This is a genomic window from Aquimarina algicola (genome assembly GCF_006443095.1).
Lineage (GTDB): Bacteria > Bacteroidota > Bacteroidia > Flavobacteriales > Flavobacteriaceae > Aquimarina > Aquimarina algicola.
Window position 1 is genome coordinate 1 of the sequence record NZ_VFWZ01000009.1, and the last position, 57,671, is coordinate 57,671.

Consider the following 57,671-nt stretch of genomic DNA (forward strand, 5'->3'; position numbering starts at 1 on the left):
ATAGCATCGGGGCTCACCTCTTACCATTCCGAACAGAGTAGTTAAGCCCGTTAGCGCCAATGGTACTACAATCGTGGGAGAGTAGGTCGCCGCCTTCTTCAAAACCCTTCATTACTTAAAATGAAGGGTTTTTTTTAGTTTTATGTGTATTGACTTATATTGGTATCGTAATATTCTATATTTTTAAAGAATTTAATCTATATCCTAATGAAATATAGTTGGAATAATAGAATAGAAAAAAAATGGATATTGTATTCAAAATATGAATTCACTATATCACTATTGTTTAGTGGTTTGGTTCTTTTACTTCTGGTCCTATTTCAGCCATTTGAGTATAGATCATATACATTATCAAAAGTTTTAAGTGATTCTTTCCTTTCAGCGGTTCTTGTTTTATTAATTACCTTCATTACAAGATGTATTTCATCATACTTTATTAAAGATAACACAAGTAATGATACCACTAATTTTTATGATATAGTCAATATTATATTCGATATTACTATATTCTTGGTGTTATCATTTAGTATTAATCAGTTTTCAGGGGGATTCAATAATATCAGTTATATTGAATGGTTTAAAGTCTCTATTAAATATATTCTCGTCTTTGAAATTTTGTTTATTCCTCTCTCATTATTTGTTAGGCGCTACTTTTTACTACATGATATAGTAGATGTAAGTAGTAAAAATGACTTGTTTATTCCGAAAAGTAAAGAAATTTCAAAGTCATTAGTGAAAGCAATATGTTTTACTTCTGAAGAAGAAAAAATACAACTGGAAATATCCCCTGATCAGGTGTTGATGCTAAAAAGTAGTGGTAATTATATAGAGGTCTTTTATATTGATGAAGAAAAAGTAAAATCTTATCTAGTCAGAAATACACTTTCGAATATAAATGATAAGATAAAAGATTACTCATTTTTATTTAGATGTCATCGCTCTTATGTAATTAACATAAACAAAATAATAAAAGTCAAAGGAAATTCAAGGGGATATCAAATTTCTATCGATGGAATACCACATAAAATCCCTGTATCGAGATCTAGAATTTGTTTGTTCAATACAGTTTTTAATCAAGAATAGTAGTAACAGTTATACTCTGATAATTAATTCTTTTCCAATACATCCCAAAAACTTCCTATTAGTCACATTAATTAGTCGCGAAGCTTTTTGTGGCATTACTTTGTGATCTCAAAATTTAAATGAGATTATATATGCGAACAGAAAATTTACGGATCATCTTAATATTAATAATTGGTTTAAGTATTATAAGTTGTAAAACAACAAAGACAGATAATATATTAAAAGCTCCCGATACTTGGAGAAAAGAAGTTTTAGAATTTCCATTAATATTTGCGAAATCTTTACCTTATAAAGGAGAAGAACATATACGTTTTGCTGAAGGTTGGGGAGATATAAAAAGTAGAGAATATTTTAGCTATGTTTTTGTTTGGATACTTGAAAAGAATCCGGATTTAACTATTTCGAAACTTGAGTCTGATATGAATGTATATTTTACAGGGCTCATGAAAATGGGATTACTTACAAAATTTAAATTTTTTAAAAAACTACCAAAAACAAAGGTCATATTCAAAAAGTCAAAAACATCTAATGCTCATTTTGAAGGGAATATTGAAGTATATGATGCATTTTTTAAAAAAGAAAAAATACTTTTAAATATAAAAGTTTCTGAAGCTTTTTGTAGTAAGATAAATAAACATATCATTTACTTTCGTTTATCTCCAAAGAAATTTAAAGATACATTATGGAATGACTTAAATAAAGTGAATATAGAATTTAATTGTGAAAACGATTTATGAGTTGTTGGTTAAAATTTTTAGGGTGTATATGATCAATCATGCATATCTGGGATCGGGGATATAATCTTGCTTTATAATTCTGTTTACTTCTATGCTTAAAAAGCTAAATTCGTCTACCACTTTTCCATAGATTCGATAGATACCCTTATGTTTTAGTTTATATTTTTCTTGGACTTTGGGAAATAGTACTGTGTCAAAAACTTCTTTAGACTGGTCTAAAAAAGTAGCAAAAACCATTCGTTTTCCTGTATGCGTCTTAGTATTCTTGATGGAAATTAAATAACCGTATATATCTATTTGTTTGTTTAGATGCTTTTTTAATTGTTTTGCAGTTGTCGTATTGCGTGGCGGATTAGCAAGTATTTGATAATAACCGCAAAGAGGAAAACCAAAAGCTTCAATTTGTTCAAAAGCAATTTCTAGATGAGAAGTGTGTAATTTTGGTAAATTATATTCTTTAGAGTTTTGATCAAATAAAGATAAGGGTTGTTCCTGAGTATTTGCAAGGACTTTATTTGCTCTAAAATGTGCTTTCCATAATAATTCATATTCGTTTTCTTGAGAGAATCTAAAAGCGCCTATTTTGATGAGTATACTTAGTTGTTCGATACTGATCTGAACCCTTTTTAAAAAATTATCGAGAGAGGTGTAAACACCATTTTGAGTTCGATCAAGCAATATAATTTCTGAAGTTTTATGATCTAAATCCCTTAAACTCATGAAACCTAAAAAAATACAATTTCCTTTGATAGAATGCTCAAAATTGCTGGTGTTGATACATGGAGGTAATATTTCTGCACCCAAAGATTCTGCTTCATATAAGTAGACTTCGGGACGATAAAACCCTCCTCCATTATTCAATGTAGCTACTAAATACTCTAAAGGGAAATAAGCTTTAAGAAATAAACTTTGATAACTCTCTACAGCATATGAAGCAGAATGACCTTTAGGAAAAGCATATCCGGCAAAACTGGCGACTTGATTCCAAATTTCTATAATCAAAGAATCTTTATATCCTTCTTTTCTACAATTAGAGATAAATTTTTGTTTTACTTCTTTGAATTCTTTCCTGGATCTAAATTTTCCACTCATTCCTCTCCGCAAAACATCTGCTTCATCAAGAGTGAGTTTAGCAAACAGATGAGCTACTTTGATTACATCTTCTTGATATACCATAATACCATAAGTGTCTTCCATAAGATTTAGCATTATTGGGTGCGAATTTTTTCTTCTTTCTACATTGTGTACTCTTAATATGTATTCTCGCATCATACCGCTTTTGGCAACACCTGGCCTTATAATCGAACTAGCAGCTACTAGACCTATATAACTATCTGTTTTTAATTTGCTTAAAAGCATACGCATGGCTGGTGATTCTACATAAAAACATGCTAGACATTTAGCTTCTCTAATCAAGTATTTAATATTTGGGTCTTCTTTAAAACTTTTGATATCATGTATATCAATATCTTTTGATTGAGGTTGATTGTATTCTATAATACTCAAAGCGTCTTTTATTTTGGCAAGCCCGCGTTGTCCCAGAATATCGAATTTATATAGTCCTAAATCTTCGGCTATGATCATATCATATTGTACAGTAGGAAAACCTTTTGGAGGTAGGTTTGTGGCAGAATAATAGTGCAAATTTTTCTGACTTATCAGGATACCACTTGCATGAATACTCAAGTAATTAGGCATTCCTTTAATAAGATTACTATATATGATAACAAGCCGTTGAATTTGATCAAGTGATTGATAATCATAATCTTCTTCGGCTAGTTTGTCAATTTCAAATTTAGGTAAACCAAAAACTTTTCCTAACTCTCTGATTGCTCCTTTATGATGAAAGGTAATATAAGTACCTAAGAGTGCTACATTTTTAAATTCTTCAAAAATAAAACGAGTTATATCTCGTCGATCTTTCCAGGAAAAATCGATATCAAAGTCCGGAGGACTAGTGCGATGCGCATTTATAAAACGTTCAAAATACAAGTCTAATTCTATTGGATCTACATCTGTAATGCCTAATAAATAAGCTACAATACTATTAGCTCCACTGCCGCGTCCTACATAATAATACTTTTTACTTTTTGCATAAGAGATAATTCTCCAGTTGATCAAAAAATAAGATACAAATTGCATTTTGATGATCAACGCTAATTCTTTTTGTAGTCGATCCCTGACTTTTTGTGTGAGATTGTTTTTATAACGTTTTTTTAAACCTTCGTTGCAGAGTTGTTTTAGTAGTTCGTTGTCTTCGGTTACATTACCTGTAAATGTATTTTGATTTAAGGAAGGTTTGTTTTTAGAAAAGTCAAAATCTACAGAACATTTCTTTTGTAATGCTATTGTGTTATTGATGATGTATTTGTATTCAGAAAATTGCATTTCGATATCTTGCTTGTGTATCATCTGTTCAGAAAAACAAGCTTGTTGCTTTTTGGGTAAGCTACTTAATAATATATTATTATCGATAGCGCGTAGTAGACGGTGTGCATTAAAATCCTTTTTAGTTCTAAAGGTAACAGGCTGTAATGCCACAATTTTATGCTGCTTAATATTAAGGTTGGAAAAATGAAACTGAAATAACTCTTGATTCGAAATACCTATGTATTCATTATTTTTAAGACTTATTTTTTGCGACGATTTGAATCGTCTATATGGATATATGATGTAGGCATTTTTGAACTCTGGAGCAGCCTCCGGGAAATCAATTTTTTGATGTAGATGATAGGATAAAAAGTCATTGAGTTCCTTATAACCTTCGTTATTTTTTGCTAACCCTACATATAATTGTTGATAATCATTTCTAAAATCGATACCAATGATAGGTTTAATAGTATAATCTTTAGCTTTTCTTATAAAATTTAAACATGCAGATGTATTGTTAATATCAGTAAGTGCTATGCAATCTATTTCATTTTTTTTGGCTAACTCCAAAAGCGCTACTTCAGAGAAAGTACCAAAACGTAAACTGTAGTATGAGTGACAATTAAGATACATATATCTTTAGAGTTATTTTTTATGGATAACAGGAATAAGAGGAGAAACTGTTTTAAGCTTATGTGTTTCTAATGAAGAAGCTCTAGCAATACTTTGATCTCCATATTTATTTCTGATATGATCTAATGCTTGATATAATTGATATTGTTTTGTATTTTTTTCAAATAGATTGATTTGTAGATTCCCTTTTATAAGATGACTGAATTTTATACCAACCAATCGTATTAGTAATCGCTTTTGATGTAATTGATTGAACAGTTCTAAAACTTTAGTAAGTAAAATATGATCTGCATTTGTATATTGAATTTTCTGTTGTTTAGTATAAATGTTGAAATCAGAATACTTAATTTTTAGTACGATACAAGCAGTAAGTTTGTTTTCTTTTCGCAGTTGATATGATAAATTTTCTGTCATAGCAACTAAAAGATTTTTTAGCTTATATAAATCTATGGTATCTTTGTTAAAAGTGTGTTCGAGTGATATAGATTTACGCTCAGAGTATGCAATAACAGGTGTATTATCTATTCCATTAGCTCTTTTCCATATTGTTAATCCATTTGTTCCCAAAACACCTTTCATCACATCTACAGGCATTTCTTGTATTGTTTTTACATATCGAATACCAAGATTTCTTAGCATTTGATATGTTTTTTGACCGACCATAGGTACTTTTTTGACTGAAAGGGGAGCCATAAAAGATTTCTCTGTACCAAAATCAACTTTAATTTGATTATTAGGCTTAGCTACATTTACTGCTACTTTTGAGACTGTTTTATTTTGCGAAAGTCCAAATGATATAGGCAGCCCTGTTTCAGAAATTACTTTTTGTCGTAATTCTATAGCATATTTATATGTTCCAAAAAACTTATCCATACCAGATAGATCAGCATAAAACTCGCTAATACCTGATTTCTCTAAAACGGGTACTTTCTCTTTAATGATCTCTGTAACAAGTTCAGAATATTTGCTGTAAGCAGCGTTGTTACCGCTTATGCTTATCGCCTCTGGACATAGTTCTTTAGCTGTTTTCATAGGCATGCCATTATGTATGCCATATGCTTTGGTTTCTTGGCTACAGGCAATTACAATAGCACGATCATTAGTTCCTCCTATCAAAATAGGTTTCTGAAGTAATGAACTGTTGATTAACCGTTCTGTAGATACATAAAACGAATCTAGATCAAGATGTAATATAGTTCTCAATAGTTATAAAAATGGAATATTTCCAAAAATATGGAATAATTCCATTAAAACAAATATTATGATTCCTTTTACAAATTATTTGTTATAACGTACCAGTAAAAATATTTAATATGATGATAAATCATAAAAGAGAAGTAGAGTAGAGGGTAAAAAAAATGACATCCCCTATATTGAGGATGTCAGATTAAAAATTCTATTTCGGGGCTACAAAATAAAATTAAGTAATCAATTTTCTGCGCTATAAGTTGCAAATTGTTGCATAGCTGTTTTTGTAAGTTGTTTAGCTCTATCTACGTAGAAACTTTTTGTTTCATCAAGAGACTCATTTTTGAGATCGTTTTCACTTCTTACATAATCTGATGATGATTCGAATTTTGATTCTTCATTAAGTACAACACTTAATTCTTGTAGAGCATTTTCTAACTTTTGTAGAGCTTGTTCTGCTTTTGATTTTATCAAAGACTGTTTCTTTAATTCTGCTGCTCGCTTAGCATTAAGGTCAGCTTTCATCTTGTTTTGTTCTGCGATCTGTAATTCTAGCCTTTTCTGTTCCTCTTCTAATTGAAGGCGTTTTCTTTCTAACTCTGCTTTCTTTTGAGCTACCTCTTGAGCAGCTTCTGCTAACTCAGCAGATTCATTATCTTCTTCTACCATGGCGATATCGCTACTACCTTCGTTGGCTTGACAATATGTTAATTGCTCTAATATTTTTGCACCTAATTCTTTAGCACGCTTAGCAAAAAATCTACTACGCTCGTATGTGTCTTGTTGCAAAGAACTCTCCATATCAACTTTAGCTTGATATGCTGTTTCATTAGCTTCTTTACAATTACATTCTTCTGCTAAACTTTCTACTTTTGAAAAAGATTCTATGGCTTTGTCTGCATACTCTTGTGTATGAAAAACATTATTAGCACCATGGGCTTTCTTACTGTGAGCGTAAGCATAGCTTGCGGCTGTTAGTGCGTCTTCATACAAGTCTTGTGCGCTGATCTGGAATAAAAAAAACGATAGAAATGAAGTTAATATTACTTTACTCATCATACGGGGCTTTTAAATCACGAAACAATAATACAATATTTTATTTATATCATCCAAAAAAAACCGTCATTAATCGATGAAATGCGTCATTTGTCTTGATTTTTACGGTTTAACCCTATTTTTGGTGAAAAATATCTTACTCGGGGTAAAAATATGATATTCAAACTGTAAGAAAATTAATAACGTTCCTACTTATATATTATTTTAAATTAAATGCTAAAAAAAATAAAATTATAAATACCAATATTTATTTTGCAAATTATTTATGTATCTTACTTTATAATATGAAGCACTTACTTATATCCTCAATACACAAAAACCTTGATAATGCGATTGCTTTATTAGGTTCTTTAGACTCCACAACATATCAAGACTCATCAATAGGACCCTACTATTCTAGTGTAGGATCGCATATAAGGCATACTCTTGATTTTTTTGATTGTATCATCAATGGTTTAGATGCCAACGATATTGATTTGACTGCTCGTAAAAGAGATGAAATATTGTCTACAAATAAAGATTCTGCTATAGCGCGCATACAAGAAATCCAGGAAACACTTTTGTCTTACAAAGAGAGCAATACAGATTATTTACTTAATGTAACTGATAATATGGGTCAGGGAAAAGTGACGGTTAATTATACTTTGGAAAGTGTTTTATGCCATGCAAATAGTCATGCAATACATCATTATGCGATTATCGGTTATATATTGCATCAATTAGAATTAGAAGTAAAAATTCCCGGATTTGGTTATAACCCTACATCTCCTGTCAATAAAAGAGAAGGGATTTAATTGTCTATTTATCTTTTTCCGAAAATTGATTCCATTATGGTTTTTAGTCCTCTAAATGCCATAAATATAGCAAAGCCTGCTCCAAGTAGTCCAAGGATTAATATGGGAACATACATGGGATGGTCTTGATTCTTGAAAGCAGAATGTATGATTACAGGGCTTATAAACATAAAAATGAGTGCAATGGCCATACGTTGTACTCCCTTTCCTAATATGTTTTTATCAGTTTTTCTAGGTTCCATAATTTTTTATAGCATTACGAACATTACCATATTTTTTTAACAACTGCTCGGCTTCTTCCTGAGTAACCTTAAGTTCGTCTATTATCATTCTAATACCACGATCAACAAGTTTATTATTACTTAATTGCATGTCAACCATTTTATTACCTTTTACCTTTCCTAATTTGATCATTGTAGTTGTAGAGATCATGTTTAGAACCAGTTTTTGAGCGGTTCCTGCCTTCATTCTAGAACTTCCGGTAACAAACTCGGGACCTACTGTTACTACAATTGGAAATTTGGCGGTATTTGCTAAAGGGCTACCATCATTACACGTAATGCAACCGGTTGTGATTTGGTTGGCGTTACAAGATTCTAGAGCACCTATAACATAAGGAGTTGTACCAGAAGCTGCAATACCAATAACGACATCTTTTTTTGATATTTGGTAATCATTAAGATCTTTCCAACCTTGATCAATACTATCTTCGGCAAATTCTACTGCTTTTCGTATTGCTTTATCTCCCCCGGCAATTAGCCCCACAACCAGACCATGAGAAACTCCAAACGTTGGGGGGCATTCGCTTGCGTCTACTATCCCAAGGCGTCCGCTGGTCCCAGCACCAATATAAAAAAGCCTCCCTCCATCTTTTAATTTTTCGACAATGCGATCAACTAATTTTTCTATTTGAGGAATTGATTTTTCAACAGCTAGTGGAACAGTTTTGTCTTCTGTATTGATGTTTGTAAGCAGTTCATTTACAGTCATTTTTTCTAAATGATTGTATTTTGAAGACTGCTCTGTGGTCTTTATAAATTGCATATGTCAAAAATACTCATTTTTGACATTACGTACCTATTGTAAACTATTCTTCTTTTTCAGCTATCGTAAAATCAAATCTATTTGCTTCAGAAAGATTAAAATAACCAAGAGCATAATTATCTCTATTTGTAGTATTTATAATATTTCCTCGTAATAATGCCGGTGGTGTTTGAAAAGGATTTCCACCATCTTGATCACTTTGATCTATTAAAAGGTCGGCATAATTGAAGTATTGTTTATCTATTCCTAAAATTTTAATCGTTGCTGTGCGTCCTGTGACATTATTTTCATAGAAATATGAAAAATCTACAGATTCTCCCTGATAAAATCGATCTTCACTTACTTCTAAAAGATTGAAATCAAAATCAAAAAGATAAAAATTATCTCGGTTACCATCATCTGTAAAAGATACAATTATCTCGGTTTCGTCATCAAATAGTTCGCCATCACCTTGTTCTATATTATCTATAGGTACTGAAGGAAATAATTGTGTTGTAGCTGTGTAGGTTTCATTATTATACAGTACAGTTAGTTGATATGAAGTATCAAATTCTGGTATAAAATCTTCTGATTCGGGAAGAAAGAAACCAGATTCACCAGATTCTGTAAAATTGATAACAGAATTGTCAGAAAGATTTGTGATAAAGACTGTTGCATTACTTACAGTTGGGATATCCTCATCAAAAAATGGAGCAGACATTGTCAACTTTACGCCTCCTTCTACAGAAACAGGAGTTTCGTTGAGATATAATTCAAAAGAGGCATCTACTACTAATCTTGGTTCTCCTTCTGGAACATCTACTGAGATTACGTCTTCACAACTTGTGAATGATAAAGATATTAATATGATATAGAATAATTTTTTCATTTTTTTAACCCTTAAAATTTAAAGTTATATGTTACTGCAGGAACAATACCAAAAATTGATGTTCTAATAGCTTCATTTACAAAAGTATCTTCATTTCTTGCAAAGTTTATAGATGCAGCATTACGTCTATTATATAAATTATAAATACTAAATACCCATTCTCCCTGCCATTTTCGATTTTTATTTTTTCTTGGAGTGAGCGTAGCAGAAATATCAACTCTGTGAAAAGCAGGTAATCTTTCGCTATTACGTGGTGAATCAAATACAGGAACTAGTAGGCCTTGGTATTCAAATTGACCTGTAGGATAGTTGGTAGGTTGACCGGTTTGAAAAATGAAGTTTGCTCCAAAGCGCCATTTTTCATTCAGTTCATAAGTTCCGTTAAAAGAGATGTCATGTGTTTTGTCAAACGGTGTATTGTACCATTTACGATTATTTATCCCTGGTTCTTCTGGAGTTCTTCCTGGTGTTCTCTGTTCTGATTTAGACAATGTATATGCAAACCATCCTTTGAATTTTCCTTCATTTTTTCGAAGTAAAAGCTCTAAACCATAAGCACGAGCTTCACCATTTAAAATATCTTGTTCTATCGCATCATTTGCGATTAGATCAGCGCCATCAATATAATCAATGCGATTCTTGATATCTTTATAAAATACTTCTGTCTCGATAGAATAAGTACCATCATCGATATTTTTGAAATACCCTAATGCATATTGATTGAGTAATTGTGGTTTAATAAACCTCCCGCTAGGTGTCCATACGTCTAATGGAGTAGGAGAGCTGGTATTGGATAATAAATGGAGATATTGTGCCATTCTATTATAACTTGCTTTTATAGAATTATTATTATCAAAAGCATAAGCCATTGCTATTCTTGGTTCTAGATTAGTAAACGTTTTGAGGCGATCACTCCTACTAAAGTTTTCAGTTCCTATAGGATCGTTTGATTCATAGATTTGTATATCTTGATTAAAGGAGAGTGGATTATTATCTTCATAAATGTTGAGTTCATCCTGTCCTAATCTTATAAAATTACTTAACCTTAATCCATATTGTAAGGTCAATTTATCAGAAATCTTGTGTTCAGCATCAATATATGCTCCAAATTCATTCGCATATTTGTCAATTAACTTTTCTCTAATAATCCCAGAATCTTCTCTATTAGGTTTTATTTCTCCTGGGTTAAATTTGAAATATATATTGTTGATCCCATAATTAAGTTGAAAATTATCACTTAGATAATGCTTAAAATCGTATTTAAGGTTGAAGTTTCTAATACCGGAGTCCCATTCAAAACCTACAAAATCAAGTTCTAAACCATAAAAATAATCTGAGTAGATTAATGAGAGGTTTGAAAATAGTTGATCTGAAAATAAATGATTCCATCTTAAATTAAGTACCGTATTCCCATAAATATTCTCAAAGCTATCATCTATTCTGAATACATCACGACCAAAATATCCTGATAAGTACAGGTTGTTGTTATCATTAATTTTGTAATTTAATTTAGTATTTAAATCATAAAAATAAGCAACATTATCATTACCATCATCTACAAGTGGAAGGAATAAGTGTGCATATGAAGCTCTACCACCTACAAGAAAAGCACCTTTATCTTTTACTATAGGGCCTTCGAGAAGTAATCTACTTGAAACAGCTCCCAAACCTCCATTCATCTTAAACTTTTTGCTGTTTCCTTCTTTTTGGTAAATATCTAATACCGAAGATACTCTTCCTCCATACCTTGCAGGGATTCCACCTTTATAAAGCTTGATATCTTTTATGGCATCCGGATTAAATACAGAAAAGAATCCGAAGAGATGGGATGAATTGAAGATCATTGCTTCATCTAATAATATCAGATTTTGATCGGCAGCACCTCCTCTTACATTAAAACCAGAAGCACCTTCACCAGCGCTAGTTACCCCAGGTAGTAATAATATAGATTTTACTACATCTGCCTCTCCCAAAACCACAGGGATTTGCTTTATTGTTGCAGAAGATAGTTTATTAAGACTCATTTGGGGGGTCTTAATATTTAACCGTTCTGCTTTTTCTTTTATAACTACTTCATCTAGCATTTCTGATGCTTCGTCAAGTTGAAAATTCAGTTTTTTATTCTCATTAAGTTCTATTTCCTGAACAATGTCTTTAAAACCTAAATAGCTTACTTGTAACTTATATGTTCCTTTTGGGAGTGTAATAGAATAAAAACCATATACATTGGTGACAACACCTTTTCCTATTTCAGGAAAGATCACGTTAACCCCTATTAGAGTTTCATTACTGGAAATCTCTGAAATAGTTCCGCTAAGTGTAAATTTTTCTTGAGCAGACACTGATAGGCTTGCTAAGAATAAGAAAAATAATAGTATACTAAAGAGTTTATGTTTTTTCAATGGTGAGTTATTTATCATTTGTATTAATTCATTGTATAAAGGAAGATATATACTTTTATTATTAAAATAACCTTAAGGTTAATTTTAAGTTATATTACCTTTGTGGATGATTATTGTTTATGATTTTTTAAACAACCCATTGGAAATGAACAGGAAGCCATTCTTCTGTGTTGTTATGATTTTGTTGATCTGTTGTATTTGAATATTTGTTTTGCTTGAGATATACTTTGTTGTCTTTAGAAAATACATAAACAACATCCAACTTATTTTTACGAATTTTTACTGTATCATTCATTTTCTTTAGGTATCTTTTTTTTATAACGATTTCTACCAAGATTAAATATTCCTACCTTGGTGCCAATACTAATCGAAAAACCATTAATATCATCGATTGTATTAGGATTTAATTCTAGTTTACTTGAAAATCTATATCTGATTCCAGCTTCAAATTGAACATATCTTGAGATATTGTACAAGGCGTTGATTCCCGGTTCTATTACAAATATAGCGTCCCAATCTTTTTCTACTCGATCTTCTAATTCATCTCCACTCCATTCTTCATTGATATATCCTGCAGCTCCACCACCTATTAAAATGGGGAATGATAGATTTATTTTGGATTTACTAAAAAAAATAGGTTCTAAATGAAGCCCACTGTAAAATGCTGCTAGATCTGCTTCTGTATTAGGAAAAATTCCAGATAAATTTTGTTGAGAATATATTCCTTTTGTAGTAAGCCCTATTTCAAATTTTCGATTAGCCACGTATGCTAGTTTTAAACTTATTGCAGAAGCATTTTCTTTTTCAATTTTTCCAAAACTGACATTGAGCCCCAGATAAAACCCATGTACAATGTTTTTCCTATCATTAAATTCGATGTAATCTTTATCTTTCTCTTTTTCCTGAGCAGAAATATTATACAAATTAGTAGTTAACATCAAAAATATGATTGCCAGAATGTATTTCATTTTGATTGATTTGTTATCTTATTGACAATTCAAATATTAAATAGTTGCACGTTTACTATCATTTAACATCTATATACCAGATATAGGCTTAAAATTTTACTCTTTTAGGATTATAATTCCTTTTTTACCTGTAATATTAAAAGTACCGGTTGTTTCTTTTGTATTTCCATAAAAGGCACTGATATCTCGTATTCTTTTTCTTTTGTCAATAACAGTAGTTTTTATATTGGTAAATGATTTTGGTATTCTTAACAACCCTTCTTCTAGAGCAGCATGAAAATTTATATTTAAACCAGAGACATCTATGTTAAGTTCTGATGATTCTTGATTGATCATTATATTAGGGTTAGGATTATGTATATTAGAGATCCAAACATCTGCTACTTCCATAGTAAGGTTAATATTGTTTTGAATATTGTATAGATTCAATTTTCCAAACATTAATTCTCCATCAATATCCGTTACATTTTCTAGTGTAATTTGATCTTTACTAGAGTGGATCTCTAGTTTTTCTACATTCTCTATTTTTATAATTGTTCCGCTGCTGTTTATTCTTAAATTTTTTGATGTTGAGATATCAATTTCGCCATTTTTTGATGTAATATTTCCATAAGTAATGGCTCTTGTTTTGAGTTTACCGAATCGCATGTCTATTGCAGCATTATCAAGATTTTTATTAATCCATATATTGCCATGTTGGACGTTCGATTTTAATTTTCCGCTCCAACTGCTAATCACTACATCTCCAAATTTGTTTGTTAAGTCAATTTCTGCATTTGCAGGTAAAAAAATCGTATAATCTATTTGAATATTACTTTTATCAAAATCAAAAAGATTGGTTTTGCTAAAAAATCTGGATATAAAATTATCCGTTCTTTCTTTTATGATAGAAGAGATATTAATAAAATCATCTGCGTAATTGAATACAGGGGTAATTCGTTGTAATAGTTCTTCAGCATCTTCTTTTTTCTTTTTGATTACCTTGATATCCACAGTTACCTGTATTTCATTTTTGATCCAACCATTGATGGTTATATTACCATATTTATTCTCTAAATGCAATTCGCCGGTATTCGTTAACGGATGGCTTTCTTTGATCTGTTTGGTAACAGTTTCTTGCGCATATACCATACACATCGGACCCAACAATAGAGCACCCAATAAAAAGATTTTATAAAACGTAACCTTCATTATGATATGATTTTTTAGAATTATTAATCTGCTCTAATAGATTTTCTATTAATTCTATTCTTTTTTTATAATTATTTACAATAGCCTCAAGAATGTATTCATTGTTTAAGTTTTTGTTCATTTCTTGTTTTAAGATTTCATGTTCGATATCTAACTCTTTCATGAATGATAAAAACTTTTCTTTTTCTTCTGGCTGAAGTTTTGGATTGTTTTCAACTAATTTTACTTGAAAAGCAACTAAGTCTTTGTAATACGTATCGATGTCTCTTAGTTCTTGCTGTACTATTGGATTTGTCTGGTTTTGCGTTGTTTTAATAGTATTTATTCGTGACATTATCGAAAAAGTACCTATTATGATAAGAATACTGGCAGCAACTTTAAACCATGCCAGATTGTATATTTTATACTTTTTTTGATCCGGTAGCTGAGATTCGATAGCACTCCATATTTTGGAAACATCAGGATTGTGCTCTTCGAATTTATTTTTATTATCGATGATATATTTTTCAAGATCGTCCATAAATTATAATGCTTTTATAATTTCAACTAATTTTTTCTTTGCTCTATGATACTGTGATTTTGAGGTAGAAGTGGTAATACCAAGTATTTCTGCTATTTCATTATGATCGTACCCTTCTATCAAATAAAGGTTAATTGCCTGTTTATATCCTTCTGGCAGCATATTGATTCCTTTTTTTATCTTATTAATATCTAAAGGGATATCTTTATTCTGCTCATTTGTCTCTTCACTTATAGTGTATTCATGATACTCTAGAGGTGCTACAGGTATTTTCTTTAATTTTAAATGATTAATACTCTTATTGATAACAATTCTTTTGAGCCAGGAACCAAAGGTGCTTTCGTATCTAAATGAGTTTAGATTTTTGAATGCTTCTATAAAACTATCTTGAACAACATCTTCTGCATCTTCTTTTATTCCCAACATTCGCATGCTAATATTGTACATAGCATCTACATATAATTTATATAGTTGATATTGCGAATTTCTATCACCAGACTTGCTTTTTTCAACAAGTTCTTTATGGGTATAAAGAATATTGGTTCTCAATTAGTTGTTACTTAGTTGTATATCTTTCGTTACTATGCTAGCCTTATTGTTTATTTGTATTGACAATGCAATAACTAAAAGGTTGCATAAAGATTAAAAATATATATTAATCTCATCTTGGTGATGATATATTTGTAAGAAGGATTTTACTTAGGTGGGATTTTAAGTTTTTGATTAGTAGGTTTTTAAGTCTATTTTGGGTGATTTTTTGAAAAATAAAAAAAACGAGAAATTAAGTTTTTATATCAAAATTGTATGATACGAAGAATACTTAATTTCTCGTTTTTGTATAATTGAGCTTTTTAGATTAAGCTCCTATTATTGTATTTAATGTTTCGCTTGGGCGCATTGCTTTAGAAACTTTATCTGTATTTGGCCAGTAATATCCGCCCATATCCACAGTATTTCCTTGTGCATTGTTCAGTTCATTAATGATATTCTCTTCATTATCAGAAAGCTGATTTGCGATTTTACTAAATTCACTTTGTAATTCTGTGTCTTTATCTTGTGCGGCAAGTGCTTGTGCCCAATACAATGATAAATAAAAATGACTACCTCTGTTATCTAGTTCGTTTACCTTGCGAGAAGGAGACTTTTTATTTTCTAAAAATTTGATGGTAGCTTGATCTAGCGCTTCTGCGATTACTAACGCTTTTGGATTGTTGTTTACTTCTCCCAGATGTTCTAATGATACAGCAAGAGCTAAAAATTCTCCTAACGAATCCCATCTAAGGTGACCTTCTTTATTGAATTGTTGCACATGTTTTGGAGCAGAACCTCCAGCACCAGTTTCAAAAAGTCCTCCACCATTCATTAGAGGAACAATAGATAACATTTTTGCACTTGTACCTAATTCAAGAATAGGGAATAGATCTGTGTTATAATCTCGTAACACATTTCCTGTTACAGAAATTGTATCCTTACCCTCTTTTATTCTTTCTAAAGAAAATCTTGTAGCTTCTACAGGAGACATAATTCTAATATCAAGGTCTGTAGTATCATGATTAGGTAAGTATGTCTCTACTTTTTTGATTAATTCTGCATCATGAGCTCTGTTTTTATCTAACCAAAAAATAGCTGGAGTATTTGTTGCTTTTGCTCTGTTTACAGCTAGTTTTACCCAGTCTTTAATAGGAGCATCTTTAGTTTGGCACATTCTCCAGATGTCTCCTTGTTCGACAGTATGCTCAATTAATACTGATCCAGCAGTATCGATAACTTGCACGATACCATTATCTTTAATTTCAAAAGTTTTGTCATGAGATCCGTACTCTTCTGCTTTTTTTGCCATAAGCCCAACATTTGGTACGGTTCCCATAGTAGTAGGGTCAAAAGCTCCATTTTTCTTACAGAAATCTATAGTTTCCTGATAAATACCTGCATAACTGCTATCAGGGATTACTGCTTTGGTGTCTTGAGTATTGCCTTGAGCATCCCACATTTGACCAGAGTTTCTTATCATAGCAGGCATAGAAGCATCTATGATAACATCACTTGGCACATGTAGGTTGGTAATTCCTTCATCAGAATTCACCATTGCTAGTTTTGGTCCTTTTTCGTAGCAAGTTGCTATATCAGCTTTTATTTCATTTCTTTTGGATTCAGGTAATTTTTTTAGCTTATTAATAAGATCTCCAAAACCATTATTTATTTCAACACCTATTTCTTCGAGTGTATCTGCATGTTTAGTAAAAATGTCTTTAAAGAAAACTTCTACAGCATGACCAAAAATAATAGGGTCTGATACTTTCATCATTGTCGCTTTCATGTGTAATGAAAACAATATATCTTGCTCTTTTGCATCAGCAATTTGCTCTTCTAAAAATGCTACAAGTGCTTTTTTACTCATTACCGTAGCATCTATAACTTCACCTTCTAATAGTGGGGTACTTTCTTTTAGAATAGTGATATTACCTTGTTTATCTACAAATTGAATTTTGACATCTTCTTCTTTGGTTAGCGTCACTGATTTTTCATTTGATCGAAAATCTCCACTAGACATTGTAGCGACATGGGTTTTTGAGTCTGCACTCCAGGCTCCCATAGAATGAGGGTTTTTTCTCGCGTATTGTTTTACCGGTTTAGGCGCTCTACGATCAGAGTTTCCTTCTCTAAGAACAGGGTTTACAGCACTACCTTTTATTTTATCATATCTTGATTTAATTTCTTTCTCAGTATCATTTGCTGGTTCTTCTGGATAATTGGGGATGTTGTACCCTTGTAATTGTAATTCGGCAATAGCAGCTTTTAACTGAGGGATAGAAGCACTTATATTTGGAAGTTTAATAATATTAGCTTCGGGTTGTTGGGCAAGTAAACCTAATTCTGAAAGTGCATCGGCTTGCTTTTGTTTTTCTGTAAGGTGTTCAGGAAAATTAGCTAAAATTCTTGCTGCAAGAGAGATATCTTTTGTTTCTACATTGATATTTGCAGATTCTGTGAATTTTTTTATGATAGGCAAAAAAGAATATGTTGCCAAAGCAGGTGCTTCATCAGTTTTAGTGTAAACAATCTTTGAGTTATTCACTCCCATATTTTTAGATTTTTTAAATTAGGAACCCTGAATTTTGAAAGCTCAATAATAATTAATACTCTAATTATTTTTTGATATTATTATCAGGAAATACTTAGTCGTTGTTTTTTATAAAGACAAACAAAAAGGGTTTTCTTTTTTTAAGTTGATCTTATCAGGAGATTCCCTGTTTGTAGTCAATAATTTCCGAGCGCGAATATACAAATCTAGTTACCTAAATACAACCTGTTCGTTTTTAGTTTTTGGTTTAAAAGGTTCTAATTATGGTTTTTGAAGAATTATAGATAAAAAAATGTATTATTTATAATTAAATAAGTGGTAATAAACATAAAAAGCCATATCAAGAATACTTAGTATTTTGATATGGCTTTATCGAAAAATATTTTTTTATGCTAGCTGTTTTACCCGCTATAAAATAAAAACTTACGTTGTTTATAACATAAATAATCTATTTTCCTAATTTGAGTAAATTTTTAGGATTAAAAAAATAATCTATAATTTACTCGTGAGACTACTTTGAGTTTATGTTTCTATTACTATATGTAATTATTTATAAATTACTCATGTAGCCAAGTACCATTTAAAAAATTAAAAAGGTGTCAAAACCTTATTTTTTCTTTTGAATTTCATTTTGAAATTATTTTAAAGTTAAGCCCTCAAAGTGATTTCAAGGATGTACTCAAAAAAATAACTTTAGTTTTATATTTATTTTAATTGACTAATGGTGCAAAATTGTTCAAAGAACGTGGAGAGAAAAACAAAGTAGGAATCCTTGTGTCATCTCTTACTGATGTGTTTTTCTAATATAAATATAAGAAAAACTTATATCTTATTGTAGAATTGCTAACATAATACTTATCAAACGTTTATGAACTGTAGTTATTAACTTTTGTTCATAAAAAAAAGACCACCCATGGTGATCTTTTTAAATTATATTTAAAGAAAAAATTAATTTCTTTTTTCTTTGATACGTGCTTTTTTACCAGTAAGACCTCTAAAGTAGAAGATACGTGCTCTACGTACTTTACCTCTTTTATTTACTTCGATTTTTTGAAGTGCTGGTAAGTTAACAGGGAAAATACGTTCAACACCAACTGTTCCAGACATTTTTCTAATTGTAAAAGTTTCAGTTGCTCCAGAACCTCTTCTTTGAATTACAACTCCTCTAAAGAACTGTGTACGAGTTTTATTACCTTCTTTAATCTCGTAATATACAGTGATTGTATCACCTGCATTAAATTTTGGGAATTCTTTTTTTGTAACAAATTCGTCTTGTACAAATTTTACTAAATCTTCCATTTTTATATGATTTCATGATTTATGTTACACTAACATTCACGATTTTCGCCAGAGGTTAATATAATCAGGGTGCAAAAATAGTTATTATTTGATGATTTGCAAGTATTTTTATTAAGAATATTTAATTCTGTATGTGTCTCTTATTGAGTGATCTATATGAATAATTACTTAGATTAGTTTTTTAATAAATCAGGCCTTCTGTCTTTTGTCCTCAAATAAGCTTGTTCTTCTCTCCATGTTTCAATTTTAGGAAAGTTTCCGGAAGTTAGTACTTCAGGTACCTTCCAGCCTTTGTATTCTGCCGGTCTTGTGTAAATAGGAGGAGCTAGTAAATTGTCTTGAAAAGAATCGGTAAGGGCAGAAGTCTCGTTACCCAAAACCCCTGGGATTAAGCGAATAATAGCATCGCATAAGATTAAAGCGCCTAACTCTCCTCCTGATAATACATAATCTCCTATTGATATTTCTTTAGTTATGAAATGATCTCGTACACGTTGGTCTACTCCTTTATAATGTCCACAAAGGAGTATTAAGTTTCCTTTAAGTGATAATTGATTCGCAATACTTTGGTTTAATGTTTCTCCGTCAGGAGTCATGTATATGATTTCATCATACGTTCTTTCTGACTTTAACTGCGAGATACATTTGTCGATTGGCTCGATCATCATGACCATGCCTGCACCACCGCCAAACTGATAATCATCTACTTGTCTATAATTGTCAGTAGTGTAATCTCGTAAGTTGTGGAAATGAATTTCTACTAGTCCCTTTTCTATTGATCTTTTCATTATAGAAGCTTCAAAAGGACTTTTGAGTATATCGGGAACGACAGTGATTATATCAATACGCATCTTTAAATCTTAATTCTCTTATTTTATTTGTGCAAAGATGCGAAAGAATATTGTATAAATAACAGATGATATTATATCTATTTAGTTCCTGCTTTACGTTGCTTGTTGATCTCGTCTTGCAGTTTGCGCATTACTTTTTGTTCTCTTTCTAGCGCTCTACGTCTATGATCTTCGAATTCTGCTTCTGTTTCTGCTAATGCTTTTTTTGCTTCGACGGTTACGGCATTACTATTTTTGAATTTGAAAATAAAGAAACTTAGCATCGCAACAAGAACACCAATGATCGACCACATAATCGTTTTGTAACTTGATTTTGTTAGTGCGGCACCAAAGAAATTGATACTATCTTTCTCTTGTGTAACTGTAGATAAATTATCATTTGTTTTTGCAAGAGATTCTTCTAATCCTGAGATTGTAGACTTTTGCTCATTTATCTTTTGATTTGTGGTATTTAATTTTGATTCTAATGTTTTGATGGTGTCAATTGTATTTTTTTTGAGTTTTTCCATCCAAACACGCTTTACCACCTTATATTCCTGATATTTTCCGGATTTTGCTATAACAACATCAAACTGACGCTCTATTTTTTCCTTTTGCAATGCATCTGCCGCTGTAATACCTTCTTCTTGTGCATATATCGATGAGAGAGATGATGTTAGTAATGTAAATAGTAGAAAATACTGTGATAATTTCATATGTGTTAATTCTTAATTTCTTGTATTGCATATCTATGTTTCTACATATACATAAAGTCAATAAGAAATTGAATGGTGCCTATTGACCTAAATAGAAACTAAATATGTCGTGTCCTGGTTATTAATTATCTTCTGTAACGACAATAAATGTACGATATTGTAAGTAATTAGAAAGTTTTTTTTGTAAGAATTTGTTAAAACAGTAGTTTTTATGTATTTGTTTGATATTGAATATATTGTGTTGGATTATTGTTGTTTTTGTAAAAGAATATTTTTCAAATATTTCATGTTTTTACAACAAAAAGCCACTATATAAAATATAATGGCTTTTGAAATATGTAAATAACTTTATTAGTAATACGTAAATCGTCTTACTTTAGCAATGTATTTTGATAGTCTTATAACTTGATGACTATATCCATATTCGTTATCATACCAAACGTACAGAATAGCATTATCACCTTTTTTATCAACTATTGTAGCATTGCTATCATATATAGATGGTGCCGAAGAACCTATAATATCACTTGATACTAACTCGTTGTCTAAAGAGTATTTGATTTGTTCAACTAGATTTCCTTCTAAAGCGTATTTTTTTAATACAGCATTAATACTTTCTTTAGATGTTTTCTTTTCTAAATTCAAGTTTAAAATGGCTAAAGACCCATTAGGTACAGGAACTCTAATAGCATTAGATGTTAACTTACCTTCAAAACTTGGTAATGCTTTAGAGACTGCTTTTCCTGCACCAGTCTCTGTAATTACCATATTTAATGCTGCAGCACGTCCTCTTCTATATTTTTTATGCATATTGTCTACCAAATTTTGATCATTGGTATATGCATGAATAGTTTCTAAATGCCCATTAACTACACCAAAACTTTCGTCTATAGCTTGTAGGATAGGGGTTATAGCATTGGTGGTGCAAGAAGCTGCAGAAAATATATCTGTATTATCGGGATTATGCTCTTTATGATTTACACCATGTACGATGTTAGGAATACCTTTTCCCGGAGCAGTGAGTAATACTTTGTCTATCCCTTTTGCTTTAAGGTGTATGCCTAGAGCTTCTTTATCTCTAAATGCTCCTGTATTATCGATTAGTAAAGCGTCTGATATTCCATAAGCAGTGTAGTCAATATCTTCAGGTGCGTTGGCACTAATGATTTTTACAGTTGTTCCATTAATGATCAAAGAACTGTTTTTCAAATCAGTCTCTACAGTTCCAGCAAAATCACCATGAACAGAATCACTTCTTAATAAAGAAGCTCTCTTTTCTAATACTTCCTGGTTAATTTCTCCTCTTGTTACTATAGCTCTAAGTCTTAATTGACTTCCTTTACCAGTGATAGTCATTAATTCTCTTGCTACTAAGCGCCCAATTCTACCGAATCCATATAGTACAACATTTTTAGGAGAGATAGGCTTTATCTTTTTTGCATCTTTTAATTTGTCTTGTACAAATCTATTGATAGAGCCATATTCGTCACTTGCCAAGTGATACTCATACGTTAACTTTCCAATATCAAGTTTAGAAGGAGGAAGGTTCATTAATTTTATTGCTTGTGCAATTTCTGCCGAATCAAAAATAGAGATAGGCTTTTGTACAAATTCTCCAGCATATTCATGCAAGTTAATAATTTCACTTACATTTTTGTCTATAAGCTGATTTCTGAAAAGTACTAATTCTACAGCATTGTCATACCATAGATCACTAATGGTTTTTATAAAAGCTACAGTCGCACGGCGTCTATCTGCTTGAAAAGCCAATTCTTTTTCATACACTTCGTTAGAACTCATAATCTTGTTGTGTTTTTACAGTCTTGAAATTTCGTGCAAAATTATATATTTCAAACGTTTTCGTAAAGTCTTTTTTATAAAAAAACCATTACTTTTTAAAAGTAATGGTCATTTCTATATATTTCTAAAGGCTTTAGGCTAGTTATGGTGTTCATTTATTGAAACACAAACTCTCTTTTTTGCCCGTTACGACCAATTAAACTAATTGTAATGTCTTCTTCTTTGAATTTGTTGTCAACAATACTTTTGACTTCTAGTACATTTTTGACTTTCTTACCATCAATTTCACTGATGATAAGTCCTTCTAAATTGTATCGTTGCATTCTAGAGCTTAAAGCTTTACTTATGACAACACCATGATCTACATTGAATTTTTTAAGATAATCCTTTGGAGGATTCATAACTTCTACACCAACATCATCGATATTGTATTTTTGAATTTCGTATTTTGAAAGTGTTACAGGTAATATTAATTCTTTTTTGTTGCGTAATACCTTTACCTGAATCACATCTTTTGGCCTCTTGCTGTTCACATATCCGGTTAGGTCAGAAAACTTTTTAATAGGTAATCCATCAATCTCTTTAATAACATCACCTTCTTGAACTCCTGCCTTTTTGGCACCACTATTTTCTTCTACAAAAGCAACAAAAACACCTTGAGACACTGAGATATCATATTCTTCTATAGCTTTTGGATTTATAGTACCTCCTCTTATTCCTAAAATACCACGTTGTACATCTCCAAACTCTATAATATCATCTATTATCTTTTTTGCATTATTAGAAGGAACGGCAAAAGCATACCCTACATAACTACCGGTTTGAGATGTGATTGCTGTATTGATTCCAATCAGTTCACCTTTAGTATTTACTAATGCTCCTCCACTGTTTCCAGGGTTGATGGCTGCATCAGTCTGTATAAAGGATTGGATATTATCATCATACTCATTTAAGTCTCTCGATTTTGCACTGATAATACCTGCAGTGACAGTAGAAGTTAGGTTAAAAGGATTACCAACAGCTAATACCCATTCTCCTATTTTTGCAGAGTTTGAATCGCCAAAAGGGATATAAGCTAATTTCTCATCAGTATCGATTTTAATCAACGCAATATCTGATTGTGGGGCTGTTCCAACAACCGTAGCTTTGTAAGATTTGTTGTTATTTAATGTGACCTCTAAATCTGTAGCCCCATCGATTACATGGTTATTTGTTACAATATAACCATCTTCTGTAATAATTACACCAGATCCGGCACCTTGTATTCTTCTTTCTTTGGCTCCTCCATTTCTAAAAAGTTCCATTAAATTACGTGGATTTCTAGTAATACCATATTGCTTTACGTGCACTACTGCATTTACCGTTTTTTCAGCAGCATAAGTAAAGTCAATACTAGACGTTAGAGCGCTTGTATTGTTTTTTGTATTCGTAACTGTATAATTTGTAGGAATAAAGTTTGGTTTTACTTCACTTTGAGCAACAATAACGGGCTCTGATTCTATAAACAGTTTGTAAGCTCCTAAGGTGAATACTCCTGCAAGAATAGCTACAACCAATAAACTCAAATACTTTTTCATTTTCCTTTGTGTTTGATTTAACTATGATTATTTAAATATAATAGACTATGTCTAACTTTTAAAATTACAATTGTAGTATAATTTTTTTTAATGTTTAACTTCTAATTAACAGCGATACTATGCAATCATTCTTTGTACCTTTGCCATTTTAAAATTAAAATGAATAATGACACTCACTTTTTATAAGTATCAAGGTACAGGAAACGATTTTGTAATTATTGACAATAGACAGTTATCTCTAGACAAAAATAATACCAAACTAATTTCTAGACTTTGTGACAGAAAATTTGGGATTGGAGCAGATGGATTGATGCTCTTAGAACCCCCTCAAGAAGAAGGAGATGATTTTACTATGGTCTATTTTAATGCTGACGGAAATGAAAGTAGCATGTGTGGTAATGGAGGGAGATGTCTAGTTGCTTTTGCGGCTTATTTAGGAATTATAAAAAACACAGCTATTTTTACAGCAATAGATGGTAAACATAAGGCAGAAATTAAGAATGGGATAGTATATTTACAAATGCAGGATGTTTCTACAATCGAAAATCATACAGATCATTTGTTTCTGGATACAGGTTCTCCCCATCATATTGCTATTGTAAATGATTTGCTTCAATACGATGTTTTTGCTAAAGGAAAGGAAATTAGAAATGGAGCGCCTTATTTTGAAAAAGGTAGTAATGTAAATTTTGTAGAAAAAAATGAGGATAATAGTTTTGCTGTACGTACTTATGAGCGAGGAGTAGAAGATGAAACCTTGTCATGTGGTACAGGAGTGACTGCAGTAGCTTTGGCAATGCATGAAATAGGAGAAACTCAAAATGAAGAAGTCGCGATAAAAACAATGGGAGGAGAACTCAAGGTGACTTTTACCAAAACAGAGAAGAGGTATACAGATGTTTTTCTTATCGGTCCTGCAGAATTAGTTTTTAAAGGAGAGATCGAATGTTGACACTAAAAGGGGAAAATATCTATTTGCGTGCATTAGAGCCAGAAGATCTTGATTTTGTTTATCGTGTTGAAAATGATGAAGAAATTTGGGAAATGAGTTCTACTCAAGCCCCTTATTCTAGATTTTTGATTAGACAATACCTTGAACAGTCTCATAAAGATATTTATGAAGTAAAACAATTGAGGTTGGTAATATGTGCAAATGATGATTTAGCTATCGGAATGATTGATATTTTTGATTTTGAGCCGGCGCACAATAGAGCAGGAGTGGGGATTTTGATCTCTCCCAAAGATAATCGAGGAAAAGGATATGGAGCAGAAGCGCTTAAATTAATAAAAGATTTTGGTTATAAGCATTTGCGTTTACATCAATTATATGCCAATATTGGAGAAGGGAATGAAGCAAGTATCAAATTATTCGAAAATGAAGATTTTGTAAAAGTAGGAACAAAAAAAGATTGGAATTTGGTTAATAACAATTATAAAGACGAATTTTTATATCAATTTTTATATGTACATTAAAAAAATATTATTGACAATAGCGATTATAGGTCTAATCGCAGGAGGGATTTTTGCATACTACGTATATCAAGCAGTTTTTTCACCAAATACTAATTTTGATACTGATACAAAAACTTTATACATTCCTACGGGAACTACATACACAGAGTTAATAGAGAATATAGATCCTTTGATTAAGGATATTTATAGCTTTGATCGAATTGCTCGAAAAAAAGGATATGCCAGAAATATAAAAGCAGGCCGTTATATTCTTAAAAAAGGACTTAATAATAATGATCTAATTAATATATTAAGAAGCAAGAACTCACCAGTTCAAGTGAGTTATAATAATCAAGAGAGATTAGAAAATCTTGCTGGTAGAATTGCTACTCAAATAGAAGCAGATAGCATCTCTTTGTTGAAAGCTTTTAAAAATGAACCCTTTCTACAGGAAAATGATTTTGCAATAGAAACAGCTCTTGCTATGTATATTCCGAATAAGTATGAGTTTTTTTGGAACACCTCTGCAGAACAATTTAGAGATAGAATGCTAAAAGAATATAAACGGTTCTGGAATAATGATCGAGTGGCTAAAGCAAAATCTATTGGTTTAAAACCAAATGAAGTCATTACCGTAGCATCTATAGTGCAAAAAGAGACAGCTAAAGTGGATGAACGCCCAAGAGTAGCAGGAGTTTATATGAATAGATATAACAATGGTTGGAAATTGGACGCTGATCCAACAGTAATTTATGCTATCAAAAAACACCGTAATGATTGGCAGGCAGTTATAAAAAGAGTTTTGTATAAAGATTTAGAGTTAGATAGCCCTTATAATACATATAAATACAAAGAACTCCCCCCGGGTCCTATTGCGATGCCTGATATATCTTCGATTGATGCAGTGCTTAATTATGAAAAGCATGATTATTACTTTTTTGTTGCAAATGTTGAAAAAATGGGATATCATAAATTTGCCAAGACACTCCAACAACACAATAATAATAAGAAACAATACGTAGATTGGATAAATAAAAAAGGAATTAGAAGATAGATTAAACTGTCTGTTTTGTAGGAAAAAAATAATTCTACATTCATCCTTTTTTAGTCTTATATCAAAAATACTTATCAACAATTTTGTGATTTCTTTATGAGTTAAAAAATGTAAATCCAGTTACTTTTTTATCGACGAAACTCTTTTATTTGACGTTTAAGTGTTGTTTTTTAAACTTTTTTTAAGCTTTTTGAATGTTTTTACAGGTAATTTTTTGAGTAACTAACTGTTTTTCAGTGTTATATAAATTTTAACACAAAAAACTATTTTGTGTTTAAAAATACCGTATATTTGCCCCTCGAAAATTTGAGTGGATGGGGGTGTCTTTTTAGGCAGCCACTCAGAAATTTTTTATATGGTAAACAAGATAATAGGATTGTCTATAATTCTTACAATTGGTGGAGGGCTTGCTCTAAGTTTCAATACAAAAGAAAGTATAGACTTTAGTTCTTATAGTACTGCAGGTTTGGATCTACATTATATCGCTCCTAACTTCAATGAAATAGAAGATGATAGTAGTGAATTTGTATTTCCAGAATTAGGTAAATCTTATGTAGGTTTTAAAGAAGCACTAGCCTTTAAAGAATCTCGCGGTAACTATAAAGTTGTTAATCAATTTGGATATTTGGGGAAATATCAGTTTGGTAAGGGTACATTAGCGCTAATCGGGTTAAGAAATATTGGTAAAAACGATTTTCTTAATAATCCGGCTCTTCAAGAACAAGCGTTTTATGCTAATTTATCTCGTAACAAATGGATTTTACGTAGAGACATCACAAGATTTGAAGGTAGAACTGTTAATGGTGTGAAGATTACAGAATCTGGAATTTTGGCTTCTGCACATCTTGCAGGACCAGGTGCTGTAAAACGTTATTTGCGTACTGGTGGTGTAGAAGGTTTTGCTGATGCTTTTGGAACTACAATACGGTATTATATGAGACGATTTGGAGGATATGATACTTCTTTTGTAGTGCAAGATAGAAAAGCAAAAGTTTTGTTGGAAAACGATCAAGTATTATAAAATTTTAGCAAAAAGAATTTACTAATCTTTGTGTATAATGTAAATGGTTGGTCTTTTGTGAAGATCTAATTCTTTGCTTTTCCATTCTTTTATGGTTTTTGTAGAGATAAATTCTGTTGTTAGTGTTATGTCGCAAGCAATGCAAAGTCTTGTGTTGTCATTAAGAATAGCCTTGAGATCTGCAAACATTTTATCGTTTCTGTAAGGTGTTTCTATAAAAATTTGAGATTGATTCTTTTCAAAAGATATTCTTTCTAGTTGTTTTATGCTTGATTTTCTTTCGTTTTTATCTATAGGAAGATAGCCGTTAAATGTAAAACTTTGACCATTCATACCACTACTCATCATTGCTAATAATATAGAAGAAGGTCCTACAAGTGGGATTACTGGTATGTCTTTTTCGTGTGCTAGTTTTACTACTTCGGCACCAGGGTCTGCGATACCGGGGCATCCTGCATCAGATAATAGTCCAATAGATTCTCCGTTTAGGCAAGGTGTAAGGTATCCTGGCATTTCTGTAGGTTCGGTGTATTTGTTTACCGTTCTAATAACAAGTGATTTTTGAGATTTACTAGGGCTTACTTTTTTAATGAACCTTCTTGCTTGTTTTTCGTTTTCTACAATGTAATGATTGACTTGTTCAAGTACTTTTTTTATTGATATGGGTAAAACTTCTAAGGGAACATCATCTCCAAGGCGAGTTGGGATTAGGTATAATTTTCCTTTGGGATCTAGGGGTTTGGAATCCATTAACTGTGTTTATAATGTTTTGTTTAAAACTGTATGCGTATTTTTTAATTATAATAACTCGAAACAGAGATTATCAAATTAAATGCATCATTTCATTAAATATACAAAAACTTTATTTGTATAGTTTCTTTAGTTATTGAGTTTTGAAGCAATTTGATCGCATGCTTGGTCTAGCATCTGAAAAACATCTTCAAATCCTTGTTCTCCTCCATAATAGGGGTCGGGTACGTCTAATGAATTGCCAGTTTTTAGTTCGTCTAAAATCAATAATACTTTGTCTATTTCTTGTTTATTGTCTGCTAAGTCTATTACGTCTTTGTAGTTAGAAGAGTCCATGACGTATATATGGTCATATGTTTTAAAATGACTTTTTGTAAACTGAGCTGCTCTTTGATTTGAGATGTCTATGCCATGATGTCTAGCAACTTCTATAGAGCGTATGTCTGGTTTGCTGCCAATATGATAGTTGCTTGTTCCGCAAGATTCAACGGTATACTTTTGAGCGTCAAGTTTTGATTTTAAAATTCCTTCTGCCAAAGGAGATCTGCAAATATTTCCGAGGCAAACCATTAAGATCTTAACTTTCATGTTTTGTCGTTTTTTTAAACGTAAGGCTAGCTGTTAAAAAGATGTAATAGTATTAGCTATTAAATTAAGGGAAACTAACTTTTTATAATGTTTTGATCTAGAGTGTTAATTTTTTACCTAGGTCTTCTACGTATTTTTTAAATTGTTTGTCTGTAGAAGAAAGGTTGTCTACAGTTTTGCAAGCGTGTAATACTGTTGCGTGATCTCTTTTGCCAATTTGGGTACCAATACTTGCTAAAGAAGCTTTTGTGAGTTTCTTTGCGAAGAACATAGCTAGCTGTCTTGCTTGAACAATATGTCTTTTGCGTGTTTTGGATTGTAATGTTTCTACATCCATTTGGAAATAATCACTTACTACTTTTTGAATGTAGTCAATTGAAACTTCTCTTTTTGTGTTTTTTACGTAGTTGTCTACTATATTTTTGGCTAGATCTATAGTGATATCTTTCTTGTTGAAAGAAGAATGAGCGATTAATGAAATAATAGCGCCCTCAAGTTCTCTGATGTTAGTCTTGATGTTGTTAGCTAAAAACTCTACAATATCTTCAGGCATTTCTACACCATCTCGATAAAGCTTGTTTTTTATAATAGAAATACGTGTTTCAAAATCAGGTTGATGTAGTTCTGCAGATAGTCCCCACTTGAAACGAGAAAGTAGTCTCTGTTCAATATCTTGCATGTCTACAGGAGCTTTATCACTTGTAAGAATTACCTGTTTTCCGTTTTGATGTAAATGATTAAAAATATGGAAGAAAACATCTTGTGTACCTGCTTTGCCAGATAGAAGCTGTATATCGTCTACGATCAATACATCAATAATTTGATAGAAATGAATAAAGTCGTTTCTGTTATTCTTTTTTACAGATTCTATATATTGTTGAGTGAATTTTTCTGCAGAAATATATAAAACTGTTTTTTCTGGATAATTATCTTTTATGTTTACACCTATTGCGTGAGCAAGGTGTGTTTTTCCTAATCCAACTCCTCCAAAGATAAGTAATGGGTTAAAAGAAGTTCCTCCGGGTTTGTTGGCAACAGCCATACCCGCAGATCTTGCTAATCTGTTGGAGTCACCTTCTAGGAAGTTTTCAAAATTATAACTTGGATTAAGTTGAGATTCGATTTTTACATTTCGAATTCCCGGTATTATAAAGGGGTTTTTGAGTTCCGGATTTTTACTTTTTATAGGCACATCAACCTCTTGAGAATTGACTGCAGTTCTATTAGCACTTGGGATTTTTTCTGTGAATGGTTTCTTGTTACCATATGTATTTTCCATTTTGATAACGTATACCAGTTTAGCGCCTTCACCAAGTTCTCTTGTCAAAGAAACTTTAAGTAAGTTTACATAGTGCTCTTCTAACCATTCGTAGAAGAACTTACTAGGAACCTGTATGCTCAAAGCGCTATCTGTAAGTTTTACAGCTTTTATGGGTTCAAACCAAGTTTTATAGGCTTGTGGTGTTATGTTATCCTCAATAAAAGACAGACAATTGTCCCAAACCGATTGCGCAGTTATATTCATTCCTGTGGTTAAATTTACTATTTTCCTGTTAGTATTATCTAGAAATTGTTGAAAAACTCCTTACTGTTTTTGCTTGACAAATATGTGAACAAAAAATGTAAAAAAAAAACAAATTAGGGGTTGAATATTAATTATTTTTTTTGCATTATCTAAATAGATTTGTTTTTGAATCTATAATCATAAATTAATATTTTGTACTATGCTAATTAGTTCTAACACCTCTGTAAAAGTTCGCTATTCTGAAACGGACCAAATGGGAGTGGTACATCACGGAAATTACGTACAATATCTAGAATTAGCTAGAATTGACTGGCTATCCAAACTAGGAATCTCCTATAAAACAATGGAAGAAAATGGTATTATGCTTCCTGTTTATACAATGGATTTTAAATTTAAGAAATCTGCTTTCTTTGACGATGATTTAACTGTTAAAACTTATCTTAGGAAAATTCCTACAGCACGTATTGTTTTTGACTATGAAATCTATAACCGACATCAAGAATTATTAACAATCGCTTCTACTTCATTAGTTTTTGTTGATAGTGAAACCAAAAAACCAGTTTCCTGCCCCAATTATTTACTTGAAAAAATCAAGAACGTTTAATTCTCTAATTCTTTAATTTTTATTTCATACAACGAGGAGAAAACATCTTTTATTTTATCAACAAACTTTTTTCTTACAGAAATATAAATTTTACAACTTAATTCGAGTTCTTGTTTGATGATTTTTAAGTCATAATCTTTTATTATGCGCATCACTTTATTCATGTCCTTGTATTCAAAAATTATAACAAAATCCTTGTTGATGGTCTTTTCGATAATTTCTGAAGCTTCTATTGCCATTGCGGCCGAGGTTCGATAGGCGTTTATTAGGCCTCCGACGCCTAATTTGACTCCACCAAAATATCGTACTATGACAACGAGTACATTTGTAATTTCAAAAGATTGTATTTGTCCGAAAATAGGTTGCCCAGCAGAATTAGAAGGTTCTCCATCATCATTGCTTCGATAGCGTTTGTTTTCTGTGCCGATTTGCCATGCATAACAATGATGTCTTGCAGTATGATGCTGTTTTTTTAGTTCGCTAATAATATTTTTTACATCTTCTTCGGTTTTTATAGGAAAAGCGTAACCGTAAAATTTACTGTTTCGGTCTTTGAACAATACTTCTTTGCCAGAAGATTTTATAGTTTTATATGTGTCTAAGATATCCAAATCGATACTATGCTTCTATAGAAAAAGTAACTAATACAATACTTATTACAGCTAATATAATTCCGATCCAGTTTTTGAGAACTAGTTTTTCTTTAAATAATAAGATTCCCGCAAGAGTAGACACTAACAAAACTGCGACATTATTGATCGTGAATACTGTAGAACTGTCCATATTGTCATAGCGCAAAGCTTTTATCAATAGGTATATCGAAAAATAATTTGGAATCCCTAATACAATACCTGCAACAATATTTTTAAAATCAACTTTCAATGTTCCCGTAATTGCTTTATATATCAAAACAAAAAATCCTATAATTGCTGCAAATCCAAAAATAGATGCAGAGAAAATAGCAACATCATTTTTAGCAACATGATACGTTTCAAAGTATTTTAGACTTGTATCTATAATACCACTTCCTACAAAAACTAAAAGTGGAAAAATAAGATTGCTTAATTTTAAAGGAACCCCTGTTGAAGTTTTCATAGATGTAAGATAAACAGCTACTAGGGCGATTATAATCCCAGAGATTTTTAGGATACCTGTACTTTCATGATATACAATAATCCCAAAAATTATGGGTATAGCAACGCTCATTTTTGTAGCTACGGCAGCAACAGAAAGACCGTTTTTTTGTGTGGTAATCGCCATTAAATTAAAAACAGAAATAAAAATCACTCCCAGAACCATTGCCCCATAAAACCAGCCTTCTTTTGTTACTGCAACCATATCAATAGGTTCTGAATAAGCGATAATACCTGACACACAGGCAACAACATAATTTACAATTATTGCTTGCAACGTGTCAACCTGATATTTGGCAAAAAGTTTAAAGATGATAAATATCAAGCTAGATGCTAGGATGCTTAAAATTAAATAAATCAAAATAAAGAAGATTTTAAAGTAAATAGTTCTGTAATGTCCTCTCTTTGAGGGTTGTTGTTCCAAGTATGAATACCTAGCGAGGCAGCGGCATTTGTATTCTCTTTTGTATCATCTATAAATAAAGTCTCATGAGCAGATAACTGATGTTTTCTTAATATAAAATTAAAAACTTCGACTTCAGGCTTTCTTAATTGGATTTCGTGAGAGAGATAAAAAGCATCAAAGCACGATTTAAACTCTTCATAAAAAGAAACATTTTCTTTTATCCAATTAATATGTAATTCGTTTGTGTTACTTAATAAGATCAACTTGTATTTTCTTGAAGAAGAAAGATGTTGAAGAAATTCTAATCTAAACTCTGGAAAATCAATTAAAATGGCGTTCCAGGCATCTATGATTTGTTGTGCTGTAGCATTTGGAAAAAAATGCTGTATTTTACCAATGAAATCTTTGGTAGAAATTTTTCCAACTTCATATAACTCGTTGAGCGCTGTGATTTTTTCTGTAGAAGGAAGCTTTCCTAGTTCTGAAAACTTTTTCAGAGTAGCTGGTTTGTCTAAATTTATAAAGACATCCCCAAAGTCGAAGATAATAGTTTTAATCATTTTGATATACTGTTAAAACATCATTTACTATTTTTTGAGTATTTACAATATTCCCTGTTAGAGAAGGAGCTTCAATACCATTTATGAAGGTGGAATCTCCTGTAAAAACTCTGGCTTCATCCCAGAGATTTTTATCTATAAATGATTGAAGGGTAAAAGCACCACCTTCTATAATCACAGATTGAATATCATGTTTGTGTAGGATCGTACAAATTTGTTCTTCAATATCATTTTTTGAATGAAGCGTTTCATAAATAAGCATATCATCACTTGCTCTGGTGTGTTCTTTTGACGTTAAGATTATCGTTTTTGTGTTTCTGTCGAGGATATAAGAATTATCTGGAATTTTTCCGGTCTTATCTATGATTATTCTTACTGGATTTTGACCAGACCAATCTCTACTGGTTAGTTTTGGGTTATCTTGTACCACTGTACGTCCGCCAACTAGAATTGCATTTTCTTCAGTACGCCATTTGTGAACAAGTTGTCTGGATCGAGCATTTGTAATCCAAACAGGTGCTCGTTTATCTGTATGTTTTGGGGCAATGTATTTGTTTTTGGTTTCTGCCCATTTTAATATGATATAAGGTCTTTTTTTGTTATGAAATGTAAAAAAACGTTTGTTTAGTTCCAAGCATTCTTTCTCCAATATACCAACTGTAACATCACATCCGGCTTGCATTAATTTTTGAATGCCTGCACCAGACACTTTAGCAAAAGTATCTACAGTACCTATAACTACTTTTTTTATTCCCTTTTGTATGATAAGATCGCTACAAGGAGGTGTTTTTCCAAAATGGTTACAAGGTTCAAGGCTGACGTATATCGTTGATTCTTCTAATAACGAGGTATCTCTAACAGAGGCAATAGCATTAACTTCTGCATGAGGTTGCCCCGCTTTGTAGTGCCATCCTTCTCCTATAATTTTATCATTATGTACAACAACACTTCCTACCATTGGGTTAGGGTAAGTAGTGCCAAAACCATTTTTGGCAAGGGTTATACAGCGTTTGATATATTTTTCTTGTATTGTCATTTTTATAGTTTGCAAAAATAACTAAAACTATGCATTTTGAGACCTTTAAAATGATCTAATAAAACAGTTTCACGATTACTTTCTGAAAAGCTTATTATATTCAAGTAATTATCGAATAATAATTGATGTGATAAAAAATGAAGCTATTTGAGATGGGGGATTGTTTATGAAGTGCTATAAAAATGTCTACATTTTAATAGATAATTTACTTGTAAAGAAAATTAAATTGTTAAAAACGATAAGTTTCCGAAGAGGAGGTTTTTGTTTTTGTCTTTTTTAACTTTAATAATATCAATACGTTTAAATTTTATTTCTTTTGAAAAAGAATATTTTTAATTTACATAAACATTGTTGATAATAATAGAATTTATCTCATTGATTAGAGAAGAGAATTAGCGTATATTTCAGTTTCTGTAATTTTTTTTAAATGAGTACTATAAATATACGTCCAATACAGCCAGAAGATAATCCAATGATTGCTCAAGTAGTTCGTGATGTTCTTATGGAGATGGGAGCACCCAAAAAAGGAACGGCCTATGAAGATGAGTCATTAAATTATATGTTTGAAACATATGACACCCCAAGAAAACAATATTATGTTGTAGAAAAAGAAGGTAAAGTTATAGGAGGGTGCGGAATTGCTCCTTTAGATGGAGATACGTCTGATACGATATGCGAATTGCAAAAAATGTATTTCTTGTCAGAAGCAAGAGGGCAAGGTGTTGGATTTCTAATGATCAATAAATGTCTTGATTTGGCCAAAGAAGAAGGATATTCTAAATGTTATTTAGAGACAATGCCTTATATGGAAGCTGCCCGAAAATTATATAAAAAAGTTGGATTTACGCCTTTAGATCAACCTATGGGCGACACAGGGCATTACAGTTGCCAATCTTGGATGATTAAAGATTTATAGTGAACTAAAAAACTACTGTTTTTATAATAAAGACAATAAACTGAACGCTATTTAATGGATGTCAAAAGCTTAAGAGATCAATTTCTTGCTGATATAATAAAACAATATGATATTGAAGAAGCTCGTAGCTTTTTTTATATTCTTACCAATAAAATTTTAAAATTGTCTAGAGCAACAGTAGCAATACACCTCGACCGTATACTCACAGCGAAAGAATTGTTTCATTTTGATCAGGCAAAAATCAAATTATTAGCTCAAGAACCGATACAATATATTGTAGACGAAACAGAGTTTTATGGTTCGCTATTCTATGTGGATTCTAATGTGTTAATTCCCAGACCGGAAACCGAAGAATTGGTGGATTGGATTATCAAAGATCATCTAGGCGTAAAAGAGAAGCTAAGAGTACTTGATATTGGTACAGGTAGTGGTTGTATAGCCATATCATTAGCAAAGAATCTTCCGGGTGCAGACGTATATGCATTAGATATATCTGCTGAGGCACTAAAAATTACTCAAAAAAATGCAGATAATAATAATGCAAAAATCACTTGTTTACAACAAGATATATTGCAATTGAATACATTATCTATGGATTTTGATATCATCGTTTCTAATCCACCTTATGTTAGAGTTTTAGAAAAACAAGAAATGAAAGCCAATGTTCTTGAAAATGAACCTTCTTTAGCGCTTTTTGTTTCAGATGATGATCCATTAGTATTTTATGAAAGAATTACTGCTTTAGCAATTAAAAATTTGAAAAGAAGTGGTAATTTATATTTTGAGATTAATCAATATCTAGGGGAAGAAATGATGCAAATGATCAAAAATAAAGGTTTTGATCAAGTCATTTTACGAAAAGATATTTTTGGAAATGATAGAATGATAAAAGTTGAAAAATCCAAGTAAAAATGTTAAAATTAACAAATCTTTAAAAAAACTATTTGATTAAATGAAAACACTTGATTCAATTTGTGTATTTTGTGGTAGTAGTGAAGGGAATGATCTAAATATAGTATCTGAGGCTTATGTATTAGGAGAAGAATTGGCAAAGCAAAATATTACTTTGGTATATGGCGCGGCCAAAATTGGTATAATGGGCAAGGTTGCTCAAGGAACTTTAGATCAAAAAGGAAGAGTAATAGGGGTTATTCCGGAATTTTTAAAATTAAAAGAAGTTGTACATCAAGGATTGTCAGAATTAATTACAACCCAGACGATGCATGAACGTAAAATGAGAATGCAAGAACTTAGTAATGGTTTTATAACTCTTCCCGGGGGATTCGGGACTTTAGAAGAACTATTTGAAATTATTACATGGTCTCAGCTTGGGCTTCATCAAAAACCGATAGGACTCTTGAATATATCAGGTTTTTATGATGATTTGTTAGGGTTGTTAGAAAATATGGTGCGTAGGGGATTTCTTAAAATAGAAAATTATGAATTACTTCTGGTCGATAATCAAATTGATAGACTTTTAGAAAAAATGAAAGCCTTCAAACCTACTCAAGTACCCAAATGGTTAAAATCTGATAGAACTTAAAAATATTTATGGATATAGAACAAAAAATTAATCAGTTAAGAGAAGAGTTAAGGCAACATAATTACAATTATTATGTTTTAGACAAGCCTGCTATTAGCGATTATGAGTTCGATATGAAGCTGAAGTCGCTTCAAGATCTTGAAGAAAAACATCCGGAATTTTATGATGCTAATTCTCCTACGTTGCGAGTTGGTGGAGAAGTGACGAAGAATTTTGAAACCGTTGTGCACGAATACAGGATGTATTCTCTCGATAATTCATATTCTAAAGAAGATTTGGAGGATTGGGAAAAACGGATAAAAAAAATAGTAGAGGGAGATGTTTCTTATACTTGTGAGCTGAAATATGATGGAGCTTCGATTAATTTGACCTATGAAAATGGTATCCTAATGAAAGCTGTTACCAGAGGAGATGGGATACAAGGAGATAATGTTACTACAAATGTAAAGACAATAAATTCGATTCCATTAAAATTGAAAGGTGATTTTCCATCAAAATTTGATATCAGAGGAGAGATCATTCTTCCTTTTGAAGGATTTGCCAAGATGAATCAAGAGCGTATTGCTGCGGGAGAAGATCCTTATGCTAACCCACGTAATACAGCTTCAGGTAGTTTGAAACTTCAAGATAGTGCAGAGACAGCCAGACGACCACTAGATTGTTTATTATATAATATAGTTGGAGATAGATTACCTATCGCTACTCAATTTGAAAGTCTAGAAAAAGCTAGAGAATGGGGATTCAAAGTTCCTTCAGAATCCAAACTGGCAAATTCTATTGATGAGGTGCTGGATTTTGTGAATTATTGGGATAAACATCGACATGATTTGCCATATGAGACCGACGGGGTTGTGATAAAAGTGAATAATCTATTACAACAAGATGAACTTGGCTTTACTTCTAAAGCACCTAGATGGGCGATGGCATATAAATTTAAGGCAGAACAAGTTTCTACTGTATTAAATGAAATTACATATCAAGTTGGTAGAACAGGAGCGATAACCCCGGTAGCTAATCTGGTTCCTGTGCAATTAGCAGGAACAACGGTAAAGAGAGCTTCATTACATAATGCAGATCAAATTGCAAAACTTGATATTAGAGTAAATGATACTGTTTTTGTAGAAAAAGGAGGGGAAATCATACCTAAAATTGTAGCAGTAGATTTTCAAAAAAGAAGTCAGAATTCTATAGCAACAGCATATATTTCTAAATGCCCAGAATGTCAAACCCCTCTGATACGTAAAATAGGTGAAGCACAACATTATTGCCCAAATTACCAAGGTTGTCCGCCACAGATCATAGGACGGATACAGCATTATATTTCTCGTAAGGCTATGGATATTGAAGGTTTAGGAGGCGAAACCGTTGCGCTTTTGGTCAAAGAAGGATTAATACATAATTATGCAGATTTGTATACCTTAACAAAAGAACAAGTCATCCCATTAGAGCGAATGGCAGAAAAAAGCGCGGATAATTTGATAAAAGGAATAGAAAACTCAAAAAATATTCCTTTTGAAAGAGTTTTGTTTGCTTTAGGAATACGTTATGTAGGGGAAACAGTAGCCAAAAAATTAGCAAAACATTACAAGTCGATACAAGCTATTATATCTTCTACAGAAGAAGAATTGGTTAATGTAGATGAAATTGGAAGTAAAATAGCACAAAGTGTTGTAGAGTTTTTTGCAGTTGAAGAAAATAAAACCCTGATAGATAGATTGCTACAATATGGAATTCAATTAGAGATCTCTGCAGAGAAATTAGCCGGTCAAACAGAAACTTTACAAGGGCAAACATTTGTTGTATCTGGTGTTTTTGAAAAAATATCTCGAAATGAACTTAAGAAAATGATAGAGGATAATGGAGGTAAAGTGTCGAGTTCTATATCTTCTAAAACTTCTTATGTCGTTGCAGGAGAAAATATGGGACCAAGTAAATTAGAAAAAGCAAATAAATTATCAATTCCAATTATTACAGAAGACGAATTTCTTAGTAAGTTAGAATGAAAATAAGGACTCTTATTAAAATATTTTTAGTTATTGCAGGAAGTCTCTGTGTCTTGAGCACAGCTATGCAATGGCCAGAATTAGAGTTTTATGCAAAACCAACAACTGTACCTCTTTTTTTTATGCTATACTGGTTTAGTGTAAAAAAAATAGATGGTATTTTTCTAATGGTCTTGTGTATGTGTTTTATTGGTGATATTTTCCTCCTAACCGGGGTACAAGATTATTTTATTTACGTTTTATTGAGTAATGGTCTGTGTTATATTCTGTTATTCTATTTCTTATATAAAAATCATAAGCCGATAGAATATAGTAATACTGATATCTTTTATTTGGTGATCTTTTTTGTTTTATGGACTTTGATAGTATATGAGATATATGAAGCTATTTCACCAAATATGGGGGAGATAAAACCTTATGGAATTATATATTTGATTATTTTATATTTTTTATTCACTGGAGCTGTTTTTCAATATGCAAATACCAGATCGTCTCAGGCGTTATGGTTTTTGATAGCCATTCTTAATTTTGTGATTTGCGATTCTTGTTATGCGTTGGATATGTTCTATATTAATTCTATAGAATTTAGAATTATAAATGCTATATATCAATTGCTCGCTGTCTTTTTTCTGGTAAAATTTAGAATCTCAAGTCCTACTTCTCTAAAACTTAGAGATCTTGATAATTGAATCGAAACCATGAATTATCCAAATAATTTTGTTAAATTACAGTAATAAAATTGTTAAATTTGGTATGTACATCGTCTAAGCAAGCACTAAACTTAATTAGATTTCTGGGAAAATAGATTTTTAGGGAAAGAGGTTTTTACTGTAAATAACTGCAACGTAAACTAGAAGTGAAAAAAATAGATTTTTTAGGATAATATATTCACAAAATTCAAAATACGCTTGTTTTATAGTCATGTTCTACTGTTTCATTTTGGTTGTGTGAAACAAATTAAGAATACATATCTATTTTTTTGTATTGCATCTTTGATAGTAGTGTTTTTTGCTACTTTCTTAGAAAGAGAATTTTTGATATATGTCAAACCTCTCATACCTTTTTCACTAACGATACTGTATTTAAATTTTAATAAAACACCAAATGTTTTTGTTCCCATTAGCTTACTTATTATTACAGTAGCAGACATTCTGATATATTTGGACTTTAATAGGTATTACAAAGTGATAGCTATATTAGTTTCATTGTTTTATTTTGTTTGTGTACTATCGTTAAAGAAGTATGTCTCAAAAGAAGATATCAACCCTGATACTTTAACTAGACCCACCGTGATCATAAGTGCTATATTGATTACTTATATTGTTTTTTCTGTTACAGAACTTGTTTTTCCTAAGCTAAGTGAATCAATTTGGTATGTTGTTTTAGCAATAGTAAGTATGCTCTCGTTTTCGATCATGAATTTTATTATTTACGTATCTGATAGATATGAGAAATCACTCTATTTATTTATTACCGCATGCTCTGCCTTAATAGCGGATACACTTTTAACACTGAATGAAATGTATTATTATAGTAGGGTTTTTACTATTCTAATAAATATTACAGAGACTCTGGGACTTTACTTTTTTGTAAGTTTTTTTGTAGAGACCAAATTAATAGTGAGAGCGTCTCAAAAAAATGATCTGTTATAACTTTGGCAACTATTTGATTAATTTTTGTTATCCATAATCATTGATTTTTGATCATACATATAGATCTAAGATGTATTGGGGATTAATTTTTATATTCGTGTACTTTTAAAGAGACTTCAACGTATTATAATATAAAATAACAAAGCCGATTGGATATATTATCATTAATCAAATACTTTACAGATTGCTATAAAGCAGATAATAGAGAATTTGGGATAGAAAATTTTTTTTCTACTAAGTTTGAGAATCAATACCTTCAAAAAAATGAAGAATTAATAAATGGTGATTATCCCAAACAGTTTTTACCAGACAAAGTAGGAATATCTATTTCAAAAAACCTTCAGTTATATAGTAGAGACAAACAATTATTTTACTGCTCTATTTTTTTGATAGGGAAACGAAAAATATTTAATAAAAAGAATATAAATATTTGTGCGCCCCTGTTTTTCTATCCAGCAGAAATCATAAAAACAGAAGAAGGATATTTTATAAAATTAGAACAGTCTGAAAGAAAAATAAATAATGCTTTTTTGAAAACTCTGGACTTCAAAGAGTCGTATGATACATTTTTAAAAGAATTACAAACTGTATTAAAACAAGAAATAATAGATTACCCACTTCTTGCAAAAGTACAGCGCACATTTGAAAAACATGTTGTCAACGTGCAGTTTGCAGAGGACATGGTTATGTTTCCTAAATTAATAGGAGCAGCAAGTGTAAAAAAGCGTATCGCGAATAAAGACAACTCATTTGATAATTTTGAAGTAATCCCTTCTTCGGGTTTGATGGTGTCAAGCAAAGCAAGTAATATCAATAGTATTGTAAATGAGTTAGAGGTTTTACAAAATACATCAGATTATTCTTCTGCTTTGATATCGTATCTACAAGATCATTCTTTTCAAATTACAGAAAAATATGACTCGTCTATCAAGCCATTTATTCTTAATGAAGCTCAAGAAAACAGTGTGAAGGCTGCTAATACTGTTAATAAATCAGTAGTAGTGGGGCCTCCCGGTACAGGGAAATCATATACTGTATCAGCAATTGCGATAGACTATTTAAGTCAAGGCAAAAGTGTATTGATAGCTACACAAACTGATGAAGCATTGCAAGTTTTGTCAGATAAGTTACAATCATTTTCGGTAGGTAGATATAGAGTAAAAGCAGGTGGATCTAGGTATAAAAGATCTCTAATCTCTAGCCTTGAAAAATTTCTGTATAAATTTGATCAATTACCCTACAGAAGCCAAATGAATCGAGATTGGTCGCATCTTTCTAAACTGATCAAAAGATTAAAAGAAATTGAGGTTGAATTTTCTAATATAGAAGAAAAAAGTATCGATCTTACCCAAAAAGTCATTAATGCATCTGGTATTGCGGGATATATTAGAGTCAAGTGGTTGAAACTTTTTAGATTGTGGCAAAAGCAAGAGTGGCGTTTGATCGATGAATATATACTTTCTCTAAAAAATAGTATAAAAGAGGGCAACAATAAATTGATGGGACAATTGCTAAATGAAGTAGAATACAAAATCAACTTTCATAGAAAAGAACTTCAAGCATTAGTAAACTCACTCAAAAATGATGATTTAGCCTTGCAATCAGATAGATTGAATGCTATAAACTTTAATGTAATCCTTAAAGCACTTCCCGTATGGTTGGTAAAAATAGATAATGCAGCAGAGGTATTGCCTATGCATAAAGAAATGTTTGATCTTCTCATCATAGATGAAGCAACACAATGTGATATGGCTAGTGTTTTGCCATTAATGCAAAGAGCAAAACATCTTGTTGTAACAGGGGATCCAAAACAATTAAGACATATCAGTTTTTTGTCTAAACAACAAATGTTTGATATCAGTAAAAAACATAACTTAAAATGGGATGAAAAATTTAATTATAGAAAAAAGAGTTTACTTGATTTTACTTTAGAAAATATAGAATCATCAAATCAATTGAATTTTCTAAACGAGCACTATAGGTCCTTGCCCGATATCATAGCATTTAGTAATCAAAAATTTTATGATGACTCCTTATTAGTTATTAATGATTTACCAAAATATAGAGATCAACAATCTGTATTTATTCATGAGATTGAAGGTAAAAGAAATACCAAAGGAGCAAATGAAAAAGAAGCAAAAGAGATCATCAAGTATGTAAAAAAACTGATTCGCAATGAAGATTCAGTAAATAGAAAACAAGCTACTACACTTGGTATTATTTCTCCATTTAGAGATCAAGTATCTTATTTAGGTAGGTTGATAAGAAAAGAAATAACATTATCACAGTTACAAAAACATAATATTAGAATAGGAACACCATTTTCTTTTCAAGGAGATGAGAGAGATATCATGTTGATTTCTTTGGCGATAGATGATGATTCTCATCATAGTGCAATGAATTATCTGAATAGAGAAGATGTATTCAATGTAATGATTACCAGAGCCCGAAATGTACAGGAAATATTTTTATCTGCTTCTATAGAAAAGCTAAAATTTGATTCGCTATTACGAGAATATTTAGAAGGAATATCACATAAAGAAAATACTAACATTCAAGAAGAGAATCACTTGGATGCTTTCATTAATCAAATGAAAGATTTCTTGGAAGACTTACCGGATATAAATTATTATTTAGGATATCAATTATCGGGATTTGTGATAGATGTTTTGGTAGAAAAAAACGGAAACTATCTGGGAATTGACTTGATAGGGTTTCCCGGAGATTTTCAAAGATCTTTTTCTATCGAAAGATATAAAGTTCTATATCGGATTGGAATTCAGGTTATTCCATTGAGTTATATGACTTGGCATTTTGATGAAACGCTAAAAGAAAAATTGAGAAAAAAAATTAATAATTTATAAAGATTTAATTTTACAATATCCTTTGCAAAGGATAAGAATATTTAAAACTAAAAAATAGCTACATTTGTGCCTATTAATTTTGAAGTGAATGATTTTAAAAGGTCTTAAAAAAAATGCTCTAAAAAAGAATGTAGAAGCTCAAATCAAAAAGAATGAGTCTTCTACTTCTGGTATTACAGAGTTTAAGACACTTGCCATTCTTATAGATGCATCCCAACCCATTAATATCGTTTCTCTAATAAAATTGGCTAACGAACTTGGAGTTGATTCTGATAATCTCAAAATTATGGGATATAAAGAAGACCAAAAAGAAATTATCGATGATAAAGATGCATCTTACTACAACCCTAAAAATTTTACTGTAAATGGCTCTATCAAAGGAAGCTTTTTACAAGATTTTATTAAAAAAGACTACGATATTTTGATCAACTTTTATGAAAAAGATAGTTTAGAATTAAATTATATCGCAGCGGCGTCAAATGCTAAATTCAAAATTGGTTCTGCCTCTATAGACCAGAGAATTAATGATCTGGTTATAGGAGTGCCAATAAATGATACGAGTCTTTTTATTTTTGAATTAAAAAAGTATTTAAAAATTTTACAGTTTATATAGATTATGAGTGATTTTCTCAAAGGAACGGGAGTGGCCTTGGCAACCCCTTTTAATGTTGATGGAACAATAGATTATCAAGGAGTAACAGCATTAGTTGATCATTGTATAGAAGGAGGAGTAGAATATTTGGTTGTGTTGGGAACAACAGCAGAATCAGTAACATTATCAAAAGAAGAAAAAAAGAAGCTTACAGCACACATAATAGAGGTTAACAATCAGAGGCTTCCAATTGTTTTAGGAATTGGAGGAAACAACACTAATGCTATTATTTCAGAAATAAAAGAAGCAGACTTAACAGGTGTAGATGCAATACTATCTGTTGTACCCATGTATAATAAGCCAACTCAAAAAGGTATTTATCAGCACTATAAAGAAATAAACGATAATACATCATTACCGATATTGCTTTATAATGTACCATCTCGTACAGGAACTAATATGAGTGCTGAGACTACACTACAATTGGCACAGTTAGAACATATTGTAGGTATTAAAGAAGCAACTTCTGATTTTTCTCAGGTATTAAAAATAATAAAAGATAAACCCAAAGATTTTCTTGTAATCTCTGGGGATGATGTTTTGGCATTGCCTTTGGTTGCTGCAGGAGGAAACGGAGTAATAAGTGTTATAGGGCAGGGGTTTCCAAAAGAGTTTTCTGAGATGATTCGATTAGGATTAGCAGGAGATACCCAAAACGCATTCGATATTTTATACGGTTTATTACCTGTTATCGATTATGCTTTTGAAGAGGGTAATCCAGCAGGTATAAAAAATATACTAAAAGCTAAAAATGTCTGTGACGATAGTGTTCGACTGCCTTTAGTGTCAGTTTCTGATAGTTTGTCTAATAAGATTAAAAATTTTGTCAAAAACTACTCATAATTCTTTGCAACAAAACATTCAACACCTAGTTATTATAATTGATTAGATTAAAGTTTTCTTAATACGCTAGAAATATATATTTTTGCACGATGTTTTGTACACTATGAAGAAATTATTGATTTTATTTATTTCTGTTGTTTATTTGGGTTTGGGTTCTTGTAGTGAATACCAAAAGGTACTTAGAAAAGATGATATATCACCCAAATATAAGATGGCAGAAAAGCTTTATAACGAAAAAAAATATAAAAAAGCACTTCGTCTTTTTGAACAGATAGTGCCTCAATTTAGAGGTAAGCCACAGGCAGAAAGAGTTATGTACTATTATGCTGATACATACTATCAACTAGAAGATTATTATTTGTCGGGATATCAATTTGAGAGATTTGCGAAATCGTATCCTAAAAGCCAAAAAAGAGAAGATGCATCGTATAAAGCAGCAAAGAGTCATTATTATTTATCTCCAAGATATAGTTTAGATCAGGAAGAAACTGATACAGCTATAGAAAAGCTTCAACAATTTATTAATACCTATCCAGAAAGTGAAAGACTAAAAGAAGCAAATGAATTGGTTGCAGAACTAAGAGATAAAAAAGAGAAGAAAGCGTATGAAATTGCAAAGCGCTATCATCATAGAGAAAATTATAAAGTAGCTATAGCTGCATTTGATAATTATTTAGTAGATTATCCTGGGTCAGCCTATAGAGAAAAGGTTTTATATTATAAATTAGAGTCGGAATATTTACTAGCAATAGGGAGTTATCAAAATTTGGTAGAAGGAAGGCTAGAAACCGCAAGGTCCTATTATAATGCTTACAAAAAGTATTATAAGACAGAAGGAGAATATCTTGAAAAAGCCGAAGAATTAGGTACAGATATTAATTTGAGATTAGAAGAATTTAACAAAGAGAAAATAGAGTAGAGATGGATTTAAAAAAGAGCAACGCACCGGTTAATACAACTACAATAGATAAGAATTTGATAGATCAGCCGACAAGTAATATTTACGAAGCAATTTCGATTATTTCTAAAAGAGCTACTCAAATCAATACAGATATCAAAAAAGAACTTCTTGAGAAACTAGATGAGTTCGCTACATATAATGATAGTTTAGAAGAGATTTTTGAAAATAAAGAGCAGATAGAGGTTTCTAAATTTTACGAAAGATTACCAAAACCTCATGCGTTAGCCGTTCAAGAATGGTTAGAAGGTAAAATCTATCACAGAAATACAAAAATAGATACAGAATCTTTATAGTAATATGTCTGTTTTAAGCGGCAAAAAGATTTTAATAGGTGTCACCGCTGGTATTGCTGCCTATAAAATACCTACTTTAATCAGGTTATTTATCAAAGAAAAAGCAGAAGTAAGGGTTGTAATGACACCTACAGCAAAAGATTTTGTTACACCACTTACTCTTTCTACATTATCCAAGCATCCTGTACATTCATCATTTTATGATGAGCAAGATGAAAATGCAGTTTGGAATAATCATGTTGAGTTAGGGTTATGGGCTGATATGATGATTATAGCCCCGGCAACAGCAAACACTTTATCACGAATGTCATTAGGTACTAGTGATAACCTGTTATTAGCAACATATCTATCTGCAAAATGCCCAGTGTATTTTGCTCCTGCTATGGATTTGGATATGTATAAACACCCTTCTACTCTTAATACATTTGAGAAATTACAAGAGTTTGGTAATATTATGATACCAGCAGAATCCGGAGAACTAGCAAGCGGGTTAGTCGGACAGGGAAGAATGATGGAACCATCAGGTATAGTAGAGTTTATAACTAATGATATTTTAGGAAAACTTCCTTTAAAAGGAAAGAAAGTTTTAATTACTGCAGGACCAACTTATGAAGCAATAGATCCGGTAAGGTTTATAGGAAATCACTCTACCGGAAAAATGGGAGTAGAGCTAGCAAAGACAGCTGCAAACCTTGGAGCAGAAGTGAATTTGATTTTAGGGCCTTCTATTCTTAAAGTAGATCATGCCCTCATCAACGTTACAAATGTTGTAAGTGCAAAAGAAATGTTCGAAGTAGTATCTTCACTCTATCATGAATCTGATATAGCAATTGCTTCTGCCGCCGTTGCGGATTATCGTCCAAAATACATGTCTGATCAAAAAATAAAAAAAGCTGATACTGATTTTTCTATTGAATTAGAGAGAACTACCGATATTCTAAAGTGGATGGGAGTCGAGAAGAAAAATCAATTTTTAGTTGGATTTGCATTAGAAACAGAAAATGAAGAACAGAATGCAAAAAATAAACTAAAGAAGAAAAATTTAGACCTAATCGTGTTAAATTCTTTACGAGATAAAGGCGCAGGTTTTAAAGGTAATACAAATAAAGTATCTTTGATTAATCATAAATTAGAGATTAAAGCGTTTGATCTAAAAACAAAGTCAGAAGTAGCACAAGATATATTTAATGAAATTAATATATTAAGAAATGAATAAATTTTTCCTTTTTGTAATATGCTTAATTAATACGAGTTTCTTTTATGCTCAAGAGTTTAATGCTACTGTAGCGGTTAATGCAGAACAAACAGGGAATCCAAATTTACAGGTATTTAAAACCTTAGAGCGAGAGCTTACTGAGTTTATTAATAACACAAAGTGGACAAATGTTGATTATCGTAATGAAGAAAGGATAGATTGTAGTTTTTTTATTACAATTGCCGATTTTGATAATGACGAGTTCAGTGCTACACTGCAAGTTCAGGCATCAAGACCTGTTTTTGGATCAAGTTACAATACCACTATTTTTAATGTAAATGATAAACAGTTTAATTTTAGATACTTAGAGTTTCAACCTTTAAACTATAATCCAAATAGTTTTGACTCTAACTTAATTTCTGTAATTTCTTTCTATCTATATACTATTCTTGGTGTAGACGCAGACACTTTTGAAGCCAATAGTGGTACAAATTATTATGAGGAAGCAAAAGTTATAGTAGGGAACGCTCAAGGAAGCAATAGAGTTGGTTGGGTTAGAGAACAAAACCCAAATCGTTTTAGGCTTAATGATGATTTATTGTCTCCTACTTATCAAGGATATAGAGATGCTATGTATGCGTATCATCGAGAAGGGTTAGATGTTTTTCATAATAATGTGAAAAAAGGGAAGGAGATGATTACAAAAGCAATTGAACCTTTAGAGAAAATGCATAATACTCGTCCTAATTCTTATATTATGAGGGTCTTTTTTGACTCAAAAGCAGATGAAGTTGCTAGTATTCTATCTAATGGACCATCTGTTAATGTTGCTAAAACTATACAATCCCTAAATAGAATTGCTCCTACATATTCTGATAACTGGAAGAATATTAAATTTTAGTCTTAATTTTTTTAAGAGTTTACTCTTCTGTATTCAACTAATTCTTATTCATAATCAGATTTATTCTTTAGACATAAAAAAATAAATTAAAGACGTACAATCTTTTTAAAACTGTAGTATCTTTACTCTTTTAAAAAACAATAAATTTCTTATCCTTTGCTTACAAATCTTTCTATAAAAAACTTTGCTTTGATAGAACAACTGCAAGTTTCTTTTGATACCGGTTTGATTACTATTACAGGAGAAACAGGAGCAGGTAAGTCACTTTTGCTCGGAGCGTTGGGTTTACTTCTTGGGAAAAGAGCAGATTTAAATAGTATAAAAGATGATACTCAAAAATGTATTATAGAAGGTACATTTGATGTAACTAAGTATGATCTGCATGCATTTTTTGAAGAAGAGGATCTGGATTATGAGGGACAAACCATTATTAGAAGAGAAATTTTACCTTCTGGTAAGTCTAGAGCATTTGTAAATGATACTCCTGTAACATTGAGCGCTTTGACCTTATTAGGAGTAAAATTAATAGATATTCATAGTCAACACCAAACATTAGAAGTCACTACTACAGATTTTCAGTTTAAAGTATTGGATGCTTTAGCGAATACTGATCGTGAAATAGAATCTTATCAGAGAGGACTTAAGTTGTTGAAAAAGAAAGAGAATGAATTACAAGAACTACTTTCAAATCAAGAAAACTTTACCAAAGAATACGATTATAACTCGTTTTTATTAAAAGAGCTCGAAGAAGCAAAATTATTACCAGATGAGTTACCAGTATTAGAAGAGCAATATGAAAAACTCAATAATATTGAAGAAATACAAGACAAACTCTCAATATCTATATCAACAATTTCTGCCGAAGAAATAGGGGTGTCAGATCAATTAAATTCGATTAAAACATATCTTTCTAAACTAGAGCCTTACTCTTCAGACTTAAAAGAACTCTCAAATAGAATTCAAAGCTTATATATAGAGTTAGATGATGTGTATGCTTCTTTAGAAAATGAATTAGAAAAATTAGAAGCAGATCCAAAATTGCTAGAAGAAACGAGTAATAGATTACAGCTCTTACATGATTTGCAAATCAAACATACCGTTACGAGCATAAAAGAACTAATTAGTATCAAAGAATCGTTGAGTCAAAAAGTTTCTAAAACAGAATCTCTTACAGAAGATATAGATAAACTTAAACAAGACCTTCAAAAGATTAAAGAGCAATTGGATGAGGTCGCTCAAAAGATTCATAAAAAACGTAATAAAGCATTACCAAAATTAATAAAAGAGCTCGAAAATATTTTGAAAGCTTTGGGGATGCCAAATGCAGAATTTAAGGTATCTCTTAATTTGCAAGAACAATATTTTTCTAATGGTAAAGAAAAACTAGAGTTTTTATTCTCTGCTAATAAAGGAGGTACTTTTGGAGAACTCAAAAAGGTAGCTTCAGGAGGAGAATTATCTAGAATTATGATTGCGATCAAAGCTATTCTATCTCAATATGATCAACTACCAACAATTATTTTTGACGAAATTGATACAGGGGTATCTGGTGAAATTGCTCATAAAATGGCCGAATTAATGACAGATATGAGTAAAAATATGCAAGTGTTTAGCATTACTCACCTGCCACAAATTGCTGCAAGTGGTCAAAATCAATACAAAGTATATAAAGAAGATGTAAATAATACTACAGTTACCCAGCTTAGATTATTGAATGAAGAAGATAGAATAAAAGAAATAGCAGAAATGATAGGAGGTAAAGATATCTCAGATTCTGCATTAACACATGCAAAGTCTTTATTGTATAATTAAGATCTTCAAAAATAGACGAGTGGTTAATGTTGTAAAAATTATAATACGGATACAAATAAACTATCCATGAATGATAATCTGGCGCAATACATTAAGCGATATGTTGATATTAGCAAAGAAGAAATCTCCTTATTTCAATCCTATTTAGTTTCCAAAACGTTTAAAAAAAAAGAACAATTATTGCAATCCGGAGAGATTTGTCGTTCTAGATACTTTATAACTTCTGGTTGTCTTAGATTATATTATATAGATCAAAAAGGTAATGATCAAATCATACATTTTGGTATAGAGAATTGGTGGCTTACAAACTATGATAGTTTGCTCAATAAAATTCCTTCACATCTTATTATAGAAGCAGTAGAACAAACTCAAGTCCTTGAATTAAAAGAGGAATTTGTACAAGATATATATTCGAAGATTCCGCAGATTGAGAGTGTTTTTAGAGTTGTGATGGAGAGGACATATATCGCCTCACAAAGAAGAATAGAATACATGTTTAGCCTATCCAGCGAAGAGATGTTAAAAGAATTTGTAGAACAAAACCCAGAATTTGTACAAAGGATACCACAATACATGCTTGCCTCTTATTTGGGAATAACCCCCGAGTATCTAAGTTTGCTTAGAAAGAAGGCATAACTCCATTTATTAATATATCTTAAGTTTTTTTAAACAGTCACTTTTTACTTTTGACCATAATAAAAAACAAAAATATTATGGAACGTATACCTTATAGTGAATTGCCAGAAGGAATTTTTGAACCATTAATGGCTATTGAAGAAAAACTTAAAAATTCTTCGTTAGACAATAAATTACTAGAGTTAGTTAGATTAAGAGTGTCTCAAATCAATGGGTGTGCTTATTGTTTGGATATGCATACCAAAGAGTTAAAGCATGCTGGTGAATCCGAAATCAGAATTTCATTATTATCGGCTTGGGAAGAAAGCGGTTTTTTTGATGAAAAAGAAAAAGCTGTCTTACATTTTGCAGAAGCACTTACAGTGATAGATGATAAACCTTTGCATAATGATGTTTTTGAAACGTTACAGAAGCATTTTGATAAACATGAAATTTCATTTTTGAGTTTGGCAATTGCTCAAATTAATACTTGGAATAGATTGATGAAATCATTTGGTTTTAAAGCAGGAAATTATGAAGTTGCTCAAGTATAATATAGACGATACATTACTAGTAAGCTATTTCTTACGATTTTCTATAGCAATAGGATTCTTATCTGCAGTTTTGGATCGTTTTGGTGGATGGTCAAAAGAAGTTTCTGTATGGGGTAACTGGGATAATTTTGTAGAATACACTGGTATATTAAATCCATGGTTACCTCAAATAATAATCCCTATTATAGCAATTATAGTAACAGTTCTAGAAATTGTCTTATCTGTGCTTTTAATTTTGGGATACAGACTTAACATGACATCAAAAATAAGTGGCGGATTACTATTATGCTTTGCATTGGCGATGATGGTATTTACAGGATTAAAAGGAGTGTTAGATTATTCGGTATTTATCGCCTCTGGAGGAGCATTTGCTTTAGCGGTTTTGCAACAAAGAAAAAACGAATCGTCAAAGGTCGATTAAGTTACAATTATGAATAATGTGACGAATAGAAAAACAGTTAGTTGAGCAAATGATATTAAAATTGAACTAAAAACAATTTTGTTTAACTAGTTATAGGCGTTTTGTTATCTTTACTGCTTGTATAACTACTATAAATTTTCAATTTAATGTCACACAATTTATTAAAAGGCAAAAGAGGAATTATTTTTGGTGCACTTGATGAGAATTCAATTGCATGGAAGACCGCAGAACGTGTTTTTGAAGAAGGAGGAAGTTTTGTATTGACCAATGCGCCTGTTGCAATGCGTATGGGAGCTATAAATACTCTTGCAGAAAAAACAAATGCCCAGGTTATACCTGCAGATGCTACATCATTAGAAGATCTAGAAAACCTGATTGAAAAATCAATGGAAATTCTAGGTGGTAAACTTGATTTTGTCTTGCATTCAATAGGAATGTCTGTTAATGTAAGAAAAGGTCGTCATTATACTGATCTTAATTATGATTGGAGTCAAAAAGGATGGGATGTATCTGCACTATCTTTTCACAAAACCATGCAAACTCTTTATAAAAAACAAGCGATGAGCGAGTGGGGTAGTATTGTTGCTTTAACGTATATGGCTGCTCAGAGAGTTTTTCCTGATTATAATGATATGGCTGATAATAAAGCCTATCTGGAATCTATTGCTCGTAGCTTTGGTTATTTCTTTGGGAGAGATCACAAAGTAAGAGTCAACACAATATCTCAATCTCCTACACCTACTACCGCAGGAAAAGGAGTAAAAGGATTTGATGGTTTTATTGAATATGCAGACAAAATGTCTCCTTTGGGTAATGCTTCAGCAGATGAATGTGCAGATTACACAATAACATTATTTTCTGATCTAACAAAAAAAGTGACATTACAAAATCTATTTCATGACGGAGGTTTCTCTAATATGGGAGTAAGTCAACTTGTGATGGATAAGTTTGTAGACGAAGAATAATAACTATCTAATAAAGATTACATATTAATAAAAATCCCATTTAATTTGTACAATGGGATTTTTTATTGATAAGTCCTTAAAATATTACCAGATTTACCCAAGAGATGATTTGCCAATGGTATAGGTATTATTATGCTTAAAAAAGATAAATCTTGGTTTCTATCAATAATGTTCGTTTTTTGAATCAAAGAATAAAATTTTAGTTCAGTGGATACATATTTCTCTTTTATCGTTCCTGTTTATAATAGACCCAATGAAATTGATGAGTTACTGCAAAGTATGCAGGCCATGAGATACGATAAAGAGTATGAAATTGTAATTATTGAAGATGGTTCTTCAGAATCCTCTGAAGATGTGATTAAACTATTTTCAGAAAAACTGAATATAAGTTATTACAAAAAACATAATACTGGGCCCGGTGATTCTCGTAATTATGGAATGAGAAAAGCAAAAGGTAATTATTTTATTATTTTGGATAGTGACGTGATCTTACCCGAAAATTATCTAGAAAGAGTAGATGATTTTTTATCAAAGAATTTTGTGCATTGCTATGGTGGTCCCGATGATGCACATAAGAGCTTTACAAATCTTCAAAAAGCAATTAGTTACAGTATGACGTCTTATCTTACAACTGGAGGGATAAGAGGACGTAAAAATACACTTGGTAAATTTCAACCACGTAGTTTTAATATGGGATTATCCGAAGAAGCTTTTATTTCGTCAAAAGGCTTTGGTAATATTCATCCTGGAGAAGATCCAGATTTAACAATAAGGCTTTGGAAACTTGACTATACAACAGCTTTGATCCCTGATGCAGTTGTTTTTCATAAAAGAAGGATTTCCTGGAAAAAATTTTATATACAAGTGAATAAATTTGGATTAGTACGTCCGATATTAAATAAATGGCACCCCGAAACTTCAAAAATTACGTATTGGTTTCCTGCTTTATTCCTTTTGTATTCATTTTTTGCTTTGATTACATCGTTTTTTGGATGGTGGTATTTTTTGTCTATTTGGATGGTGTATTTTCTTCTTATTTGTATAGGTGGAACAGTACGATATGGTAATTTTTTGATTGGCTTACAATCAGTTATTGCTGTTTTGATACAATTTTATGGATATGGAAAAGGATTCTTAAAATCTTATTATTATATTCATTTGCTTAAAAGAGATCCTCAAAAGCAGTTTAAAAAACTGTTTTTTTCAAAGTAAAACCATATGTCAAATACCATAGCAAGTCGATTTTCTTTAAAAAGGAATAATGTAAAAACCTTTTTATTCTTCCTTGTTTTTACATCATTTTTATGGATTTTTATTCAGTTTTCAAAAAACTATACTCAAGAAGTAGATATTACAATTAAATATATCAATATACCAAAAGATAAAATAATTAATAGTAATAGTGATCACACGATAAGAATGACACTAAATGGAAATGGTTTTAGATTAATGAGCCATAAATGGAGTAGCCCTACACTAGAACTCAATGCAGAAGACGCGGTTCTGAAAAAACAAGAAAAGTATTTTTTTTACTTGGATAAAGAATCATCAGTTTTGAAGAGTAAATTAGATTTTAAAGGAAAAGTGTTAGCCTTGCAAAAGGATACATTACAATTGCTTTTGGATCAAAATTCACAGAAAAAAATTCCTGTAAAAGTAAATCAAAAAATTGCATATGCAATAGGTTATGGAAGTGATAAAGGGGTAAAAATTTCACCAGATTCAGTTACAGTAAAAGGCCCATCCCAAATAATAGATACTATACAATATGTATATACAGAAGATCTTAATTTAGAAAACTTAAATATAGATCATATATCAAAACTTAAAATAAAATCTGAAAATCTACCTGGCACAATAACAATACAACCAAAACAAATAAAGGCTTCTGTATCAGTTAGTAAATTTACCGAAGGTAACCAAAAAGTACCTGTTACAATTTATAATATTCCCGAAGGAACAGATGTGAAAATATTTCCTAAAGAGATTTCGGTTGTATATAGAGTTGGATTAGATCGGTATAATGAAATTAATGCACGAGATTTTTTGATTGTTGCAGATTACGCCAAAATATCAGAAAAAAGTTCGTTTTTAACCTTGGAACTTAAGGAGAAACCAGAAGCAATTCATGATGTGAGAATGCAAAAAAAACAAGTTGAATTTGTTGTGCTAAAATAATAATATGAAAGTTGTAGGATTAACAGGAGGAATCGGAAGTGGCAAGTCTACTGTTGCCAAAATGTTTGAGGAGTATGGGATTTCGATATATTTGGCCGATGATGAGGCTAAAAAGTTGATGCATACAAATACTGCTGTAAAAGAAAAAATTATTAAACTTTTTGGAGCCGAAGCTTATCTAGATGGTATTTTAAATAGAGCATATATCGCAAATATTGTGTTTAATGATTCTTCAAAATTGAAAGACCTCAATAGTATTGTTCATCCTGCAGTAGCCAATCATTTTGAAGAGTGGAAAAATAAACAACAAAGTGCTTATGTTATTAAAGAAGCGGCTATACTTTTTGAAAACGGCGGACACAAGCAATGTGATTATACAATTCTGGTCTCAGCACCTTCTGCGATAAGAATCCAACGCGTTATTGATCGTGATAATATGACTGAAAAACAGGTGCTTTCTAGAATGAATAACCAATGGGAAGACTCCAAAAAAATACCCTTGTCAGATTTTGTTGTCTATAATATTGATCTCGAAGAAACAAAAAGTCAAGTAGCTGATATTCATCATAAAATATCCTCCTAAAGCTTTTGTAATCTAAATCCTTCATTTTGTTAACATTTGGTTAAACCGTAAAGTCGCTAAATGTTAAAACCTTACTTTTGACCTATGAATAAAAGGTTATTCGTGTTGCTGATACTCCTAATGAGTCTATCATTAATTGGGATTATTTTTGTTCAGGGATATTGGATCAACAATACGGTAGAAAATAATGAAGAACAGTTTTCTTTTAATGCCAAGCAAGTACTAATATCTGTATCTAACAGAATTCAGTACAGAGAGTTTGAGGAGATGTTTTTTCCATTTCAGGAAATACTTGACAGTATAGATGAACCTGATAATAAAACAATAAGACAACTTCTTAATATTAGTATTGATAATTCAAATAGGTCATTTGGTTATACAGATGGTATTTTAAACGAAGACTCAAAATTATTTTCATCTTTTATCAATTTTAATATTGATACGGTACGTTTAAAGAATATTTTAAATCGAAATGCAGACAATTCGATAGAAAATAATGTCAATAAACAAAATTCGACATCAAATTTAGAAAGGATAAGAGCATTAACCGATCTTCAACGTATGGATTACGAGGTAGTAATAGGAGAAATTGCTAGTTTTATTCCGATACATCGAAGAGTAAAGAAAGAGGAACTAGAGTATTTACTTAAAAATGAATTAGAAGAAAGAGATATAGAAGTCGATTTCGAATATGCCATTTACAGTAATGCCTTAGCGACCAAAGTACGTTCTGATGATTTTAGTCTGGATTATCCCACAACATACGCTATTCCACTTTTTGTAGATAACGAAGGGGCTAGTGAATATCAATTGTATGTCAACTTTACCGGTAAAAAGCAGTATGTGCTTTCTACAATAAAAGGGATGGCTATTTTGTCGATAATATTTACATTAATCATAGTCGTTGCCTACTCTAGTGCATTGTCTCAATTAATGCAACAAAGACAAATTTCTCAGATTAAGACAGATTTTATTAATAATATGACACATGAGCTTAAAACGCCTATCGCAACCATAAATCTTGCATTAGATGCTGTTAAAAACCCTAAAATAAGTGGTGATCCAGAAAAAGTACAGCGATATATGCATATGATACGAGAAGAAAATAAGCGGATGCACGCCCAAGTCGAAAATGTATTAAGAATATCTCAGTTAGAGAAAAATGAGCTTAATATAACAAAAGAAAAACAAGAGTTACACGATATTATTGAAGATGCAGTTACTCATGTTTCTCTTATTGTAGAGGATAGAAAAGGGTACATAAATGTGCATTTGGGAGCTCTTAAAACTACAGTGCTGGCAAATGACAGTCATATGACCAATGTAATTGTCAATGTTTTGGATAATGCTGTAAAGTATTCTGAAAAAGAACCAAAGATTGATATATATACAGAAAATGTAAAAAATAGTATTGTTCTTAAAATTCGTGATCAGGGAATAGGGATGAGTAAAGTAGCTCAGAAAAAGATTTTTGAAAAATTCTTTAGAGAGCATACAGGAGATTTACATAATGTAAAAGGACATGGATTAGGGCTAACATACGTTAGAAGAATAGTTGATGACCATCATGGTCAAATATGGGTAGAAAGTGAAAGGGGGAAAGGCTCCACATTTATAATAAAATTACCGTTAATATCTTAAAATATGGAAACAGAAAACAAAAAGATCTTACTTGTAGAAGACGATCCTAATTTTGGAACAGTTTTGAAAGATTATCTTGTTATGAACGAATATGATGTTGTACATGCTAAAAATGGTATGGAGGGCTTTGAAAAGTTCAAAAAAGATGATTATGATATGTGTATTCTTGATGTAATGATGCCTTATAAAGATGGGTTTACTTTAGCCAAAGAAATAAGGGATAAAAACGAAGAAATACCTATTATTTTCTTGACTGCAAAAGCAATGAAGGAAGACGTTCTTAAAGGATACAAAGTAGGAGCAGATGACTACCTAAATAAACCTTTTGACAGTGAAGTCTTGTTGATGAAAATACAAGCTATCATGCAGCGAAAAAATACAGAGTCTGTAGCAGATAGTAAACAATTTGAATTTAAAATAGGAGGATTCCATCTTAATTCTAAACTTAGGTTTTTAACTTTTGAAGAAGAAGAACCGATTAAACTTTCACCAAAAGAAAATGAATTACTACGCTTATTAGCATTACATCTTAATGATTTGATGCCTAGAGAGCTCGCTTTAACAAAAATATGGAGAGATGATAATTATTTCACTTCTCGTAGTATGGATGTTTATATTGCTAAATTGAGAAAATATCTCAAAAAAGATGAGAATGTAGAAATTCTTAATATTCACGGAGAAGGATTTAGACTTGTTGTTAGAAATGGTGAACCTTAAGAAAACAAAATAACGGTAACTAACTATCTTTAGAAAATCACTATGATTAAATTCATAGTGATTTTTTTTTGATAT

The 57,671-nt window shown here is 31.3% G+C and carries 57 protein-coding genes and 1 rRNA gene (1 of these 58 running past the window's edge); 31 read left to right on the top strand and 27 right to left on the bottom strand.

The window, feature by feature from the left end; all coding sequences use genetic code 11:
- The 3 genes from rrf to FHK87_RS21820 form a co-directional block, all read left to right on the top strand.
- Window positions 1-98: ribosomal RNA gene (gene rrf / locus FHK87_RS21810) — 5S ribosomal RNA — on the top strand; the annotation flags it as partial.
- Window positions 99-207: 109 nt separating this feature from the next.
- The gene (locus tag FHK87_RS21815; RefSeq protein ID WP_140596722.1) at window positions 208-1,083 is read left to right on the top strand and encodes a LytR/AlgR family response regulator transcription factor; all 876 of its coding nucleotides are present in this window, start codon (window positions 208-210) and stop codon (window positions 1,081-1,083) included.
- 131 nt (window positions 1,084-1,214) lie between these two features.
- Window positions 1,215-1,820 (top strand): hypothetical protein, encoded by a 606-nt coding sequence (locus FHK87_RS21820; RefSeq protein WP_140596724.1) that lies wholly within the window; start codon window positions 1,215-1,217, stop codon window positions 1,818-1,820.
- Window positions 1,821-1,856: 36 nt separating this feature from the next.
- Here FHK87_RS21820 and FHK87_RS21825 read toward each other — a convergent pair whose 3' ends face one another.
- The 3 genes from FHK87_RS21825 to FHK87_RS21835 all read right to left on the bottom strand — a co-directional run bounded on the left by FHK87_RS21825 (window position 1,857) and on the right by FHK87_RS21835 (window position 7,070).
- Window positions 1,857-4,823, bottom strand: a complete 2,967-nt coding sequence (locus tag FHK87_RS21825) for a DNA polymerase III subunit alpha (RefSeq protein WP_140596727.1) — start codon at window positions 4,821-4,823, stop codon at window positions 1,857-1,859.
- A 12-nt stretch (window positions 4,824-4,835) separates the two neighbouring features.
- Entirely contained in the window at window positions 4,836-6,026 is a 1,191-nt protein-coding gene (locus tag FHK87_RS21830; protein ID WP_140596729.1) for a DNA polymerase Y family protein, read from the bottom strand.
- A gap of 225 nt (window positions 6,027-6,251) precedes the next feature.
- Window positions 6,252-7,070 carry a hypothetical protein gene (locus FHK87_RS21835; protein ID WP_140596732.1) on the bottom strand — a complete coding sequence of 273 codons (819 nt, stop codon included), beginning with the start codon at window positions 7,068-7,070 and terminating at the stop codon, window positions 6,252-6,254.
- A 281-nt stretch (window positions 7,071-7,351) separates the two neighbouring features.
- On the opposite strand from FHK87_RS21835, the gene FHK87_RS21840 reads away from it, so the two are divergent.
- Entirely contained in the window at window positions 7,352-7,861 is a 510-nt protein-coding gene (locus FHK87_RS21840) for a DinB family protein (RefSeq protein ID WP_140596735.1), read from the top strand.
- Between the two features lie 8 nt (window positions 7,862-7,869).
- Here the strand turns inward: FHK87_RS21840 and FHK87_RS21845 are convergent, their stop codons facing one another.
- From FHK87_RS21845 to FHK87_RS21910, 15 genes are all read right to left on the bottom strand, one after another.
- Window positions 7,870-8,103, bottom strand: a complete 234-nt coding sequence (locus FHK87_RS21845) for a DUF6095 family protein (protein WP_140596737.1) — start codon at window positions 8,101-8,103, stop codon at window positions 7,870-7,872.
- Entirely contained in the window at window positions 8,093-8,905 is an 813-nt protein-coding gene (murQ, locus tag FHK87_RS21850; RefSeq protein WP_140596740.1) for an N-acetylmuramic acid 6-phosphate etherase, read from the bottom strand. Before murQ ends, FHK87_RS21845 begins: the two co-directional genes overlap by 11 nt.
- A 43-nt stretch (window positions 8,906-8,948) precedes the next feature.
- Window positions 8,949-9,773, bottom strand: a complete 825-nt coding sequence (locus FHK87_RS21855; RefSeq protein ID WP_140596742.1) for a DUF4249 domain-containing protein — start codon at window positions 9,771-9,773, stop codon at window positions 8,949-8,951.
- An 11-nt stretch (window positions 9,774-9,784) separates the two neighbouring features.
- On the bottom strand, window positions 9,785-12,193 hold the full coding sequence (locus FHK87_RS21860) for a TonB-dependent receptor (RefSeq protein ID WP_140596745.1): 2,409 nt from the start codon (window positions 12,191-12,193) through the stop codon (window positions 9,785-9,787).
- A 109-nt stretch (window positions 12,194-12,302) separates the two neighbouring features.
- Window positions 12,303-12,470: a hypothetical protein gene (locus tag FHK87_RS26415; RefSeq protein WP_226294372.1), complete on the bottom strand. Its 168-nt coding sequence runs from the start codon at window positions 12,468-12,470 to the stop codon at window positions 12,303-12,305.
- A complete protein-coding gene (locus FHK87_RS21865) occupies window positions 12,463-13,143 on the bottom strand; it encodes a hypothetical protein (RefSeq protein WP_140596748.1) in 681 nt (226 codons plus the stop codon). The genes FHK87_RS26415 and FHK87_RS21865 overlap by 8 nt, the downstream gene beginning before the upstream one ends.
- 96 nt (window positions 13,144-13,239) lie before the next feature.
- Window positions 13,240-14,334: a hypothetical protein gene (locus FHK87_RS21870; protein WP_140596750.1), complete on the bottom strand. Its 1,095-nt coding sequence runs from the start codon at window positions 14,332-14,334 to the stop codon at window positions 13,240-13,242.
- Complete coding sequence (locus FHK87_RS21875; protein ID WP_140596753.1) at window positions 14,315-14,854, bottom strand: hypothetical protein; 540 nt, start codon at window positions 14,852-14,854, stop codon at window positions 14,315-14,317. The genes FHK87_RS21870 and FHK87_RS21875 overlap by 20 nt, the downstream gene beginning before the upstream one ends.
- A 3-nt stretch (window positions 14,855-14,857) precedes the next feature.
- Window positions 14,858-15,403 (bottom strand): RNA polymerase sigma factor, encoded by a 546-nt coding sequence (locus tag FHK87_RS21880; RefSeq protein WP_226294373.1) that lies wholly within the window; start codon window positions 15,401-15,403, stop codon window positions 14,858-14,860.
- 307 nt (window positions 15,404-15,710) lie between these two features.
- Complete coding sequence (locus FHK87_RS21885) at window positions 15,711-17,936, bottom strand: NADP-dependent isocitrate dehydrogenase (RefSeq protein WP_140596756.1); 2,226 nt, start codon at window positions 17,934-17,936, stop codon at window positions 15,711-15,713.
- Window positions 17,937-18,884: 948 nt separating this feature from the next.
- The gene (rplS, locus tag FHK87_RS21890; RefSeq protein ID WP_140596759.1) at window positions 18,885-19,235 is read right to left on the bottom strand and encodes a 50S ribosomal protein L19; all 351 of its coding nucleotides are present in this window, start codon (window positions 19,233-19,235) and stop codon (window positions 18,885-18,887) included.
- Window positions 19,236-19,408: 173 nt separating this feature from the next.
- Entirely contained in the window at window positions 19,409-20,086 is a 678-nt protein-coding gene (trmD, locus tag FHK87_RS21895) for a tRNA (guanosine(37)-N1)-methyltransferase TrmD (protein ID WP_140596762.1), read from the bottom strand.
- A gap of 77 nt (window positions 20,087-20,163) precedes the next feature.
- Window positions 20,164-20,781 carry a tRNA (guanine-N1)-methyltransferase gene (locus tag FHK87_RS21900; protein WP_140596764.1) on the bottom strand — a complete coding sequence of 206 codons (618 nt, stop codon included), beginning with the start codon at window positions 20,779-20,781 and terminating at the stop codon, window positions 20,164-20,166.
- Window positions 20,782-21,132: 351 nt separating this feature from the next.
- Entirely contained in the window at window positions 21,133-22,581 is a 1,449-nt protein-coding gene (locus tag FHK87_RS21905; RefSeq protein ID WP_140596767.1) for a glyceraldehyde-3-phosphate dehydrogenase, read from the bottom strand.
- 155 nt (window positions 22,582-22,736) lie between these two features.
- Window positions 22,737-24,158 (bottom strand): trypsin-like peptidase domain-containing protein, encoded by a 1,422-nt coding sequence (locus FHK87_RS21910; protein WP_140596769.1) that lies wholly within the window; start codon window positions 24,156-24,158, stop codon window positions 22,737-22,739.
- Between the two features lie 166 nt (window positions 24,159-24,324).
- Here FHK87_RS21910 and dapF point away from each other — a divergent pair, with 166 nt between their 5' ends.
- The 4 genes from dapF to FHK87_RS21930 all read left to right on the top strand — a co-directional run bounded on the left by dapF (window position 24,325) and on the right by FHK87_RS21930 (window position 27,685).
- On the top strand, window positions 24,325-25,110 hold the full coding sequence (gene dapF / locus FHK87_RS21915) for a diaminopimelate epimerase (protein WP_140596772.1): 786 nt from the start codon (window positions 24,325-24,327) through the stop codon (window positions 25,108-25,110).
- Window positions 25,104-25,631 carry a GNAT family N-acetyltransferase gene (locus FHK87_RS21920; protein WP_140596775.1) on the top strand — a complete coding sequence of 176 codons (528 nt, stop codon included), beginning with the start codon at window positions 25,104-25,106 and terminating at the stop codon, window positions 25,629-25,631. The genes dapF and FHK87_RS21920 overlap by 7 nt, the downstream gene beginning before the upstream one ends.
- The gene (mltG, locus tag FHK87_RS21925) at window positions 25,621-26,664 is read left to right on the top strand and encodes an endolytic transglycosylase MltG (RefSeq protein ID WP_140596777.1); all 1,044 of its coding nucleotides are present in this window, start codon (window positions 25,621-25,623) and stop codon (window positions 26,662-26,664) included. The genes FHK87_RS21920 and mltG overlap by 11 nt, the downstream gene beginning before the upstream one ends.
- Before the next feature lie 355 nt (window positions 26,665-27,019).
- Window positions 27,020-27,685: a lysozyme family protein gene (locus tag FHK87_RS21930; RefSeq protein WP_140596780.1), complete on the top strand. Its 666-nt coding sequence runs from the start codon at window positions 27,020-27,022 to the stop codon at window positions 27,683-27,685.
- A 21-nt stretch (window positions 27,686-27,706) separates the two neighbouring features.
- On the opposite strand, the gene FHK87_RS21935 is transcribed toward FHK87_RS21930, so the two are convergent.
- The 3 genes from FHK87_RS21935 to dnaA form a co-directional block, all read right to left on the bottom strand.
- The gene (locus tag FHK87_RS21935) at window positions 27,707-28,435 is read right to left on the bottom strand and encodes an SAM-dependent methyltransferase (RefSeq protein WP_140596783.1); all 729 of its coding nucleotides are present in this window, start codon (window positions 28,433-28,435) and stop codon (window positions 27,707-27,709) included.
- 129 nt (window positions 28,436-28,564) lie between these two features.
- The gene (locus FHK87_RS21940) at window positions 28,565-29,023 is read right to left on the bottom strand and encodes a low molecular weight protein-tyrosine-phosphatase (RefSeq protein ID WP_140596786.1); all 459 of its coding nucleotides are present in this window, start codon (window positions 29,021-29,023) and stop codon (window positions 28,565-28,567) included.
- A 97-nt stretch (window positions 29,024-29,120) separates the two neighbouring features.
- Window positions 29,121-30,548 (bottom strand): chromosomal replication initiator protein DnaA, encoded by a 1,428-nt coding sequence (dnaA, locus tag FHK87_RS21945; RefSeq protein WP_140596789.1) that lies wholly within the window; start codon window positions 30,546-30,548, stop codon window positions 29,121-29,123.
- A gap of 199 nt (window positions 30,549-30,747) precedes the next feature.
- On the opposite strand from dnaA, the gene FHK87_RS21950 reads away from it, so the two are divergent.
- Window positions 30,748-31,152, top strand: a complete 405-nt coding sequence (locus tag FHK87_RS21950; RefSeq protein ID WP_140596792.1) for an acyl-CoA thioesterase — start codon at window positions 30,748-30,750, stop codon at window positions 31,150-31,152.
- Here FHK87_RS21950 and FHK87_RS21955 read toward each other — a convergent pair.
- The 4 genes from FHK87_RS21955 to ribD all read right to left on the bottom strand — a co-directional run bounded on the left by FHK87_RS21955 (window position 31,149) and on the right by ribD (window position 34,287).
- On the bottom strand, window positions 31,149-31,763 hold the full coding sequence (locus tag FHK87_RS21955; RefSeq protein ID WP_140596795.1) for an IMPACT family protein: 615 nt from the start codon (window positions 31,761-31,763) through the stop codon (window positions 31,149-31,151). The two genes, FHK87_RS21950 and FHK87_RS21955, sit on opposite strands and share 4 nt — an antisense overlap.
- Window positions 31,764-31,770: 7 nt before the next feature.
- Window positions 31,771-32,562, bottom strand: coding sequence for an EamA family transporter (locus tag FHK87_RS21960; RefSeq protein ID WP_317133560.1), 792 nt, complete (start codon window positions 32,560-32,562; stop codon window positions 31,771-31,773).
- A gap of 80 nt (window positions 32,563-32,642) precedes the next feature.
- Window positions 32,643-33,251: an HAD family hydrolase gene (locus tag FHK87_RS21965; protein WP_140596800.1), complete on the bottom strand. Its 609-nt coding sequence runs from the start codon at window positions 33,249-33,251 to the stop codon at window positions 32,643-32,645.
- Window positions 33,244-34,287 carry a bifunctional diaminohydroxyphosphoribosylaminopyrimidine deaminase/5-amino-6-(5-phosphoribosylamino)uracil reductase RibD gene (gene ribD / locus FHK87_RS21970; RefSeq protein WP_140596803.1) on the bottom strand — a complete coding sequence of 348 codons (1,044 nt, stop codon included), beginning with the start codon at window positions 34,285-34,287 and terminating at the stop codon, window positions 33,244-33,246. The genes FHK87_RS21965 and ribD overlap by 8 nt, the downstream gene beginning before the upstream one ends.
- A gap of 427 nt (window positions 34,288-34,714) precedes the next feature.
- Here ribD and FHK87_RS21975 point away from each other — a divergent pair, with 427 nt between their 5' ends.
- The 5 genes from FHK87_RS21975 to FHK87_RS21995 are packed head-to-tail and all read left to right on the top strand — an operon-like array spanning window position 34,715 to window position 39,438.
- Window positions 34,715-35,203: a GNAT family N-acetyltransferase gene (locus FHK87_RS21975; protein ID WP_140596806.1), complete on the top strand. Its 489-nt coding sequence runs from the start codon at window positions 34,715-34,717 to the stop codon at window positions 35,201-35,203.
- Between the two features lie 54 nt (window positions 35,204-35,257).
- Complete coding sequence (gene prmC, locus FHK87_RS21980) at window positions 35,258-36,112, top strand: peptide chain release factor N(5)-glutamine methyltransferase (protein WP_140596808.1); 855 nt, start codon at window positions 35,258-35,260, stop codon at window positions 36,110-36,112.
- Window positions 36,113-36,155: 43 nt separating this feature from the next.
- Complete coding sequence (locus tag FHK87_RS21985; RefSeq protein ID WP_140596811.1) at window positions 36,156-36,746, top strand: LOG family protein; 591 nt, start codon at window positions 36,156-36,158, stop codon at window positions 36,744-36,746.
- A gap of 8 nt (window positions 36,747-36,754) precedes the next feature.
- Window positions 36,755-38,749: an NAD-dependent DNA ligase LigA gene (gene ligA, locus FHK87_RS21990; RefSeq protein WP_140596814.1), complete on the top strand. Its 1,995-nt coding sequence runs from the start codon at window positions 36,755-36,757 to the stop codon at window positions 38,747-38,749.
- The gene (locus FHK87_RS21995; RefSeq protein ID WP_140596816.1) at window positions 38,746-39,438 is read left to right on the top strand and encodes a lysoplasmalogenase family protein; all 693 of its coding nucleotides are present in this window, start codon (window positions 38,746-38,748) and stop codon (window positions 39,436-39,438) included. Before ligA ends, FHK87_RS21995 begins: the two co-directional genes overlap by 4 nt.
- A gap of 245 nt (window positions 39,439-39,683) precedes the next feature.
- On the opposite strand, the gene FHK87_RS22000 is transcribed toward FHK87_RS21995, so the two are convergent.
- Window positions 39,684-39,899, bottom strand: coding sequence for a hypothetical protein (locus FHK87_RS22000; protein WP_140596819.1), 216 nt, complete (start codon window positions 39,897-39,899; stop codon window positions 39,684-39,686).
- Between the two features lie 651 nt (window positions 39,900-40,550).
- Here FHK87_RS22000 and FHK87_RS22005 point away from each other — a divergent pair.
- From FHK87_RS22005 to FHK87_RS22085, 17 genes are all read left to right on the top strand, one after another.
- A complete protein-coding gene (locus tag FHK87_RS22005) occupies window positions 40,551-43,265 on the top strand; it encodes an AAA domain-containing protein (protein ID WP_140596822.1) in 2,715 nt (904 codons plus the stop codon).
- Window positions 43,266-43,353: 88 nt separating this feature from the next.
- Window positions 43,354-43,878, top strand: a complete 525-nt coding sequence (locus FHK87_RS22010) for a DUF6913 domain-containing protein (protein ID WP_226294374.1) — start codon at window positions 43,354-43,356, stop codon at window positions 43,876-43,878.
- A 3-nt stretch (window positions 43,879-43,881) separates the two neighbouring features.
- A complete protein-coding gene (gene dapA, locus FHK87_RS22015) occupies window positions 43,882-44,760 on the top strand; it encodes a 4-hydroxy-tetrahydrodipicolinate synthase (RefSeq protein WP_140596825.1) in 879 nt (292 codons plus the stop codon).
- A gap of 103 nt (window positions 44,761-44,863) precedes the next feature.
- Window positions 44,864-45,679 carry an outer membrane protein assembly factor BamD gene (locus FHK87_RS22020; RefSeq protein WP_140596828.1) on the top strand — a complete coding sequence of 272 codons (816 nt, stop codon included), beginning with the start codon at window positions 44,864-44,866 and terminating at the stop codon, window positions 45,677-45,679.
- A 2-nt stretch (window positions 45,680-45,681) separates the two neighbouring features.
- Entirely contained in the window at window positions 45,682-46,014 is a 333-nt protein-coding gene (locus tag FHK87_RS22025) for a DNA-directed RNA polymerase subunit omega (protein WP_140596830.1), read from the top strand.
- A gap of 4 nt (window positions 46,015-46,018) precedes the next feature.
- On the top strand, window positions 46,019-47,230 hold the full coding sequence (coaBC, locus tag FHK87_RS22030) for a bifunctional phosphopantothenoylcysteine decarboxylase/phosphopantothenate--cysteine ligase CoaBC (RefSeq protein WP_140596833.1): 1,212 nt from the start codon (window positions 46,019-46,021) through the stop codon (window positions 47,228-47,230).
- Window positions 47,223-48,110 (top strand): type IX secretion system protein PorD, encoded by an 888-nt coding sequence (porD, locus tag FHK87_RS22035; protein ID WP_140596835.1) that lies wholly within the window; start codon window positions 47,223-47,225, stop codon window positions 48,108-48,110. Before coaBC ends, porD begins: the two co-directional genes overlap by 8 nt.
- A gap of 156 nt (window positions 48,111-48,266) precedes the next feature.
- Window positions 48,267-49,922, top strand: coding sequence for a DNA repair protein RecN (gene recN / locus FHK87_RS22040; RefSeq protein WP_140596838.1), 1,656 nt, complete (start codon window positions 48,267-48,269; stop codon window positions 49,920-49,922).
- Window positions 49,923-49,988: 66 nt separating this feature from the next.
- The gene (locus tag FHK87_RS22045; RefSeq protein ID WP_140596841.1) at window positions 49,989-50,558 is read left to right on the top strand and encodes a Crp/Fnr family transcriptional regulator; all 570 of its coding nucleotides are present in this window, start codon (window positions 49,989-49,991) and stop codon (window positions 50,556-50,558) included.
- A gap of 77 nt (window positions 50,559-50,635) precedes the next feature.
- On the top strand, window positions 50,636-51,091 hold the full coding sequence (locus FHK87_RS22050; RefSeq protein ID WP_140596844.1) for a carboxymuconolactone decarboxylase family protein: 456 nt from the start codon (window positions 50,636-50,638) through the stop codon (window positions 51,089-51,091).
- A complete protein-coding gene (locus tag FHK87_RS22055; RefSeq protein ID WP_140596847.1) occupies window positions 51,072-51,512 on the top strand; it encodes a DoxX family protein in 441 nt (146 codons plus the stop codon). The genes FHK87_RS22050 and FHK87_RS22055 overlap by 20 nt, the downstream gene beginning before the upstream one ends.
- A gap of 146 nt (window positions 51,513-51,658) precedes the next feature.
- A complete protein-coding gene (locus tag FHK87_RS22060) occupies window positions 51,659-52,477 on the top strand; it encodes an enoyl-ACP reductase FabI (RefSeq protein WP_140596849.1) in 819 nt (272 codons plus the stop codon).
- Window positions 52,478-52,684: 207 nt separating this feature from the next.
- A complete protein-coding gene (locus FHK87_RS22065; protein WP_140596852.1) occupies window positions 52,685-53,689 on the top strand; it encodes a glycosyltransferase in 1,005 nt (334 codons plus the stop codon).
- 6 nt (window positions 53,690-53,695) lie between these two features.
- Window positions 53,696-54,655 (top strand): CdaR family protein, encoded by a 960-nt coding sequence (locus FHK87_RS22070; RefSeq protein ID WP_140596855.1) that lies wholly within the window; start codon window positions 53,696-53,698, stop codon window positions 54,653-54,655.
- 4 nt (window positions 54,656-54,659) lie between these two features.
- A complete protein-coding gene (gene coaE / locus FHK87_RS22075; protein ID WP_140596857.1) occupies window positions 54,660-55,238 on the top strand; it encodes a dephospho-CoA kinase in 579 nt (192 codons plus the stop codon).
- An 84-nt stretch (window positions 55,239-55,322) separates the two neighbouring features.
- Window positions 55,323-56,879, top strand: coding sequence for a sensor histidine kinase (locus tag FHK87_RS22080; RefSeq protein ID WP_140596860.1), 1,557 nt, complete (start codon window positions 55,323-55,325; stop codon window positions 56,877-56,879).
- A 3-nt stretch (window positions 56,880-56,882) separates the two neighbouring features.
- Window positions 56,883-57,596 carry a response regulator transcription factor gene (locus tag FHK87_RS22085; protein ID WP_140596862.1) on the top strand — a complete coding sequence of 238 codons (714 nt, stop codon included), beginning with the start codon at window positions 56,883-56,885 and terminating at the stop codon, window positions 57,594-57,596.
- A gap of 52 nt (window positions 57,597-57,648) precedes the next feature.
- On the opposite strand, the gene miaA is transcribed toward FHK87_RS22085, so the two are convergent.
- A protein-coding gene (gene miaA, locus FHK87_RS22090; RefSeq protein WP_140596865.1) for a tRNA (adenosine(37)-N6)-dimethylallyltransferase MiaA crosses the window boundary here: on the bottom strand, window positions 57,649-57,671 show its 3' end. The gene runs 883 nt beyond the window's last position; the window shows 23 of its 906 coding nt (coding positions 884-906); its start codon lies beyond the right edge, outside the window — the gene reads right to left on this strand; it ends in the stop codon at window positions 57,649-57,651.

Excerpts from the sequence above, each read along its gene's own strand:
- FHK87_RS21815 (WP_140596722.1), top strand. The coding sequence starts at position 208 with ATGAAATATAGTTGGAATAATAGAATAGAAAAAAAATGGATATTGTAT.
- FHK87_RS21820 (WP_140596724.1), top strand. The coding sequence starts at position 1,215 with ATGCGAACAGAAAATTTACGGATCATCTTAATATTAATAATTGGTTTA.
- FHK87_RS21825 (WP_140596727.1), bottom strand. The coding sequence starts at position 4,823 with ATGTATCTTAATTGTCACTCATACTACAGTTTACGTTTTGGTACTTTC.
- FHK87_RS21835 (WP_140596732.1), bottom strand. The coding sequence starts at position 7,070 with ATGATGAGTAAAGTAATATTAACTTCATTTCTATCGTTTTTTTTATTC.
- FHK87_RS21840 (WP_140596735.1), top strand. The coding sequence starts at position 7,352 with ATGAAGCACTTACTTATATCCTCAATACACAAAAACCTTGATAATGCG.
- FHK87_RS21845 (WP_140596737.1), bottom strand. The coding sequence starts at position 8,103 with ATGGAACCTAGAAAAACTGATAAAAACATATTAGGAAAGGGAGTACAA.
- murQ (WP_140596740.1), bottom strand. The coding sequence starts at position 8,905 with ATGCAATTTATAAAGACCACAGAGCAGTCTTCAAAATACAATCATTTA.
- FHK87_RS21855 (WP_140596742.1), bottom strand. The coding sequence starts at position 9,773 with ATGAAAAAATTATTCTATATCATATTAATATCTTTATCATTCACAAGT.
- FHK87_RS21860 (WP_140596745.1), bottom strand. The coding sequence starts at position 12,193 with ATGATAAATAACTCACCATTGAAAAAACATAAACTCTTTAGTATACTA.
- FHK87_RS26415 (WP_226294372.1), bottom strand. The coding sequence starts at position 12,470 with ATGAATGATACAGTAAAAATTCGTAAAAATAAGTTGGATGTTGTTTAT.
- FHK87_RS21865 (WP_140596748.1), bottom strand. The coding sequence starts at position 13,143 with ATGAAATACATTCTGGCAATCATATTTTTGATGTTAACTACTAATTTG.
- FHK87_RS21870 (WP_140596750.1), bottom strand. The coding sequence starts at position 14,334 with ATGAAGGTTACGTTTTATAAAATCTTTTTATTGGGTGCTCTATTGTTG.
- FHK87_RS21875 (WP_140596753.1), bottom strand. The coding sequence starts at position 14,854 with ATGGACGATCTTGAAAAATATATCATCGATAATAAAAATAAATTCGAA.
- FHK87_RS21885 (WP_140596756.1), bottom strand. The coding sequence starts at position 17,936 with ATGGGAGTGAATAACTCAAAGATTGTTTACACTAAAACTGATGAAGCA.
- rplS (WP_140596759.1), bottom strand. The coding sequence starts at position 19,235 with ATGGAAGATTTAGTAAAATTTGTACAAGACGAATTTGTTACAAAAAAA.
- trmD (WP_140596762.1), bottom strand. The coding sequence starts at position 20,086 with ATGCGTATTGATATAATCACTGTCGTTCCCGATATACTCAAAAGTCCT.
- FHK87_RS21900 (WP_140596764.1), bottom strand. The coding sequence starts at position 20,781 with ATGAAATTATCACAGTATTTTCTACTATTTACATTACTAACATCATCT.
- FHK87_RS21905 (WP_140596767.1), bottom strand. The coding sequence starts at position 22,581 with ATGAGTTCTAACGAAGTGTATGAAAAAGAATTGGCTTTTCAAGCAGAT.
- FHK87_RS21910 (WP_140596769.1), bottom strand. The coding sequence starts at position 24,158 with ATGAAAAAGTATTTGAGTTTATTGGTTGTAGCTATTCTTGCAGGAGTA.
- dapF (WP_140596772.1), top strand. The coding sequence starts at position 24,325 with ATGACACTCACTTTTTATAAGTATCAAGGTACAGGAAACGATTTTGTA.
- FHK87_RS21920 (WP_140596775.1), top strand. The coding sequence starts at position 25,104 with ATGTTGACACTAAAAGGGGAAAATATCTATTTGCGTGCATTAGAGCCA.
- mltG (WP_140596777.1), top strand. The coding sequence starts at position 25,621 with ATGTACATTAAAAAAATATTATTGACAATAGCGATTATAGGTCTAATC.
- FHK87_RS21930 (WP_140596780.1), top strand. The coding sequence starts at position 27,020 with ATGGTAAACAAGATAATAGGATTGTCTATAATTCTTACAATTGGTGGA.
- FHK87_RS21935 (WP_140596783.1), bottom strand. The coding sequence starts at position 28,435 with ATGGATTCCAAACCCCTAGATCCCAAAGGAAAATTATACCTAATCCCA.
- FHK87_RS21940 (WP_140596786.1), bottom strand. The coding sequence starts at position 29,023 with ATGAAAGTTAAGATCTTAATGGTTTGCCTCGGAAATATTTGCAGATCT.
- dnaA (WP_140596789.1), bottom strand. The coding sequence starts at position 30,548 with ATGAATATAACTGCGCAATCGGTTTGGGACAATTGTCTGTCTTTTATT.
- FHK87_RS21950 (WP_140596792.1), top strand. The coding sequence starts at position 30,748 with ATGCTAATTAGTTCTAACACCTCTGTAAAAGTTCGCTATTCTGAAACG.
- FHK87_RS21965 (WP_140596800.1), bottom strand. The coding sequence starts at position 33,251 with ATGATTAAAACTATTATCTTCGACTTTGGGGATGTCTTTATAAATTTA.
- ribD (WP_140596803.1), bottom strand. The coding sequence starts at position 34,287 with ATGACAATACAAGAAAAATATATCAAACGCTGTATAACCCTTGCCAAA.
- FHK87_RS21975 (WP_140596806.1), top strand. The coding sequence starts at position 34,715 with ATGAGTACTATAAATATACGTCCAATACAGCCAGAAGATAATCCAATG.
- prmC (WP_140596808.1), top strand. The coding sequence starts at position 35,258 with ATGGATGTCAAAAGCTTAAGAGATCAATTTCTTGCTGATATAATAAAA.
- FHK87_RS21985 (WP_140596811.1), top strand. The coding sequence starts at position 36,156 with ATGAAAACACTTGATTCAATTTGTGTATTTTGTGGTAGTAGTGAAGGG.
- ligA (WP_140596814.1), top strand. The coding sequence starts at position 36,755 with ATGGATATAGAACAAAAAATTAATCAGTTAAGAGAAGAGTTAAGGCAA.
- FHK87_RS21995 (WP_140596816.1), top strand. The coding sequence starts at position 38,746 with ATGAAAATAAGGACTCTTATTAAAATATTTTTAGTTATTGCAGGAAGT.
- FHK87_RS22000 (WP_140596819.1), bottom strand. The coding sequence starts at position 39,899 with ATGTCTGCTACTGTAATAATAAGTAAGCTAATGGGAACAAAAACATTT.
- FHK87_RS22010 (WP_226294374.1), top strand. The coding sequence starts at position 43,354 with ATGATTTTAAAAGGTCTTAAAAAAAATGCTCTAAAAAAGAATGTAGAA.
- dapA (WP_140596825.1), top strand. The coding sequence starts at position 43,882 with ATGAGTGATTTTCTCAAAGGAACGGGAGTGGCCTTGGCAACCCCTTTT.
- FHK87_RS22020 (WP_140596828.1), top strand. The coding sequence starts at position 44,864 with ATGAAGAAATTATTGATTTTATTTATTTCTGTTGTTTATTTGGGTTTG.
- FHK87_RS22025 (WP_140596830.1), top strand. The coding sequence starts at position 45,682 with ATGGATTTAAAAAAGAGCAACGCACCGGTTAATACAACTACAATAGAT.
- coaBC (WP_140596833.1), top strand. The coding sequence starts at position 46,019 with ATGTCTGTTTTAAGCGGCAAAAAGATTTTAATAGGTGTCACCGCTGGT.
- porD (WP_140596835.1), top strand. The coding sequence starts at position 47,223 with ATGAATAAATTTTTCCTTTTTGTAATATGCTTAATTAATACGAGTTTC.
- FHK87_RS22045 (WP_140596841.1), top strand. The coding sequence starts at position 49,989 with ATGAATGATAATCTGGCGCAATACATTAAGCGATATGTTGATATTAGC.
- FHK87_RS22050 (WP_140596844.1), top strand. The coding sequence starts at position 50,636 with ATGGAACGTATACCTTATAGTGAATTGCCAGAAGGAATTTTTGAACCA.
- FHK87_RS22055 (WP_140596847.1), top strand. The coding sequence starts at position 51,072 with ATGAAGTTGCTCAAGTATAATATAGACGATACATTACTAGTAAGCTAT.
- FHK87_RS22060 (WP_140596849.1), top strand. The coding sequence starts at position 51,659 with ATGTCACACAATTTATTAAAAGGCAAAAGAGGAATTATTTTTGGTGCA.
- FHK87_RS22070 (WP_140596855.1), top strand. The coding sequence starts at position 53,696 with ATGTCAAATACCATAGCAAGTCGATTTTCTTTAAAAAGGAATAATGTA.
- coaE (WP_140596857.1), top strand. The coding sequence starts at position 54,660 with ATGAAAGTTGTAGGATTAACAGGAGGAATCGGAAGTGGCAAGTCTACT.
- FHK87_RS22080 (WP_140596860.1), top strand. The coding sequence starts at position 55,323 with ATGAATAAAAGGTTATTCGTGTTGCTGATACTCCTAATGAGTCTATCA.
- FHK87_RS22085 (WP_140596862.1), top strand. The coding sequence starts at position 56,883 with ATGGAAACAGAAAACAAAAAGATCTTACTTGTAGAAGACGATCCTAAT.